The organism is Nitrincola iocasae, from assembly GCF_008727795.1.
GTDB classification, from domain to species: domain Bacteria; phylum Pseudomonadota; class Gammaproteobacteria; order Pseudomonadales; family Balneatricaceae; genus Nitrincola; species Nitrincola iocasae.
The window spans coordinates 346,030-403,271 of record NZ_CP044222.1 but is presented as its reverse complement, the minus strand read 5'-3'; the positions used below and the strand labels follow the sequence as shown (position 1 = coordinate 403,271).

Sequence of the window (57,242 nt, the reverse complement as noted above, 5' to 3'; positions counted from 1 at the left end):
GCTGCATGCAATGAATACGCAGCATGCTTTCAAGTGGATAGGGACGGCGTCCATTGCCAGCTTTGGGATAGTGCGGCTCGATGACATCTAACAGCTGTGGCCAAGGCAATAAAGCATCCATCCGAGACAGGAAAATCTCTTTACGAGTCTGGCGGCGTTTACTGGAAAATTCACTATCGGCAAAGGTGAGTTGATGGCTCATGGAATGAATGTCTTTGTTGATGGCTATTGGCTCAGATTATCTCACATCAGGGACTTGATCGCAGGTTCCCTATCATGTGCTAACTGTAGTTTACAAATCAAAATATGTAAACCAAAGTTTACACTGACTGGTCATTCAGACCTGAAACCCGATTTCTACACCCAACTCGAAGCCCGTCGCTTTGATTATCCGTCCTGCTGGCGTGCATCAATACTCTGAGCGAGTGGACTTACACCGGCGCTGAACCTGAAACTAACTGGGACTGAAAGGTAACCCGCTGTTTGAATAGGACAGAGGCCGGTTAACCGTAAGCGCCAATCCAACCACCGCCTATTCGAACTGAAGCCAACTCGATAACCTCACAGCTTTCAACGCTAGGAGGTTTCCATGAGAAAGTACCGTACCAAAGCCGAATGGCTGTCATTGATCAACGAGTTTGAGCAAAGCAACCAGAGCCAGGCTGAGTTCTGCTCAGTGCGCGGATTAAATCCTAAATACTTTAGCCTGCGCCGGATCAAGCTGAAAGCCATCTCGCCGAAGGATCCCTTTGTGGAAGTGAGGCCTACCCCTGCGGATACGACCAGCGTCGTCATCCAGTATGGTACGGTTAAAGTGCATCTCCCAACGACCAGTACGCAGGTCATTGCGCAACTGGTGAAGGCGCTGGCCGCATGATCCGATGGCAGGAAGACATCAAAGTCTATCTGCACTGTGAGCCAGTGGACTTCCGCAAAGCCATCAACGGCCTCAGTGTTATTGTTCAGGATACGATGTTGCTGTCACCTTTTGACAAGGCGCTGTTCGTCTTCTGCAACAAGAAACGCACCCAGCTCAAGGTGCTGTACTGGGATGAGACCGGCTTCGCCCTCTGGCAAAAACGCCTGGAGCGCGACAAGTTCAAGTGGCCAAGGCAGTGGGCCACTGATCCGGTGACGATCAATCATGAGCAGTGGCAATGGCTGTTGCGCGGCTTTGATATTACGCAATTAAAACCGCACAAAACACTCTTTTATCAAGACGTTGCCTGATCCTTTTTGGAGAGTTTTTTGGTAAAATAGTGGCATGAAAAACGCCGCCACTTTACAAGAAGAAAACGCCCAACTCAAAGCGCAGCTTGAAGAGAAAAACGCGCTGTTGCAGTCGCGTGAGCGGCGTATCCAAACCTTGGAAGAACTGATTAAACAGTTCAACCGCAAGCAGTTTGCCCCCAGCAGTGAAAAGCTCACCCAGGATCAACTTGATCTTGGGTTGTTCAATGAAGCGGAATCCTTAGACGATGCGGAGGGCGAGCTAGACGCCGCTCCTGATACTGCAAACACTTTAGAAGTACCCGCTCATACACGCCGCAAGAAGCCCCGAGTGAGTCTCCCAGCACACTTGCCGCGTGAAGACGTGCTGTACGAGCTACCGGAATCAGAACGGGTCTGTCCGCACGATGGCACCCAGCTCAAAGTCATCGGTACAGAAGATCACGAACAGCTGGAAATCATCCCGGCACAAGCCAAGGTCATCGTTCACCGCCGCCAGAAATATATCTGTCCCTGCTGTGAGCAACACCATGCCATTGCCTGCAAGCCTAAACAGCCCATCGAAAAAAGCATCGCAGGCCCTGGGTTACTCGCCTATGTGGCCACACAAAAATATTGTGATGCATTACCGCTGTACCGCCAGTCAGAAATCTTCAAACGAGTTGGACTGGAACTGAATCGTACCAACCTGGCCAACTGGATGGTGCGTTGCGGTCAGTTGGTGCAGCCGTTGATTAACCTGCTGCATGAGCAGCTGCTGGCACAACCAATCATCCACCTGGATGAAACAACCCTTCAGGTACTGAACGAGCCGGATAAAGCCGCGCAAAGCACCAGCTACATGTGGGTAATGGGCAGCTTCGCCAAACAGCCCGCCGTGCTATTCCATTATGAGGACTCTCGTCGTCAGGAGGTGCCGCTGGCCCTACTGGATGAAACCGTGAATGCCATCATGGTAGACGGTTATGAGGGGTATGGAAAAGCCTGTACCGACTACCAGATTGCCCGCTTAGGCTGTTGGGCCCATGCCCGACGCAAGCTGATGGATGCCAAAGCGCTACAGAAAAAGGGGAAAACCGGCAAAGCCGATCAAGGGCTAGCCTTTATCCAGAAGCTATACGCATTAGAAAAAGCCATGAAAGATCAGCCACCGGATGAACGCTACCGGCGACGACAAGACGATGCCAAACCCGTGATTGATAAATTACACGCTTGGCTTGAAAAAAGTCTGCCACAGGTGCCACCGCAAACGGCGATTGGCAAGGCACTGTATTATCTTCACTCTCAGTGGGATCGGTTAATCCGGTACCTGGATGATGGTGCCTATCCGATTGACAACAACCGTGCGGAAAATGCCATCCGTCCCTTCACCGTGGGTCGCAAGAACTGGCTATTTGCCAACAGCCAGGCGGGCGCCAAAGCCAGTGCTAACCTGTACAGTCTGATCGAGTCCGCCAAGGCCAATGGCCTGAACCCGTATGAGTATTTAAAAGTCGTCTTCAGAGAGCTACCCAACGCGCAGAGTGTGGATGCTATCGAGAAGCTGCTGCCTTGGAGCGCTAGCTTAAATCCTGAGTTGATGTAACTGGGTGGTTGGATTGGCGCTTACTTCACGGCTGGAGGTAATGCCCTTTGAGTAAGCAAATAAAATAATCTTGAGCAGTATAGCCGGATCATAGGCTGGGCGGCCTTCAGCATCATTTTTATAGGGCTGATGAAAAGCACATAGATCGAGTTTTTCAGAGATCAGGTAGTGTAGCGCAAATTCAAAAGTACCCGGTTGGATCTGTTCCAGGTAGTTGATGACCACCATCGACATCTGGTTGTAGTCGTAATGTTTGAATCGAGCCATCCCAGAGCCTCCGTCTCCTGAAAATCTCATCAGACCATAGATGAAGAGGTTTTTCTACAGCCTGAACGCCACGCTCTGCGGCAAATGTGGAGCGAAGCGGAAAATTTGTCCGACAGCAGCGTTTGGTTATACGTAACCTTCGAATCTTCGCGATGCCCAAATCCACCCATTAGCGGACACTTAGAATATGTGCATATATATACATAAGAAGTTCAGTTGGCGTTGAAACGAACTACTCAAAATTGATAATATCCTCTAACTCATCTCTGAGCTTTTTGTAATCCCCATTCCCGAGCAACTTATCTTTTTTATTTAAGGTAATAACTTTCGCTTTTTCCTTGTAGCTTTCAATTACGGGGTCATTCAACGCACAAAGAAAAATCTGTTGCTCATGAGGGAGTCCGCTGAGTATTAAATCAATTATACACTTATAACTAAAGTCATTTTGCTCATGCTGTCTGGGAGTATCAATTATGAATGGCGCAAGAGCTTCTGAACCAAAGGTTTTTATCATATCTATCGTCGAAGCGTGATAAGCTAATATTGCCCGAGTACTTTCTGCCGCACCTCCATCTTTTAATATTTTTCTATGATCCTCGGGAGACTTGACTCCGTTTAAGTTAACGCCAGAAGCTGACAATTTTTGGATATTCGATTCTAAACGAGCCAGGAAGTGTTCATTCCTTTCTTCCTTATCTTTTTTTGTCAGAAGTTTACCTTGTTCTTTCTTTAATTCTTTTTGTTTATCATTAGCTTTTTTTGACGCCAACTGTTTTTGTTCTTTGGTATGGGTTACATTCTTTTGAACTGCGCTCGAAGCGAGGCTGTCAACAATGTCTACTAGCTCTAGTCTTTTTCCTTCTGAGTCTTCAATAGTATACTTGCGATTAATGTCCTGAATATCTTCTCGCACACGATCCAGCTTGAAATTTAAACGAGAGATATTTTTGTCCAGAGACTTCAATTGCTTTCTCAATCCGTTTTCTTGCATTTTTAATTGTTGTTTGTCGGCAAGAATCTCAGCCTTACTTATAATTGTATTGTCGTGATACGTACCACATAAAGGGCACTCTAACTCGTCGCCCTCAATATTTTCAACACTAAACTTATAATCTTCTTCTAATTCTTGGCTTGCCTCAGTTACAAGATCTAGCTGAGCGTCTAAATGGTATTTATCTGACGTTAATCTGGACAGTTCATTTAATATGTTCTCCTGCTCAATAGATAGCTCCCGCAGTGTCTCTCTAACTTCTTTAGTAATCTTTTCTAGTTCTTGATTATCAATTGTGAATTGTGTTCTAGGTACATATTCATCAACAACTTCCAGCGCCGTGTTTATACGTTTTATTTCATTTTGAGCTACAGATTCTTTCTTTTTGTACTCGTATATTTCTTCTTCGATTCCAAAGTACTCTGGTAGCAAGTATCCAGTATGGAACCTTATTACCTTTCTCTTCCAGTCTGCAAACTGACCTAGTTTATCGAAACCATTCCATACTTCGCTCCAACCTTTTTTCTGGTCAACATAAAAAGGTAAGAAATAGTAAGCGGGTGGCGGCGTTTCGAGAACCGGCTCTTGATTTTTAGGTGGACGATTTGGTAGCAACACACTGAAACCAACTAAATCGGCAAAAACAGATGCATACTGTCCAGTGATTTTTGAAAATCGTTGAAATGGCTCACCATTAACACTTAATTTCATGATGTTTTGGTAACGATAAATTACACACTGGTCCTCTCCAATATCGCATTCAACGTATACCTTACAATCTAAAGCCTTCCAAGACTTAGATAAATCATGTGGCTCACATCCTATTGCCCATAACATGGCTTTTACTAGAGATGTTTTGCCTACGCTATGATCCAGGCCTCCCGTTATCAGATTGTATTTCTTTTGAAATACGAACTGACTCGCGGATTTTTGGGTATCTGACAGAATCACTACGCGTTTGAATATAAAGTTTTTCATGCTTTCCTTTTCTCAAATTTCTTATCAGCAACCTATAGTTTTCTTTATTCATAACTCTCCTATCACGATTTCACATATTATCGCCGCAATGAAATCATCATAGCTCCCCATGCCTGTCTTTAGCTTATCAGCCAAGGAACTCTCGATCTTTTCTAAGAGCTCTTTTGTATCAAAATGCCGGAATTGGGAATACAGGCTTCTCACCTCACTTCCAAACCTCAGCGATAAACTATTGCTGTTTGACACTTTTCTCGTGTAATAACCACTTATTGCACGTAGCAGTTTACGTCGTTTTGAAAAATTCAGATCTAGATCTGATATCAGATCATTGGCTAAGTTTTCCACCTCGTTTAGCCCCTTAATACTGCTATGCGCTTCAAATGTTTTCTGAACAGTTTGAGATGTTAAGGATTTCTCCTTCAATAAGGAATCCCATTTACTGTAATCATATTTAACCTTCCCTTTCCTGTGTAATTCATCTATCAAAACGCGATAGATATTAACCGCATCACATTGGCTATTTGGATAAAGATCAGATATCAGATCAACTATTCCAGCTATCACACTTTCCCTGTGGGAATCTGGTAAGAGCCTAGGCACTATAAAGCGAATATTGACAGGGCATTCCTCAAGCCCTAACTCTTCTAGAATGCGGGCTTTAAAGGTTGCTAAACTTCGAAGCTTGATTTCTGACACAGTTATTTCATCAAGCTCAAGTCCATTTTTCACCATCGACTTGCTAAATCCGCTTGTCGCGACCAAGCTAGCTGAAGAAATAACATCGCTGAATGATTTACCTTGATATGATTCAATCAACTTACCTAATATAGAATTTTTACTACCGGTCTTTATTTTCGTTAAGCTATTAACAGTATGCTGTGAGCTACCGCTATTTTCTTTTACTTGATAAAACTCAAACTCAGCGGTTTCTTTTTCCAATGAATTCGCAAAAATAACGTCTTCATGCAATTCAACAAATATGGCGTACTCTTTCTTTTTCCTATGCTCATCCAATAATTTTTTAAACGCCCAATGATATTGATAGTCGTATTTACCAAATGTTTCCGCACCCTTTTTTTCTCTTTGCGGATCTGCTAAAGGATTGTCCATATTTAACGCTCTTTTGGCATATTATCAATGTCTGCTTTGGGCCGAATCAGGTTTATTACGACCACCGTATAACGAGCCTGTCGGATTAGACATTTTGACATCAATATCCCCAGCATCGACAGCCCCTTCATCGTTCTGTTAATTGTGATCTGCTCAAATCAGTAAATCGTTTTACTCATTCAAACAGTCGATATTCATTATCTAAGGCAGCCATAGCCACCATGCAGAGACTTTTGGCTCCGTTAATGCCTTTGTTGCCCCTGTGTCGCAATCTTCTCAAGGTTATGCACCATACAGTACATCAACCACTGCGCGTTCACCTTGGATTTACCCCTTAGAGTAAATCGATTCAAGCCTTTATTGCTTTCCAGGTTGCCAAACACCGGCTCTACTGTACCCAAGCGTTGGCTGTAGATATGGCGACCCATTGGACTGTCGATCTTCTGCTTCATCTTCTCGATAAAACTGGACAGGGGTCTGCGCTCACTCAGTGCAAAGCTCACTTGCCGTCCATCTTGTTGATTGGGTCTACGCAGGCACTGATGTTTTAGAGAACAGTCTCGGCAGTGTTGGCGGTAGCCCTGGAAGCTGATGGTTTCTTGTTCACCTATCAGTCCCTTGAAGCGCTTCCACATAGGCTGGCCTGCTGGGCAGCGGCAGGTTTCAGTCAGCGGATCATAATCAAAGTCAGCGGGTGTGAAGCGTTGTGCTACCTGGCCACCGCGTTCTTTACGTCGCTGTGCCTTGGCTGTGCTGAAGGTTATGGACTCAGCAAAGCGTGGATCGCGTTTACGGAACTGGTTATCGGCAATGTAACCATCAATACCCAAGCGATAGATCAGCTTCATATTGGCATCGCTGTGGAATCCACTGTCAGCCGTAATCTTGGCTTCACGCAGAATCGAGGAGTCCGGTTGTATCTGCCGGAACTGGCGATGAATCCCCATCAACATAGGTTCCAGGGTGTGCTGCTCCTGACCCGCACCATAAGCGTGGGCATGGACGATAATTTGGTGTTTGTTATCAACAGCAGCGACACCGTTGTAGCCCTGTATCACGCCCCGTGAAGTCTTCATTTTTGCACTATCGGGATCAGTGATATTTCCTTTTACAGGCGTGCCACGCTGACCGAGCCGTTCAGGCGCGGTCGCCAAGTGCTTTTTTATCTTGGCAGAGACCTTTTCAAGTTTCTCAATATGAGCCTGCTCTCGGGCGAGAATTTCAGGAGGTTGATCCTGACGGTCATCGTGCTGATGCGCGGTCATCATGCGTGAAACCGCACGGTCTATCTTGGCTTGTTTACGGTTTAATTCAGCGCGTGTACCACTCCACTCTTTGGCGGCATTGGAGGGTAGCTTGCAGCCATCAATGGCAAACATTTCCCGGCCAATCAGGTTGAGTCCATCACACACCATCAGCACATGCGTAAACAGTGGCACAATCACTTCATCCATACGGGAGATAAAGTCTGCAATCGTGCTGTGATGAGGTTGGCTATCAGCCGACAGCGCCATGAAAATCACATTCTCTCGACATGCCTGAGCGATCTTGCGGCTACTGGTGAGACCTCGGGAGTAAGAGAATAACACCACCTTCAGCAGAATCGCTGGATCGTATGCCGGAGCACCATTGACGTCATTGCGATAGCGGGATTCAAACACGCTGAGATCGAGATCATTATCCACGACGTGGTTCAGCGTATACTCAAAGGTGCCAGGTTGGATCTGATCCGCAAAACGTAGCGGAATCATTTTGGTCTGGTTGTAATCGTAGTGCTTGTACCGCGCCATCCCTTGCCACCTCTGGTCTCAAAGTCGATTCAGTGATTTTAGCGGAACACTGTGCCACCCGCCAAGGGCTGGGGGACTTATCCGACAGTCTCAACGCCTAATTTAGGGGCCGGAGCTGCGTAGCAGCGGAGGTCCCAGCCCGTTTACGGGCGACTACAATTAATTGTTAGACAAGTCATAATATATTTTTTATATAACGTATTATTGGCCGCAATATAACTCGGACAGATGCACGTAAAATATTACTACGCCCAACTAATGATGCAATTGGTGGACTGACGGCATAATAAGTGAAAATTAAAAACCTACCTAATAAATATTTGCGGAGTATATCATCTCTCCATAATCTAAGGATTTTTACTTCATCTGCTAGAGGAGTTCCGAAAGCGGCGGTGGCAATGACACATTGGGAAGATTTAATTGCGTTCAGATTATTTTGAATATCTATATCTCTTGGGCTTAACTCTGCCGCTCGCTCCAACAGGGGAAGTGCTGCCTCTTTATTTCCTTTTCCTTCCCAAAGTAATAATGCCTTTAGATTGAGATATACAGCGTTTTCTGGGACTATCTCTATTGATCGGTTAATATATTGAAGCGCTAAATCAACATTTGCTGGATTTGCTCCAGATAACGCCGAGTTCGAACCATAAACCTGCTTGTTCGCCTGTACCTCGTGAAGGATAAAAAGAGCTTTCATATGATATTGCTCTGCTTCCCCTACACTTTCAATCTCAGACTCTTCCATATTTTCCTCCCTTACTATGGGTAACTCGGCTGTCTAACAGTCCGTTAATGAGGTCTTCGACCTCATAATATTTATTAGCGGGTATACCTTAAATTTATACAGCAAAATTCAACAAAATACATATCTTATTGATTTATAAAACTAAACCACACCAACAAAAAATACCACGCTAAGAATAAGGTATTCGACTCGACTTCTCCAGCGCAAATAAGGTACATTAATTCCACACATTTCTCATGGATGAGGATTTTTTATGGATAAATCGCCCTTTCTCAAATCTGTTAGCGATTTTATGCACACCCTACGCTACAGACGCCGCACTGTTGATACCTATCTGTATTGGATCAAGATCTTTATCTTGTTCAATGGTAAGAAGCACCCTTCACTTCTCAATGATGAAGATATCAAACGCTTTCTTACGTTCCTTGCGACGGAACGACAAGTCGCACCAAGCACTCAAGCATTGGCGTTGAATGCTATCGTTTTTTTTAAAAACCAAGTTCTTAAAGCAATCCGTTGGTGATCTAAGCGGGTTCAACAAGTCACATAAACAAAGCAAACTACCCGTGGTGCTAACCTTGGTTGAAGTGGCAGATTTGCTCAGTCAGCTTAAGGACACTCATTATTTGATGGCGGCCATTTTATATGGTTCGGGTTTGCGGCGAATTGAGCTTGTGCGTCTTCGTGTCCAGGATATCGATTTTGACTATCAGCAGATTCGTGTCATCAACGGCAAAGGTGGTAAGCACCGTTTGGTAACACTGGCTAATGAGCTTGTTGCACCTTTAAAAATTCAAATCCAACAAATAGAGGTCACACTCAAAAAAGACTTAGCCAGTAAGCTCTATGCAGGGGTATGGATGCCAGATGCACTTGCGCGCAAATATCCGAATGCTCAATTTGATCTAGGCTGGCATTATCTTTTCCCTGCTTCCCGGCTGACCACAGACCCGTCAGGCCAAAAGCTTCGTCGCCATCACTTTGATGAAAGTAATTTGAACAAGTTGATTAAAATGGCGGCAAGAAATGCAGGTATTCGTAAACCGGTTTCCTGTCATACGTTACGTCATTCTTTCGCGACCCACTTACTGCAATCGGGCGTTGATATCCGCACGGTACAGCAGCAACTTGGTCATGCAGATGTCAAAACAACCGAAATTTATACACACGTACTCAAGCAAGGTGCTCAGGGTGTCAGAAGCCCATTATCCACCCTAACACGAGGAACCGCTTGAAAACCCCACCCTTCAAGCACGCTACCGCCCGGACCGTGCTCCATCACAGCGTGAGACTACTTAAATTGTGGTTACTCGATTAAAACAACAAAGGCCTGCATGAGCAAGCCTTTGATAGAGGAACGTTAGTCGCAGATTGACGTTTAGTGGAAGGTGAATTCGCCCGCTTCGACATCTACGCTGATTTCGCTACCGGGCAGGTAGTCACCCGCCAGGAGTTTTTGTGCCAGCGGGTTTTCGATCCACTGCTGGATGGCGCGTTTCAATGGGCGTGCGCCGTAGACGGGTTCGAAGCCGACATCCACCAGTTTTTCCAGGGCGGTGGGTGTCAGGGTCAGGCGCAGGTCGCGTTCGGCCAGGCGTTTGCGCAGGCGTTCCAGCTGGATATTGGCGATACCGGCCACCTGGTCTTTGCGCAGGCTGTGGAATACCACCAGTTCGTCGATACGGTTGATCACTTCGGGTCTGAAGTGCATACCAACGACTTCCATTACCGCTTTTTTCATCAGGCTGTAGTCATCATCGCCACTGTAACCCTGTATCAGGTCAGATCCCAGATTAGAGGTCATCACCACGATGGTGTTACGGAAGTCGACGGTGCGACCCTGGCCATCGGTCAGGCGGCCATCTTCCAGTACCTGCAACAGGATGTTGAAGACATCCGGGTGGGCTTTTTCCACTTCGTCCAGCAGCAGTACGGAGTAGGGTTTACGCCGCACGGCTTCGGTGAGGTAGCCACCCTCTTCATAGCCGACATAGCCCGGAGGGGCACCGATCAGTCGGGCGACGGAGTGTTTCTCCATGAACTCGGACATATCGATGCGCACCATGGCTTCTTCTGTGTCGAACAGGAAGTGTGCCAGGGCTTTGCAGAGCTCGGTTTTACCCACACCGGTTGGGCCGAGGAACAGGAAGCTGCCGCTGGGTCGGGCGGGGTCAGCCAGACCGGCACGCGAACGGCGTACGGCGTTAGCGACTGCCACGACGGCTTCGCTCTGTCCGACTACGCGCTGGTGCAGGGCGTCTTCCATGCGCAGCAGTTTGTCGCGCTCGCCTTCGAGCATTTTGTTAACCGGAATACCGGTCCAGCGCGATACAACTTCGGCCACCTCCTCTTCGGTGACTTTATTGCGCAGCAGTTTGGTTTCCTGCACATCCTGTTCGGCTGTATCGGCAGCCTGAAGCTGTTTTTCCAGCTCAGGGATGCGGCCATACTGTAGCTCGGCCATTTTCGTCAGGTCACCGGCCCGGCGCGCCTGTTCCATTTCCACACGGGCCTGATCGAGTTTTTCTTTAACGTTTTGTGAGCCTTGCAGACTGGCTTTTTCGGCCTTCCAGATTTCATCCAGATCGGAGTATTCTTTTTCCAGTTTACTGATGGTTTGCTGCAGTTCACTCAGGCGCTTTTGCGAGGCGTCATCTTTCTCTTTTTTCAGCGCTTCACGCTCCATTTTCAGCTGGATCAGTCGACGCTCCAGACGGTCCATGGATTCGGGTTTGGAATCCATTTCCATACGGATGCGTGAGGCGGCTTCGTCGATCAGGTCGATGGCTTTATCCGGTAGCTGACGGTCGGTAATATAGCGCTGACTCAGCTTGGCGGCAGCGACGATGGCGGAATCGGTGATATCGACACTATGGTGAATCTCATAGCGCTCTTTTAGGCCACGCAGAATGGCGATGGTATCTTCTTCGCTGGGTTCATCGACGATGACTTTCTGGAAACGCCGCTCCAGCGCGGCATCTTTTTCCACATACTGGCGGTACTCATCCAGCGTGGTAGCACCGACACAGTGGAGTTCGCCGCGTGCCAGCGCAGGCTTGAGCATATTCCCGGCATCCATGGAGCCTTCGCCTTTACCGGCGCCGACCATGGTGTGCAGTTCATCAATAAACAGAATGATCTGGCCTTCCTGTTTCGACAGTTCATTCAGCACCGCTTTCAGGCGTTCTTCAAATTCACCCCGGAACTTGGCTCCGGCGATCAACGAGCCCATATCCAGCGACAAGACACGTTTGTGTTTGAGCCCTTCCGGCACCTCGCCATTGATAATGCGCTGCGCCAGTCCTTCGACAATGGCGGTTTTACCCACACCGGGTTCGCCGATCAATACCGGGTTGTTTTTGGTACGGCGCTGCAGTACCTGGATAGTACGGCGGATCTCTTCATCACGGCCGATGACCGGATCAAGTTTGCCGTTTTCAGCACGTTCGGTGAGATCGACGCAGTATTTATCCAGCGCCTGACGTGATTCTTCCACATTGGGATCAGTTACCGCGGCACCGCCACGTATGTTATTGATCACTTCGGTGAGTTTTTCACGGGTAACACCCACTTCTTTAAGCACTCGCCCGGCATCGGTTTTGTCGTCGACCATCGACAGCAGCATCAGTTCGCTGGCAACGTACTGGTCACCGCGCTTCTGCGCCAGTTTATCGGTCAGGTTGAACAGCCGCGCCATATTCTGCGACAGTCGAATTTCACCATCCGGGTCTTTGACCTGGGGTAAGCGATCCAGGGCTTCACCGATTTTGCGGCTCAGCAGTGGCATTTGCGCACCGGCTTGCCCCAGCAAAGGGCGCACGGAGCCATCGCGCTGTTCGATGAATGCCGCGAGCAGGTGAATCGGTTCTATAAAGTTATGGTCTTTACCAACCGCCAGTGACTGGGCTTTAGCCAGGGCGTCATTTAATTTCGAGGTGAATTTATCAGGACTCATGCCCTTCTCCTTAATTCTGCGTGGATGCGGCGGTTGATCAGGACAACCGCGGCATCTGTTACTGTTGCTGAATTAATGGGGCTGCGCTTTGCTCAATTCAAGTGGTTATATTTTAATCAGCTAATTTATTCGCCATCGATCCAGATTAAACTGGCCATACGCCCGGTTTGATTATCTCGACGATAGGAATAGAAGTACTCACTATCGGTAAAGGTGCAGAAATCACCGCCGTAGACTTCAGTAACCCCCGCGGCGGCGAGTCGAATACGCGCCAGCCGGTAGATATCCGCCAGCCATTTGCCCGGATTGGTGGGTGCCTGGATGAAAGCCGCTGACGCGAGCGGATTGTCTTCGCAGAAGGCCAGAAACACATCATCCCCGACTTCAAATGCCAGAGGGCCAATAGCCGGACCCAGCCAGACCATCACATCAGCCGGGTTGGCAAATACCGCCAGGGTATTTTCCAGCACGCCGTTAGCCAGTCCACGCCAACCGGCATGGGCAGCGGCTACACGTGTACCGGCACGGTCAGTAAACAGCACCGGCAGACAGTCAGCGGTCATTACCGCACAGGCCATGCCGGGTTCATCACTCCAGCAAGCATCGGCGGCCAGAGGGCAGTCATCATCACTGGCTTTAACCACAGCCGTGCCATGCACCTGTTCCAACCACTGTACCGGCTTTTTCAGGCCCATCGCCTGTTGCAGTATCTGACGATTCTGTTCAACCAGTAACGGATCATCACCCACGTGGTAGGCAAAATTCAACCCGTCGTAGGGCGGCTGACTGACACCATCCATACGGGTGGTGGTCAGGGCATGAATAGTTGGTTTTACCGGCCAGCTGGCTCTGATCAGTTTCATAGTTTACAGCTCGTAGTCGCAGTTATCGGCATCCTCTTTGAGCACCCGACGCAGGGCTTCAAAATCGGTGGGCAGATCGATTTCCCAACTCATCTGTTGACCGGTTTGCGGATGCCAGAGTTCCAGCTTTTTAGCATGCAACGCCTGACGACGGAAGTGCTTCAGCAACTCTCTCATCTCTTCACTGGCGCCTTTGGTCAAGCGGACACGGCCACTGTAAAGCGGATCGCCGACCAGCGGATAGTTGATATGTGACATGTGCACGCGGATCTGATGGGTACGACCGGTTTCCAGTTTCAGACGGATATGGGTGTGCGAACGGAATTTTTCCAGCACCCGGTAGTGAGTGATCGCTTCCTTGCCAACCCCTACTACGGCCATCTTTAAGCGATTTTTGGAGTGACGCGCCATCGGCTCATCGACGCAACCACCGCCGGTCATCACCCCATGCACGATGGCTTCGTATTCACGCCCCATGCTGCGATCTTGCAACTGCGCCACCAGCTCGGTTTGCGCCTGGATGGTTTTTGCTACCACCATCAGGCCGGTGGTGTCACGATCCAGTCGGTGCACGATACCGGCACGCGGCACATGCCCAATAGCGGGGCAATGATGCAGCAGCGCATTCAGCAGGGTGCCATCGGCATGGCCAGCCGCCGGGTGTACCACCAGGCCTGAGGGCTTGTTCAGAATCAGGATATCGTCATCTTCATAGACGATGTCCAGGGGGATATCCTGAGCGGCATGCCGGTCGATCGAAGCGATTTCAACCGACACGGTAATTTTTTCACCGCCATTCAGTTTGTCGCGAGGACGGCGGGCTTCGCCATTGACTTGAAGAGCTCCCTCTTTTATCCAGCTTTGCAGCCGTGAGCGGGAGTATTCAGGAAATAACTGCGACACCGCCTGATCCAACCGTAAACCGTACATTTCGGCCGGTACGTCGGCATTTAAATCAACCTGTTCTGACATCGAATTCTAATCTTTACTCTAGGATGTTTTAGCTTGGCATCCGGTTGTGTTTTAATAGGCCGGAATGAATGTACTTCCAGTATAACCGAAACCGATCTGAAACGCCGGATTCGGTCAACATCTCAGGATAAAGCGATATGCAATTTGTCAAAGTGATTGGCGCTCTGACCCTTTTGATCATGATTTCCGGCTGCTCGTGGTTTGGTGGCGAAAAAACAATTCCCGATATTCCCGAGCAGGTGCTCTATGATGATGCCATGAGCGCTCTGGATGCTGGCAATTGGGCTTTGGCGATTGAGAAGCTGCAGTTGCTTGAAGCGCGCTACCCCTTTGGCCGTTTTTCTGAACAGTCGCAACTGGAACTGATCTATGCTTACTATCGCAATAGTGAGCCCGCCGCCTCACGTGCCGCGGCAGATCGCTTTATTCGCTTGCACCCCAACCATGACCATATCGATTATGCTTACTACCTGAAAGGCCTGACGTCATTTGAAGAGGACCGTAACTTCCTGGCGCGTTTCCTGCCACTGGATGAAACCCAGCGTGATCCGGGTGCGGCGCTGGATTCGTTTGAAAGCTTTTCCACACTGCTGAACCGCTACCCTAACAGTGAGTTCGCGCCAGATGCCCAGCGTCGTATGCAGTATCTGAAAAACCGCCTGGCTACCTATGAAATTCATGTAGCCAGCTATTACATGAAGCGTGAAGCCTGGGTAGCCGCGGCTAACCGTGGTCGTTATGTAGTGGAAAACCTGCAGGAAACACCAGCCGTACCCGATGCATTGTCGATTATGGCCGAGTCTTACACCAAGTTGGGCATGAACGATCTGGCTGAAAAAGCACTGGATGTACTGCGTCTGAACTACCCGGATTACGTGATTCGTCCTTTCTCACCGCAGCGCTTCGATCTGCTCTATACTGCCAGCTTTGGTCTGTTGGGTGAAATTGAACCGGCTACACCGGCACGCCCGGTTAATCCGGATCGGCTACGTGAAGCAGAAGAGCAAGGCCAACGTGCCGACAGCAGCGGCAAACGCTCACTGCTAAACCGCATCACCTTCGGCACCTTTGGAAGTGATGGTAGCGACGAACAGGAAAGCGAGCAAAGTCAGTAATACTCAGCCAGTACATCGTTTGTCTTTTGGACCACCTTCGGGTGGTCCAATGCGTTAAGGCCGACAGGGAACTTTCTGAACATCGCAACATCTGTTATGTTATAACAAATTTTACAGCGGTTTATTTCAGGAGCACAGCATGCACAAAATCGCCCTCCCTCTGATGCTAGTAGCCAGCAGCCTCAGCTTCGCCGACACCCATGATCATGATCATGAACATGAACATGAACAGGCTCAACTGGGCTCTCATGTCCATGGCATGGCGCAATTAGATGTTGTCCAGGAAGGCTCTATGCTCCTGGCCAGCCTTAAAGCCCCTGCTGCCGACCTGGTAGGTTTTGAGCATGTGGCACATGAAGAAGAGCAGATCAATCAGGTGTACGACCTGGTCGGGCGAATGAACCTGCCGGATACTTTCTGGTACCTGCCCGAAGCCGCTGGCTGTGAAGCTGAAGAGATACATGTTGAACACCATCTGCTGGAAGATGAACAAGATCACGACCATGACCACGACCATAACGATGAGCACGATCACGACGCTGCTCACAGCGATGTGATTGTAGATTATTACTATCACTGTGAGCAGCCGGAACAACTGGAACAAATCCGTGTCAATCTGTTCAGTACCTATCCATCCCTGCTGGAACTACAGGTGCAGTTGATCACCCCGGCAGGCCAACAGGGCATGACCCTGAATGCAGGACAGAATATTCTCAGACTAAAAGAATGACGCACACAACCGCTATCAAACTAAACCAACTGAGCTTCGGCTGGAAACCCCACCAGCCGGTCCTGCAGATCGACACTTTAACCATCCCCCGGGGTGAGCAGGTGTTTCTGCGTGGGGCATCGGGTAGCGGTAAAAGCACCCTGCTAAACCTGTTAGGTGGGTTAATGAAACCCCAGCAGGGTGAGATCGAATTGCTCGGTCAATCGCTCAATACACTGTCACAACGCCAGCGCGATCGCTTTCGTGCCGATCATATCGGCGTGTTGTTTCAGCAATTTAACCTGCTGCCCTATCTCAGTCTGATCGATAATGTCGTACTGCCGTGCCGCTTTTCAGCCCAGCGCAAGCGCAAAGCCGGTGATCCGGTTGCCGCTGCTCGGGGGTTGCTGGAAGCACTGGGACTCGGCGCCTTTATTGATCGCCCGGTACCGACCGCTGAGCTGTCGATAGGTCAGCAACAGCGTGTCGCCGCCGCCAGAGCACTGATCGGCCAACCAGAGGTGTTGCTTGCCGATGAACCCACCTCAGCACTGGACAGTGACACCCGTGACCAGTTTTTAGATCTGCTGTCGACGCAAAGCCGCCTGAATAACACCACGTTGGTGTTTGTCAGCCATGATCTGAGCCTGAGCCAACACTTTGACCGGGTTATCAATTTGGCCGACATCAACCGCTGCAAAGGAACTCACTAATGTTGGCTCTGGCACTGCGCAGTCTTTGGAATCGTCGTGGCACAGCGGCACTGACACTGCTCACCCTGGCGATCAGCGTGCTGCTGCTCACCGGGGTAGAGAAGCTGCGTCAGGATGCTCGCCAGGGGTTTTTTAATACCGTCGCCGGCACCGACCTGATCGTGGGCGCACGCAGCGGTTCGCTGCCACTGCTGCTCTACTCGGTATTCAATATCGGCCAGCCTACCAATAACGTGCGCTGGAGCAGCTATGAGCAGATAGCCGCGCAGGATCAGGTGGCCTGGAGCATTCCCATCACCCTGGGCGACTCACACCGCGGTTTTCGGGTAGTGGGCACAACTGAAGACTATTTCCGCCACTATCGCTTTGGTAAACAGCAGCCCTTGAGTTTTAGTCAAGGCGACGCCTTTGATGATCTGTTTGATGTGGTTGTTGGGGCCGAGGTGGCAGGAGCATTGGAATACAGCCTGGGTGACAAGCTGACGATTGCGCATGGCCTCGGACAAGGCAGCTTTGCCAAGCATGACGATATGCCATTTACTGTATCCGGCATTTTGCAGCCGACCGGCACACCCGTTGACCGCAATGTGCTAATCAAACTCGAGGCGTGGGAAGCGATTCACCTTGGCTGGCGGGCCGGCACCCGTATCCCTGGCCTGAGTGCCAGTCAGGATGACGCCCGTGAAATGGATCTGACCCCGAAACAGATCACCGCTTTTCTGTTGGGTCTGGAGTCACCTATCAGCACCTTTCATCTGCAGCGCTCAATCAATACCTTTCGTGCCGAACCTCTGCAGGCCATATTGCCGGGGGTAGCCATACAGGAACTGTGGCAAGTCATGGCGGTTGCCGAGCGCACCCTGCTGATCATCTCCGGTTTTGTGGTGTTCGCAGGATTTACCGGCATGCTCGGCATTCTGTTGACCAGTCTTAACGAGCGTCGGCGTGAGCTGGCGGTACTGCGTGCCGTAGGGGCAGGTCCGTTACGCATTGTTGCGCTGTTGTTGTTTGAGGCGATGCTGCTGACCTTCCTGGGGATTCTGCTGGGGCTGTTGCTGCTGACCCTGCTGACCTTCGGTATTCAGGATTGGCTGGCACTGCAATACGGTATTTTTCTCAACCCTGGCTGGCCGGACAAGAGCCAGTGGTTACTGCTCGGTGCCGTGCAACTAGCAGGCCTGCTGACCGGCCTGATACCCGCCTGGCGCGCCTACCGCTATACTTTGGCGGATGGTCTGACACCAAGGCTTTGATTCCCTGACTCTGACACCCTGACAGGATACTTATGCTAAAACTGATTTTCACTTTGCTGCTGGCACTATTGATGGCGCTGCCGCTGCAGGCCGAAGAAACCGAAGAGCCCAGAGTGTTCACCTGGGATGAGCTGATGCCGGAAGACTACACCCTGACCCTCAGCGACCTGATCGGTGATTCGGATTTCGATCCCTACAACTTCGACATCATTGATGATTACAGCCCGGAAGCGGAACGGATGATGGATAATATGCTGCAGGTTCTGGCCTCAGCACCGGTTCGCGGCGAACTGGATGGCTTGATGATCAGCATTCCCGGTTTTGTGGTGCCCCTGGAAGCTGAACAAACCAAAGTATTCCGCTTTTTCCTGGTCCCCTACTTTGGCGCCTGTATCCATGTGCCGCCACCGCCATCAAACCAGATTATCGATGTGCATTTTGAACCCGGCACAGAAGTGGAAAACCTCTGGGATGCGGTATGGATAACCGGGCGTCTAACCACGGTGACCTATAGCCATGAGATGGGCACAGCCGGTTACCGACTGGAAGCCTTTCAGATCACCCCCTACGACTGGGACGAAGCCGAAGAGGGTGAGTGGTAAGTCAGTTTTAAAGAGTAAAGGATTACTCGCCTGGCCGCCAGCCAGAGGTGATCGGATAGCGCCGGTCACGACCAAAACCACGTTGGGTAATGCGCGGCCCGATGGGTGCCTGGCGCCGTTTGTATTCGTTCACATCCACCAGTCGAACCACCCGCTGCACCACCGCCTCATCAAAGCCTTCGGCAATAATGGCATGGGCACTGAAATCGCGCTCAACATAGAGCTCCAGTATCCGGTCCAGATCATCATAATCCGGCAGTGAATCCTGATCCTGCTGCCCTGGTGCCAGCTCAGCTGACGGCGGTCTATCAATCACCCGCTGAGGGATCGCCGGTGACAGGCTGTTACGATAGTTTGCCAGACGATACACCAGGGTTTTCGGTACATCTTTCAACACATCGAAACCGCCAGCCATATCGCCATACAGCGTCGAATAACCCACCGCCACTTCACTCTTGTTGCCAGTGGTCAGTACCAGGGCACCGGTTTTGTTCGAAATCGCCATCAGCAACACCCCTCGGCAACGTGCTTGCAGGTTCTCTTCCGTGGTATCCGGCTTCAGTCCGGCAAAAGCGGGGGCCAGTTGCTGCATAAAACTGTCATACAGGGGTTCAATGGAGATGGCGCTATAACGCATCCCCAGCATTTTGGCCTGGCCTTCGGCATCTTCCACACTCATGGAGGCGGTGTAACGAAACGGCATCATCACCACTTCAACACGTTCCGGCCCCAAGGCATCCACGGCTATAGCCGCGGTAACCGCCGAGTCGATACCCCCGGATAACCCCAGCACCACCTTGGGAAAGTGATTCTTTTCAACATAGTCGCGCACACCCGTAACCAGCGCCTGATACACAGACGCTTCGTAATCAGGGAAAGGCTGCGAAGCTTGCAGCGGGCTAATCTTGCCAGTACTGACCTGATAGTCGACACAATCCAGTGACTCGCTGAAATGGGCGGCACTGAACACCAGCTCACCCTCGGCACTCACCACCAGCGAGCCACCATCAAACACAAGCTCATCCTGGGCGCCAAACTGATTCACATAGATAATCGGTGCCCCGCACTCCTGCGCCCGCTGCGCCAACACCTGAAGACGCAATCCGGTTTTACCGGCATGAAACGGTGAGGCATTCAGGTTCAGAATCAGCTCAGCACCCTGGGCTTTTAACTGCTCCACCGGCGTGCTGTGCCAGATATCTTCACAGATAGTCAGACCAATACGGCAACCTTTCAAGCTGAAGGTACCCGATTGATGACCCGCGACAAAATAACGCTGCTCATCAAACACCTGAAAATTCGGCAGACACTGCTTGGCGTATTCGAAGATCAACTCACCCTGATGAATCACACCCGCCATATTGTAGAGCCGACCCTCGTTATAACGCGGGTAACCCACCACCAGCGTGATCCCCTGCAACTCCTGACATAGCCGCTGCAACGCCTTCTCGATCCGCGGCTCCAGACTCGGGCGCAGCAACAGATCTTCCGGCGGATAGCCAGTAATCGCCAACTCAGAACACAGCAGCACATCCGCCTGATGCTGATCACGCGCCGTCACCGCCGCCGCCAGTATCTTGTCGGTATTACCGGGAATATCTCCCACCAGGAAGTTCAACTGGGCCATAGCGACCCGTAAGGTATCGGTCATTGCGTGAGTAAACTCGTCTGCTCTGTCTGAAGAAAAGGGCCAACTGTTACAGCAGTACCCCCGAAGCGTCTATTTTGCAATGTTTGTGGGATAAGAGCCAGTTCTAGCCTGACTTATCAGCCGGATGCTAGTGTGACCGGTTATTCTAGGAGGATTTCGATGTTTTCTTCATACTTTTTATCGACTGCCAGCTCTATAAAGCGGCGGATTGTATCAGCACCCGAATCATCTAATGGAAGGTACTGTAATGTCATTTGCAATACGTATTCAACGACACTCACTCCTCCTATATCAGTAATCATGGGATCAGCTCCTGCCTCAATCAAGAGCTCAATACCAGCGACATCATGAACAGTCAGCGCATCAAACAATGGAGTAAATCCTCCAATATTCTGGGCATTCACATCAGCACCGGCTTGAATCAACAGTGACAATATTTCATTACAACCGCTTATCTCCACGGGAGCTGTATAATTTCCCAACAATGTGCGAGTACTCGGAGGGAGCTCCTCTATTGACGCACCCGCCTCCAATAAAAGCCTGACATGTTCAGGGTGACACTCGACTTCCAAACCATAAGGGTAATCAGTGATTGCATAATAAATAGGCGTTCTAGGGTAACGCATAGGGAAAAAAGCGTTTACATCAGCACCCGCTTCGATCAAGGCATTTAACTGGTTGAGACTACCATATCTAACCGCTTCAAAAATTAGCGGGTATTCCAATGAATCCTGTCGGTATGGATCTATAAGAGTGTATGTAGCCTCAGCTAATGGTAAGCCTTTTGCGTTATGCTGATCAATTATCGCTTGTATTTCATCTCGCTTGATCTGTTTATATTCTTTAAAGCTGGGGTATTGAGTTTCAGCGGCCACCATCGCACTAAACAGAGCACCTAATATAGCCACTTTTATAGCCACTTTAAAACCAACAAAGCCTTCCATAGCAACATTTTCGCCCATTAGCTTATCCTTTTTTATCACACGTAACACCACGCTCTAAGGAAATTCAAGAGAGCTGGCGCCCCACATGCCAACCCCAAAACCTGATCTAACAATATAATTTTTGAAATATGATAGATCCATTTTTTAGCTGCATAGCCGACATCACTCTCCAGGAAACGGACGGAGTATCATTGCATCACTTCTTGATGTACGTTACTAACAGAAGACAAAATCCTGATAATCTCGCTTCTATCTTCTTTGTCGTTATCTTTGTGTAATTTTTCAGCTAACTCCAACGCCGTCATTTCATACCCTTCGCTCCGTATATTAGCATCGGCACCTTGCTTGATTAGAAAATTAACTCGTTCAACATCGTTATAGAAAACTGAGGAATGTAGTGGGGTTACATCCTTGTTACTGAAATGATTAACCCCATTAACATCCAACCCTCTAGAAATAAATATTTCCGCTATTTTATATTTATCTGGACTTTCCAGATTTAAGATATAATCAAGACCAGCACCCTCGCCCAAGTCATTAATATCACTTGCATTAATACGGAAATTTAGCATATAGTAGTTACAAAGGCCACTAGGTATTCGAGTACCGCTTTCATTTGAACTACATAAAATCAAGTGTTGAATACTCATTTGTGAAATAGCATAAAATATGATCGAAGATATTCCCAAAAAAACTACCGAAGCACCAGCAAGTAACATTTTATTTTTCATTGCTCACCCCCACCGTCTCACAATACCTTGCAACTATCTCATCTATAACAAAATCATATTGATCAAGAATATGATTCCATACTCCGCTTTCAGCGTCTGGCATACATCAACGGTGGGAAATAAACTGGTGGCTGAGCTGCGTAGCTCTTCAGGACAAAGACTGGTTGTCATGGCATCTCTCCTTGATATAAACCGATATGTATTATCTAACTACAATGCTATAACTTCCTTTAGCAACGATAACCCTATATTTCGAATGCCATGAAGTCAACCTTATCTAGAACCCTGTCCAGCAGACCGATTCTGTCGGATCAACTGGATGTGAAAGCAGATTTTGCCGCCGTGATAGCATTCATGCATTCACTCCTTTCATTCCCTCTGAGGTGTAGCGTTCACCTACTACCGGCAAACGGGCAGTAGCCATTTCTAGCTGTTGTTGTTCCTCGATGCTAAGCGTGATCTGCGCCGCAGCGGCATTATCCTCAATATAGCGCAGTTGCTTTGTACCAGGGATAGGCACGATATCGGGCCCTTTTGACAAGAGCCAAGCGAGCGAAAGTTGCGCCGGACTGCAGCCCTTCTGCTTGGCTATTACAGCAATCTCATCAGCGACCTGGCGGTTTATATCAATCGCTCCTTCAGCAAAGCGTGGCAGGTTGGTACGAAAGTCGCCTTCTCCAAACTCTGTAGCATGCTGAAAGCGTCCAGTCAGAAACCCTCGGCCCAGGGGAGAGTAAGGTACGAAACCGACGCCTAACTCACGGCAGGTGGGTAGCACTTCTCGCTCCACTTCACGTGTCCAGAGTGAGTATTCGGTCTGTACTGCTGTGATTGGATGAACGGCATGCGCCCGGCGCAGCGTTTCGGCACTGACTTCGCAGAGTCCGATACGAGCGATTTTTCCGGCCTGAACCAACCGAGCAAGCCCATCGATCGTCTCTTCGATCGGCTGCTCACGATTGATGCGATGAACGTAATAGAGATCAATTTGTTCCACGCCGAGTCGACGCAGTGAACCTTCGCAGGCTTTTCGCGCATAGTCAGCACTATTTTCCAGACTGCGACTATATTCACCTGGGTTACGCACAATACCGAATTTGGTCGCAATATGAACTGGCTGCTTATTATGGGCCAGAAAGCGACCAATCAGTTGTTCGTTGTGATGTGGTCCATACATATCAGCCGTATCGAAAAAATTTATTCCAAGCTCGACGGCACGCGCAAGCACTCGCAGTGATTCGCTGTCATCCCGAGGACCATAGAACTCACTCATACCCATACAACCCAATCCAATAGCAGAAATAGACAGATTGGCACCAAGCGTTCGCATTTTCATGGTAGATCTCCTTGAGTCTTAAAGTTACATCAGGGCACAAGGACCAGACTGCCTGTTGTGCGGCCAAGTTCGAGCTCCATATGTGCTTTTGCAGCATCCGCCAGCCTGTATTCTCCGCCGACATCAGCAACGATACCAACGCCGAAAACTTTGATAACTTCTTCAGCGGCCTGTGTGTAACGCTCCCGATCGGCTGAATAGGCCATGACACTCGGTTTAGCTAATGAGGCAGTACCCAGCTCTTCGATTCTGATCGGAGAGACCGGTCCCGACACCCAACCAATACTGGCAACGGCACCAAAGGGACGGACAGACCCGAGCGATTTTCTTAGCATATCCCCACCGATACCATCAATCGCGAAGTCGACACCGCTTGCGTTCGTTAGATCGGATACTTCTCGGATTACATCGGCATCTCGGCCAACAATGACGTGATCTGCACCCTTGGCTATAGCATAAGCCGCCTTTTCTTTGGTGCTGGCAGTTCCAATCACAGTGGCTCCCATATGCTTGGCCCAACGCGTTAGCATTACACCAAGACCACCCGCCGCGGCATGAACCAGCAGGACTGACCCAGAGCTCACCGGATAACTGACCGTTAGCAGCATATGGGCGGTTAACCCACGCAGCATTGATGTCGCAGCGGTTTCAAAAGGAATGTCGTCAGGCAGTCGAATCGCCCGCCAGGCTGGCAAAATCCGAGTCGATGCATAAGCACCCGGAACTCCAGCATAGGCCACTCTATCACTAACCTGAATGCCCTCGACGTCAGCACCAACGGCTTCAACGACCCCAGCCCCCTCAACACCCGGAATATGGGGCTCTGTCAACGGATAGAGCCCGGCTCGATGGTATATATCAATGAAATTGATGCCAATGGCATGCTGGCGAATGCGGATTTCTCCCGGTCCAGGTTCTTGCGGGAAGGACTCCATTACCTCGAGTACTTCCGGCCCTCCGGGTGCCTTTATGCGAATTTGAATATCACCCTCTAACCGGTTTGATGATTGATGTTGCCGGGATGTTCGGTTGTTCATCATAGTTCTCCTTGAATCTTGAAGTCACATCGTGGCACTATTTGAAAATGAAAAAAATGAACGATTTAGATAAAGAGTTTTCCGAATTTGAAAAACAGATGCCACGAGGCTGGGTCTGGGATGATACGCGTGCATTTCTGGCCGTCAGTCGGCATGGCACGCTGAGTGGTGCAGCATCAGAACTTAATCTGGGGATTGCAACGCTTTCGCGGCGCATCGAGCGTCTCGAGAAAGCGCTGAAGTTACCGCTCTTTGTACGCCAGCAATCAGGCTATCAACTAACAGAGGATGGAGCTGCCCTGGTCGAAAAGGCCGAAGTTTTGGAAGCGGCTGCGCTGGCTTTCTCTTTCAACGCCGCTGCCCAGGCGCAGATGACAGGTAAGGTGCGTCTGGCGACAGCTGAGGGTCTGGCGACAGGACTCATCCTTCCAGCACTTCCAGAGTTCTACAAAAAGTACCCTGATCTCACTATTGAACTCGTGACTGACATTGCAACCGTCAATTTGCATCGCCGTGATGCGGATCTTGCTTTACGAATGGTCAAACCGGAGCGTGGCAATGTCACATTACGCCGCCTCGGTATCTTAGGGTATGGACTTTACTGCAGCCCAGACTACGCAACCCAGCGTGCAATCAACCCGATTCCGGGATGCTATGAAAACGATGACTTCATTACTTGGAGCGACATGCAAGCACACCTCCCTGCCGCACAATGGGTTGAGCGAATACTGCAGGGACGTGAGCCAGTACTGACCACCACCTCGATCTCAACTCAGGTTGTGGCAGCTAAAGCAGGGATAGGGCTTGCAGTGCTACCGCATTTTATCGCTCTAGATGCTGGACTGACCTGTATCGACTCGAATATAGACGTCAGCCAGCCAATTTACCTGGTCATCCAATCTGATCTGGCACAATCACGCCGTACGCGAGCCGTGGCCAATTTCCTTGTCGATCTAGTGAGCCGCAACAGCACTCGTTTACATGGTTAAAACATTACATGATCAACCAATCCAGATATCTCCCTCAATCCAGCTCCTCTCGCACCCGCCCTGCCATAGATATCACCAGCCGATGCTCCGATTCCGACTGCCCTGCCTTAATACGAAACGTGCCATTGGAAAATCCGGTGACACTGCCATCCGGTTGATACGTCAGGCTATCGCCGCGATTCCAATGCACGCTGACGGGCGTAGCAAAACGATCCACCCGCAACCGTTTGTCACTATCCGCTACCATGCGATTGCGTTCGGTATCGATAAACATCAACGCCGCGTGCCACTGGGTTGTGCCGCTTAAGGAATCGCTGACACATTGTTCGCCATCCTCTGTGCGACACAACGTAATCCAGGCTTGTCGGCTGACCGCTTCGATTCGGGCTAATGCCAGGTGTGTTTTCAAGCGCTCGGCGGTACTCTCCTGACGTGTTGTTTCCAGCAGAGCGGAGAAAGAGGGTACGGCTACCGTGGTTAACACGACCACTAGCACCATGGCGACAAGGAGTTCCAGCAAGCTCAACCCAAGCTGATGCGCTTGCGGATATTGGCTTAGACTTTTCACAGCAACTCAGTCCAGTTATGCAAATAAACCCGGCCATCTTCCTCTGAGCGATAAAACTCCACCCGCAACAAACTGTTGCTTAAATCATCCAGATCACTCTTCACCGCTCCCCGTACGGTCACAGTGACATAATCACCGTCCCAATCCAGTTGATCGGCCAGAATCTCGTAGTAGCTATGTGCAGCAATTTCGCCATTAATAAGACTATCCCAATCCTCACTCTCCCAGTGATCCGGATCGGCGCATAGCCAGGTATAGAACGCCATCACCCCAGCATCGGCGGCTTCATCGGCCTGAACCTTGAGATGCAGGTTGTGGCTCATACGCTGCTGCAATTGCGAGTTAACCGCGGCGCTGAAGGTCAGCATGGCGATGACCGACAGGAAAATCAGTGTCACTAACAAGCTGTTACCCTGCATGGATTTCAGTTGTAATTGCATGGGATACCTCCTTGTACCCTGTTCAGTTGCGCCTCAGTGCAGCGCTGTATTCCACCGGAGCTCGATCAGCATTAATACCCGAGAAGGCCAGTCGAAAGCGCAGGCTGCGTACCGGAATGCAGCAGTGAGGTTGAGGTAGGTGCTCATCCGCCAGGATGCGTCCATCATCATTGAGATCGGCACCATAGGTAAAGGTCAGCTCGGCCACACCAGCAATTAAGGCCTGTCCGTTACAACGCAGCTGGTCATCATTAACCCGAAACTGATCTATGAACTCGGTACCCGCTGTTTGCTCCTGACCCAGACAATTGCGACTGCCGTCCTGCGCCAGGTATGTCAGATTGGCCTGCTGTTCATCACTGTCCAGATTAACCTGCTGCGCCTGGCGTATAGCACGGCGTAGCTGCAACACACTGTAGCGCTCGATCTCCTGAGCCGAGTTCAGCTGCTGTTGAGAACGCCAGCTTTCCTTGCCAGCGACTAGCAGCGTTGAAGCGGCGAGCAACAATATCGTGCTGATTACCAATGCCACCAGCAGCTCCGTCAAGCTGAAACCTTGTTGTGCGCGCATCTTAACAATCCGCTGTTGCGGGCCGGTGGGTTTGCCAGAAACTGGCCGGAAAAGCCGGGTCACCAGATTCAGCGCTGAATAACTCCGCATAGTCTGTCAGCAGATAATCCTGACGGGCAGCACTACTTAAGGCAGCCAGATAACAGCGTTGCTGCCAAAGCTGTTCTATAGCTTCGGTACGGATCAGTGTTTGCTGGGTCAGGGTTTGACTCTGGTAGGCCGTTTGCAGATTGCGCAGTTGCAGTTGGGTCAATGCCAGACTGCCGCTACTGAGCAATAGCAGTGTAATCATGACTTCAGGAAGGCCTACACCCAGTTGGTGACGGCAAGATAGGATAAATGATCGCATGGCTTTTTCGTCCCTGAAAAAGTTAGACTTAATGAAGCTATCCTTAGCTTCGGTGAAGTTTTAGACTAGTACGTCCCGCTATCGGCGTCAAGTCCGAAGTCGCAGCGGTAGCCGGACTTACGACTGGTTATTTGCGCTGACAGCATCTGCCAGATCAATAATCTTTACTTCGAATAACACAGTTTTTCCCGCTAACGGATGATTGAAATCCACGGTGACACGCTCATCGCTAAATTCAGTCACAACACCCGGAATTTCGCCACCTGGCTCTTTAAACGAGACTACCAATCCAGGTTCCAGATCCATATCGGTAAACTGACTGCGCGGCATGACCTGAATATTGCTGGGATTGTGCATACCGAAACCACGTTCAGGGGCAATGGTCAGATCCAGATGATCGCCCACTTTCAAGCCAATCAGTGCCTGCTCGAAACCTTCAGGAATATTGCCATCACCAAAGACAAACTGTACCGGCGCCGCATCAAAGTTGGAATCTATCACCGTACCATTTTCGAGTTTAAGGGCGAAGTGCAGGGTTACTGCAGAGCCTTCACCCAGGATTTTTTCACTCATATCACGTCCTCGGATTATCGGGTCGGCTTATCAGCACGACCTGAGATAAACAGCATGTCGATAATCAATATGGCGGCTCCGACAGTAATGGCGCTGTCAGCCAGATTGAATGCCGGATAATACCAGCCACCATAATGCAATGAAATAAAATCAACTACATATCCATGCAGGATACGGTCATAGAGGTTACCTAGAGCACCTCCCAAAATCAGTGCCAATGCCAGGCGCATCCACCACTGCTGCGGGGGTGTACGCATCAGCCAGACTACCAGCAGGATACAGACCAGCAGGGAAATGCCAACAAAGAACCAGCGCTGCCAGCCACCGGCTCCCGCCAAAAAGCTGAAGGCCGCGCCGGGGTTGTGCAGCAGGGTGAGATCAAAAAACGGCAGCAGAGGGACTGGGCTGGCATACACCAGCATCTCTGTTGCCAGCCACTTGCTACCCAGGTCCAATACTACTACCAGCAGGGTAAGCCCCAGCCAGCGCCAGGCACTGGACGGGGTATGTGTCTGACTGTCAGGCATAGTAGCGTTGTTCACCACTACCGCTGACGTTGTCTACACAACGACCGCAAATTTCTTCATGTTCCGCATGTTCGCCAACATCAGCGCGGTGATGCCAGCAACGTGCACACTTGGGATGCTCCGAAGCGGCGACGGTGACTTTCAGACCGTCCACAGAGGTTTCTCTTGCCTCAGCACCTTCAGCCAGTGGCTTCAGCGTGACCGCGGAGGTGATCAGGACAAAGCGTAGCTCATCACCCAGACGCTCCAGATCGGTTTGAATGCTATCACTGACATAGAGTATCGCTTCGGCTGCCAGAGAAGCCTTGACCAGTTTTTCGCCACGGGCATCTTCCAGACACTTGTTCACCGCATCTTTGATCGACATGATACGGCGCCAGTAGGCATCGCCCAGTTCATCATCTGCCGACAGGGTAAACAAGCCTTCATACCAGTTGCTCAGCAACACACTGTCACGACGGCTGCCTGGCAGCACTTCGTAGATCTCTTCAGCGGTGAAGGTCAGAATCGGTGCGATCCAGCGGGTCAACGCTTCGGCAATATGGTACAGCGCGCTCTGGCAGGAGCGTCGTGCCAGGCTATCTGCCTGGGTGGTGTACTGGCGATCTTTGATGATATCCAGATAGAAACCACCCAGTTCCTGCACACAGAAATTATGCACAGCCTGATAGACATCCAGGAAGCGGTAGTCATCATAGGCAGCAATGATTTTCTGCTGCAGACGCCAGGCAGCATCCACGGCCCAGCGATCCAGTGCCAGCATCTGGTCCGGTTCAACCAGGTCTTTGGCCGGATCAAAACCCGTCAGGTTTGCCAACAAAAAGCGTGAGGTGTTGCGGATACGTCGATAGGCATCGGCAGTACGCTGCAGTATCTGTTTGGATACCGCCATCTCACCTGAATAGTCAGTGGCTGACACCCACAGGCGCAGAATATCGGCGCCCATGCTGTCGGTCACCTCTTGTGGCGCAATGACATTGCCCAGGGACTTGGACATTTTATAGCCCTTCTCATCCACCACAAAGCCGTGCGTCAGTACCTGTTTGTAAGGGGCCACACCGTTGATAGCGATAGAAGTTTTCAGCGATGACTGGAACCAGCCACGGTGCTGATCGGAACCTTCCAGATACATATCGGCCGGGAACTGCAGCTCTTCACGGGTGCGCAACACTGAATTATGTGTGGTGCCTGAATCAAACCAGACATCCAGAGTGTCGGTGACTTTATCGTAATCAGCTGCTTCTTCGCCCAACAATTCGGCGGCATCCAGCTCAAACCAGGCATCGATACCGTCTTTTTCGATACGCAGCGCTACGGCTTCAATCAGCTCCTGAGTACGCGGATGCAGCTCGCCGGTCTGCTTATGAGTGAACAGCGTAATCGGCACCCCCCAGGTACGCTGACGCGATATACACCAGTCCGGGCTCTGCTCAAACATGGCTTCGATACGTGCCTGACCCCAACCAGGGAACCACTGCACCCCTTTGATCGCTTCAAGCGCATCGGCACGCAGGTTTTTATCATCCATAGAGATAAACCACTGCGGCGTGGCGCGGTAAATCAGCGGAGTTTTGGTGCGCCAGCAGTGCGGATAGCTATGCTGGAATTTTTTCATGTGTACCAGTTTGTGTTCACGTTCCAGGGCATCACAGACAGGCTCATCGGCCTTGTAAACATGCACGCCAGCAAATTCGCCAGCCGCATCACTGTAAGTACCGTTGGCCTGCACCAGATTCAGCGTGTCCAGACCATATTCCTGGCCCACGATAAAGTCTTCCATACCATGATCCGGCGCGGTGTGCACCGCACCCGTACCCGCTTCAGTAGTCACGTGATCACCGAGGATCACCGGTACCTGGCGGTCAAACACCGGATGCTGCAACAACTGACCTTCCAGCGCTTTACCACTACACTCTGCCAGTACCTGGTACTGCTGAATACCCCAGCGTGCCATGATAGTGTCAACCATCTCAGCCGCAACGATCAGGCGCTCTTTACCGTGATTGATCGCGGTTTCAACCAGGGCGTAATTCAACTCGGCATGCAGCGATACCGCCTGATTGGCCGGGATGGTCCAAGGGGTGGTGGTCCAGATCACAATGGACACAGGACCTTCGCCCGCCGTGGTATTGAACAGAGCCAGCACGGCGCTTTCATCCGCTACGGTCATGCGCACATCGATGGCGATAGAGGTTTTTTCCTGATACTCGACTTCAGCTTCCGCCAAAGCCGACTGACCGACCACGCTCCAGTAGACTGGCTTGTAGCCCTTCACCAGATGACCGTTTTCAATGATCTTGCCCAGTGAACGCACGATATTGGCTTCAGTTTCGGCATTCATGGTCAGGTAAGGCTTATCCCAGTCACCAATCACGCCCAGGCGGATAAAATCGTCTTTTTGCCCCTTGATCTGCTTGGTCGCGTAATCACGGCACTGCTGACGAAATTCGCGGAAGGGCACCTTGTCACCGGCACGACCGATGGTGGTTTCCACCTTGTGCTCAATCGGCAAACCATGACAGTCCCAGCCAGGGATATAGGGTGCATCAAAACCACTCAGGGTTTTCGCTTTGACAATCATGTCCTTGATCACTTTGTTAACCGCATGACCAATATGAATACTGCCGTTGGCGTAAGGAGGGCCATCATGCAAAATAAATTTGCGACGACCCTGCCCTTCTTCACGCAGACGTGCGTAAAGATCGATCTCAGCCCAGCGCGCCAGACGAGCTGGTTCACGCTGTGGCAGATTACCGCGCATCGGAAACTCGGTTTCCGGCAGATTCAGAGTGTGTTTGTAATCGGTCATATCAGTTAACTTCCGCAAGTGAATTCTGCCCGGTGCTGTCAGCAAACCAGAGACGGGCCGTTTCAATATCTGAAAAAATCTGTGTTTTTAACGCATCAAGTCCATCAAAGCGCTTTTCGGGACGTAAAAAATGCAGAAACTCGACCTGCATCAACTGCCCGTAGAGATCCTGATCCCAATCGAACAGGTGTACTTCCAAAACCGGCAAGCGGCCATTAATCGTCGGTCTGACACCGACATTACAGATAGCCTCGAGGTCATGCCCGCAAAAGCGGGCCCGTACCGTGTAGACACCCTGTAACGGGCACCGGAAGCGGTGCATACGCACATTGGCGGTAGGCACGCCCAACTGACGACCGAGTTTATTGCCATGCTGCACCCGCCCGGTCACACGGTAGGGGCGTCCCAGCAGTTGTTCGGCCAGTTCAAAGTCACCGCGCATCAGTGTTTCTCTGACCAGCGTACTGCTCACTCGCTGTTCGTTAATCAGGTAGGTATGCGTATTCTCTACCGAAAAATCATGCGCGGCTCCGGTGGCTTCCAGCATGGCATAATCACCAGTGCGGTCACAACCGAAGCGAAAATCATCACCGACAACAAAGTGCCGCACATGCAGGCCATTGAGCAGTAATTCATCGACAAACGCCTGCGCCGACATACTGCGCAAACGGGCGTTGAATGTCAGACACAGTACCCGGTCAATACCCTGATCCCGCAACAGCCGCACCTTTTCATCAAAGCGCGTCAGCCGTGGCGGTGCATCACTGCCAGCAAAGAACTCCCGCGGCTGAGGTTCAAAGATAATTACGACACTCGGCAGGCCCATTTCAGCCGCTTTCTGCTTGACCTGTTGCAGCACTTTCTGGTGACCCAGGTGTACGCCATCGAAATTACCAATGGTGGCCACACAGCCTCGGTGTTTGTCGCGCAGATTATGTAAGCCTCGGATCAGTTCCATGCCATTATCTTGGGTCAGAATCTAAACCGCGCATTATAGTCGAAAAAGCACACTATTATCAGCCCTGTTAAGGCTTTTGTCAGGCCCGCAGATGACGTAAGCGCAACCCGGCAAGCCACTGGGCCGCCAGATAGATCAAACCACCGCCAATTACCAGCAGCGCCAGCCATTCAACCCGCTGCCATAAACCAGCACTTAACCAGGCTTCAGTGTCAGCACTGAGGCTCAGCAGGTAAGTCAGCAGAAGCGCATTGGCGAACAGCGTACGCAGCCATACACGCCCCCACCCCGGCTGCCAGCGCAACACACCAACCTTGAGCAAACCTAATAACAACATCCCCGCATTCAAAAAGGCCGACAGCGAGGTCGCCAGTGCCAGACCCACATGATCAAGCGGCCAGACCAGAATCAGGTTGAACAACATATTCGCCGCCATCGCCCAGATAGCGATTTTCACCGGGGTTTTCATATCCTGGCGGGAGAAGTAACCAGTCGCCAGCACCTTGATCAACATGAAGGCCAGCAAGCCCAGCGCATAAGCCTTTAGACTCATACCCGCCATCATTACATCCCTGTCCTGCATCTCACCATAGTGAAACAGGGTGGCAATCAGGGGCTCAGCCAGCACTACCAACGCCAGCGCAGCAGGCAAGCCAATCAGCAGGATCATCCGCAACGCCCAATCCAGCGTAGCGGAAAACACCTTGTCACTTTTATCAGCATGATTACGTGACAGCGCGGGCAGAATCACCGTGGCGATCGCAATACCAAATACCCCCAGGGGCAATTCCACCAACCGGTCGGAGTAATACAGCCAGGACACACTGCCATTTTGCAGAAAGGAGGCCAGCACGGTATCGAGCAACAGGTTGATCTGTGCCACTGACACACCGAACAGGGCCGGCACCATCAACGTCATGATCCGCCGTACCCCTTCATCACGCCAACCCATCGTCGGCCGTGGCAACAGACGCAAACGAGCCAGAAAGGGTAACTGGAACAGCAACTGCATCACCCCTGCCAGGAACACGCCCCAGGCCAAGCCCATGATCGGCGGGTCCATCATCGGACTGATCCACAGCGCGGCGCCAATAAGACACAGATTCAGCAGCACCGGGGTAAAGGCGGGAATAGCAAAGCGTTCGTAGCTATTAAGAATCGCACCACAAAAAGCAGTCAGAGAGATCAGCAGCAGATAGGGAAAGGTAATGCGCAACATCTCCGATGCCAGCGTAAAGCGCTCTCCCCCGGCAAGATAGAACCCCGGCGCAAAGATCGCAGCCAGCACCGGTGCCGCCATCATCGCCACCAGTGTCAGCAACAGCAGCGTCATCCCCAGAGTGCCAGCCACCCGATTGACCAACATCTGCACCGCTTGCAGGTCACGCTGAGTACGGTATTCCGACAGTACCGGCACAAATGCCTGAGAAAACGCCCCTTCGGCAAACAAACGACGCAGAAAATTGGGAATCTTGAAGGCCACAAAAAACGCATCTGCATGCCCACCAGCACCAAAAATCGACGCGATAGTGACATCACGAACCAACCCCAAAACCCGTGAAAGCAGGGTCATAATACCAACCGTACCACTGGATCTCAGCAACCCGGCTTTTTTAGTCTCTGCCTGTTCCAATTCTGCTTTACTCCACCCGTTCTGTGTTATCCTTTACCGCGATCGGCAAGACGCGCAAATAATAACTTTCTTTTTGCGCCACTCATAGCATAGAATCGCGAGAAGAATGATATAAACAGTTGACTTTTTGTTCACTAACATGAATAATTTCGCGTCTGTTTTTCGGCACTACTACCGCCGTATTTTGATCAACCTAAGTTTAAAGGAGCCAGACTGTGGCTAATTCCGCAGGATCCCGTAAACGTGCTCGCCAGGCGGAGAAGCGTCGTCAGCAAAACGCTAGCCTGCGCTCCACAGCGCGCACTTACCTGAAAAAAATCTTCGCCGCTATTGAAACCGGCGACAAAGCCGCTGCTGAAGCTGCATTCAAAACTGCTCAACCAGTTCTGGACAGCTCCGTCAATAAAGGCATCTTCCACAAGAACAAGATTGCTCGTTACAAGAGCCGCTTGTCTACGAAGATCAAAGCACTGGCTTAAGACTCCAAGGTCTTATATGCGCCGCTCTTGCGCATCCATGCGCCCGCGGCATACCGTACATCTTGTACATAAAAAAAAACCGGCTCATCGCCGGTTTTTTTGTGTCAGGCCAGCACCATATTATCGCGATGCACCAACTCTTCCTCGCCCATAAAGCCAAGAATCGACTCTATCGCCCGAGTTGGATGACCCAGTATGCGAGACGCATCATCAGCGCCGTAGTTTGCCAAACCACGAGCTATCACACGTCCAACTTCATCAATAATCATCACCATCTCACCGCGTGAGAAGTCACCGGTAACTCTGAGCACTCCGGCTGGCAACAAACTACGCCCACTTGCGGTCAAGGCCTTCACCGCACCCGCATCCACCATCAAGGTGCCACGCGCTTGCAGATGCCCGGCAATCCATTGTTTGCGGGCAGCCATCGGCTCACGCTCAGGTGTCAACAGGGTACCCAGCGCCTCACCCTCAAACAGACGCCTGAGGACGTTATCTTCGCGACCACTGGCGATCACCGTAACCGCACCGGAACGTGCCGCCAAGCGCGCTGCACGCACCTTGGTGATCATGCCACCACGACCCAGCGCACCACCATCACCCGCTACTGCCAACACGCGCTCATCTTCAGCCCGTGCCTCACCAATTAACTCAGCCGTTGGATCCTGACGTGGATCGGCACTGAACAGACCCGATTGATCCGTCAGCAGGATCAACGCATCCGCCTCAACAGCATTGGCAACCAGGGCACCCAGAGTATCATTGTCACCGAAACGGATTTCGCTGGTGACCACGGTATCGTTTTCATTGACGACCGCCACCACGCCCAGCTCAATCAAGGTACGCAGAGTGGAACGCGCATTCAGATAACGCTTGCGGTTAGACAGGTCATCATGCGTCAACAGCACCTGGGCCGTATGCACGCCATGCTTCCAGAAGCAGGCTTCCCAGGTCTGTACCAGACCCATCTGGCCGACAGCGGCAGCGGCCTGCAGACGAAACACTTCATTCGGTCGGGTTTTCCAACCCAGACGACTCAAACCCTCAGCCACCGCGCCGGATGACACCAGAATGACTTCGATACCCTGCTCACGCAACGACACCAACTGTTCGACCCAGCGGGCAATTGCCTGTTGATCCAAACCCTGACCATCATTGGTTAACAGTGAGCTGCCAATTTTAACAACCCAACGCCCTCGACGAACCAAGCGCTCACGACCCGTCATGCTTTTCTCTCTCCGTCAGCGAACATACTCGACTTCGACATCGTAATCGTCGTCATCAAAATCATCATCCCAGTCATCATCTTCACGCTTGGCACGCAGCTCTTCACGCAATCTGGCCAGATTTTCACGCGCTTCAAGATCGATGATTCGACGAGTTTCCTGCTCCTGCTCCAGCAACTCCGGATTTTCAGATATTGCCTCTTTACGTGCGTCCAGGAAGTTTTGCAGATCATGCGTCAGCGGCTTCAGGCCAGTTTTATTCAAGGCCGAGATACGATACAGCGGACCCTGCCACTCCAATGCATCCACCACGGCCTGACAGGCGGCGTCCTGCTCATCTTCAGGCAGCAAGTCCAGCTTATTCAATACCAGCCAGCGTGGTTGCTGCGCCAGAGTTTGACTAAAGCGTTTCAGCTCTTTAGTTGCAGTGATCGCTGCTTCTGCTGGCGTGGTTTCATCCCAGGGTGCCATATCGACGATATGCAACAGCACGCGGTTACGCGCCAGGTGTTTCAGGAAGCGAATCCCCAAACCCGCACCTTCTGCTGCTCCTTCGATAATGCCGGGGATATCAGCGACCACAAAACTACGCAACGCATCGGTCCTGACCACACCCAGGTTCGGAATCAGCGTGGTAAACGGATAATCTGCCACTTTCGGCGTGGCCGCAGAGACACCACGGATAAAGGTGGATTTACCTGCATTCGGCAAGCCCAGCAAACCGACATCGGCCAGTACCTTCAGCTCCAGACGCAAGTTACGCAACTCACCGGGTGAGCCTTTGGTTGTCTGGCGCGGCGAGCGATTTACACTGCTCTTGTAACGGGTATTACCCAGGCCGTGAAAACCACCCTGGGCAATCTTTTCCCGCTGACCTATTTGTGTCAGATCAGCCAATACCTCATCGGTATCCACATCAACGATGGTGGTACCCACCGGCACCTTCAAGGTCAGATCCTCACCCTTGCCCCCAGTGCAATTAGAGCCTCGACCCTGTTCGCCACTGGGCGCTTTGTACTGACGGGTAAAGCGGTAATCGATCAGGGTATTCAGACTCTCATCAGCCTCGACCCAGACAGAACCACCGTCACCGCCATCACCGCCGTCAGGACCACCTTTCGGGATGAATTTTTCCCGCCGAAAGCTCATGCAGCCGTTTCCGCCTTTACCCGCTTCTACGGTAATGGTTGCTTCATCGACAAATTTCATCTTTTCTCTCCCGAAAGGTAGTACCTTTCTATGTTAATCCATAAAAAAAGCCCCGCTAGGCGGAGCTTTTTTTAGGCTTAGCTGCAGGTTTCTCAGGCAGGTACGACGGTTACGTACTTACGCTTCTGAGCACCTTTCACAACAAACTTAACAACTCCGTCTGCTGTCGCAAACAGTGTATGGTCTTTACCCAGACCGACGTTGGTACCAGCATGGAACTTAGTGCCGCGCTGACGAACCAGTATATTGCCAGCAATCACTGCCTGACCACCGAAACGCTTTACACCCAGACGTTTGGATTGCGAATCGCGGCCGTTGCGAGTTGAACCGCCTGCTTTCTTATGAGCCATTGTATCTCTCCTATGCGTTTTTCGGCAGCGTAATTAAGCGCTGATGCCGGTAATCTTAACTTCAGTGAACCACTGACGGTGGCCCTGACGTTTCATGTGGTGCTTACGACGACGGAACTTGATGATAGTCACTTTATCACCACGACCGTGACTAACAACCTCAGCAGAGACCTTAGCACCTTCAACCACCGGCGCACCGACAGTTACGTTATCGCCATTGCTAACCAGCAATACGCGATCGAATTCAACTTTAGCACCTTGCTCAGCTACCAGCTTTTCCAGCTTCAGCGTCTGACCTTCTTGCACACGGTACTGTTTACCGCCACTCACAATCACTGCAAACATAATTCTCTCCAGGTTACGCTTGTCCGGCTACTGAAACGAAACCTGCTTCTAAGGGCTGCTTCTTCAAGCGATAAAACCCTATAACAGGGAGCGATGATTTGGACAAGCTCAGGGCGCGCAATTATACAGATACACCCACTACAGATCAAGCAATAAACAGTTTAGTTTATATCTGCTCAAGGCTAAAACGACACGAGCCAATTACGCAGAGGCCAACGCCTTGACTTGCGCATGACGAAAACACCCTTGCTCATGATCATTCACCATCCCCACAGCCTGCATAAACGCATAACAAATTGTCGGGCCGACAAAACCAAAGCCCCGTTTTTTAAGATCTTTACTCATACGCACCGACGCATCCGTCTGCACCGGCACCATCTTAAGGTTTTCCCAGCAATTCTGTACTGGCCGATAATCAACAAACCCCCAGAGATAACGGTCCAGTGAGCCGAATTCTTGCTGAATCTGCAAAACGCCTCGGGCATTTTTAATCGCCGCGGCGATTTTAAGACGATTGCGTACGATGCCAGCATTACTCAGTAAACGCTGCACATCCGCATCCATATAAGCGGCGACCTTCACAGGATCAAACTGATCAAAGGCTTGACGGTAGTTTTCTCGTTTTTTCAGAATTGTGATCCAACTGAGCCCCGCTTGCGCACCTTCCAGTATCAACATTTCGAACAGATGGCGATCATCATGCGCAGGCACACCCCATTCCTGATCGTGATACTCAATATAGAGCGGATCATCACTACACCAGCCACAACGTTTTTTCATATCCCAGATCCTTATATTTATACAAACCGTAGCAAACTGCATGACCCTAGAATATACCCCACTTTCTTGACATCGGGCACCGCACTCCCTAGCATTCAGCCATCATTAATTTCCAGCCATCGAATACATGCAGCCACATCAGCTAAATCCACTTATCGAACCTCAGTTCGACGCCGTGACAGATTTCATTCTTAACAACCTGGGTTCTAACGTACCGCTGGTTGAGAAGATGGGCCATTACATTGTCGAAAGTGGCGGTAAACGCATACGCCCACTCTTAGCACTGCTAAGTGCAAATGCGTGTGGTTATCAGGGTGAGCTACATATCCGATTGGCTGCTGTGATTGAATTTATTCATACCGCCACATTACTGCATGATGACGTAGTCGATAATTCCGAACTGCGCCGCGGCAATGCCACAGCCAACGCCAAATGGGGCAATGCACCCAGCGTACTGGTCGGCGACTTCCTCTATTCACGCTCTTTTCAGATTATGGTGGAAATTGGCCGCATGGAAATCATGCAGGTTATCTCCAACGCCACCACAGTAATCGCCGAAGGTGAGGTACTACAGCTCCTCAATCAGCGCAATCCGGATACCACCGAAGACAGCTATATGCAGGTGATTCTGGGCAAAACCGCCATGCTGTTTGAAGCCGCTACTGAATGCGGCGCCATCCTGGCTGATGCCTCATCCGCTGATCGTGAAGCCATGCGTCTATATGGTCGTCATATTGGCATTGCTTTCCAGATTACCGATGACGTGATGGATTACCTGTCTACCGCTGAAGAGATGGGCAAAAACGTTGGCGATGATCTGGCTGAAGGCAAAGCCACTCTGCCGCTGATTCGAGCCATGCAGTGCGGCACTGAGGCGGAGCGCACCCTCATCCGTAATGCCATACGCCAAGGCGGCCTGGAAGATCTGCAGCCAGTACTGGATATTGTCAGAAATACCGGGGCCATCGACTATGCGCAAGCCACTGCACAGCAGGAAGCTGACAAGGCTATCAACGCCATCAACGAGTTAGCAGACTCCTCATTCAAAACAACGTTGACTGAACTGGCAGGCCTGGCCGTTGCGCGTAAAAAATAACGCCACGCAAATAGCTGTGCAAATAATCAGCAACAGGTCGTGCCTCTGCTACACTCTAACGGTATAATCCCAAGATTAAATTAAATCTCATTGTTTTTGGACAGATATTAATTCATGACTAAGCCCTCATCTTTTGAACGCGAAGACCTTCTGAAATGCGGTTACGGCGAAATGTTCGGACCCGGCAACGCCAGACTGCCAGTCGGCAATATGCTGATGATGGACCGAATCACCACCATTTCCGCAGACGGCGGCGAACACGGCAAGGGCGAAATCATTGCTGAGCTGGATATCCATCCCGATTTATGGTTTTTCGATTGCCATTTTCCGACCGATCCGGTGATGCCAGGCTGCCTGGGCCTGGATGCCATGTGGCAGCTGGTAGGTTTCTTTCTTGGCTGGAAAGGCAACAAGGGGCGTGGCAGAGCGCTCGGTGCAGGTGAAGTGAAATTTTTCGGTCAGGTGCTACCCACTGCCAGCAAGGTTACCTACCATATCCAGCTAAAACGTGTAATTGAGCGCAAGTTGGTAATGGGTATTGCTGATGCCAGCATGTCGGTGGATGGGCGTGAAATTTACTCAGCCAAAGATCTGCGGGTGGGCTTGTTCACCTCTACTGACAACTTCTGAACCAGATCATTGTCGAACCAATTATAACAAACACGTAACGTTACGTTAAAAGCAGAGAGAGTCAGCACATGCGACGCGTTGTGATTACCGGAATGGGTATCGTTTCCTGTCTTGGGAATGATAAAGAAACAGTTCTTGATTCATTGAAACAAGGACGCTCTGGCATTTGCTTCCAGCCGGAATACAAAGAAATGGGGTTCCGTAGCCAGGTAGCCGGCCAAGTGAACATTGACCTTGAAAGCCTGATTGACCGCAAGCTGCGTCGTTTTATGGGTAATGCATCTGCTTATGCTTACCTGTCAATGAAGCAAGCCATTGAAGACTCAGGCCTGACCGAAGACCAGGTTTCCAATGTGCGCACTGGACTGATAGCAGGTTCTGGCGGCGCATCATCAGCTGATATTGTCGAAAGTGCGGACATACTGCGAGATAAGGGCGTGCGCCGTGTCGGCCCTTACCGCGTAACTCGTACCATGGGTTCTACGGTATCCGCCTGCCTGGCAACACCGTTTAAAATTAAAGGGGTTAACTACTCCATCACCTCCGCCTGCGCCACCAGTGCACATTGCATCGGTAATGCGATGGAGCTGATCCAACTGGGTAAGCAGGATGTGATTTTTGCTGGCGGTGGCGAAGAACTCCACTGGTCACTGAGCGTCATGTTTGATGCCATGGGCGCCCTGTCCAGCAAGTACAACGACACCCCAGAAAAAGCCTCACGCGCGTATGATGCCAACCGCGATGGATTTGTTATCGCCGGCGGTGGTGGCATGCTGGTCATGGAAGAACTGGAACACGCCAAAGCCCGCGGCGCAAAAATTTACGCTGAAATCGTCGGCTACGGTGCGACATCCGATGGCTACGATATGGTTGCGCCTTCTGGTGAAGGTGCGGTGCGCTGCATGCAGCAAGCCCTGTCAACCGTTGATGGCCCAGTGGATTACATCAACTCTCATGGCACCTCAACCCTGGCAGGCGACATTCAGGAACTGAAGGCCATGCAGACCTTCTTCGCTGACAAGATGCCACCGGTCAGCTCTACCAAGTCACTGACCGGTCACTCACTGGGCGCCACAGGTGTTCAGGAAGCCATCTACTGTTTGTTGATGCAGCAAAATAACTTTATCTGTGCATCTGCCAACATTGATGAGCTGGATCCGGAAGCGAAAGGCCTGCCGATCGTGACCGAGCGCAAGGATGATGTCGACCTGCAACGCGTCATGTCCAACAGCTTTGGCTTCGGTGGTACCAACGCAACGCTGGTACTGCAGAAGTACAACGACTAATCCCCATCAACCTATGCTGCTCAATGCGGACGTAGGTGAAAGCTTCGGCATCTGGCCCCTGGGTCGGGATGCCGAAGTTATCCCCTGGCTGGATCAGGCCAACATCGCTTGCGGCTTTCACGCCTCAGACCCGCTCACCATGCAAAAAACTGTTATTCTGGCGCTAGAGCATCAGGTCAGTATCGGTGCACACCCAGCTTACCCTGATCTGATTGGTTTTGGTCGTCGCAGCCTCAAGGTCAGCAAGGATGAGCTTCGCGCATTAATTCACTATCAAGTTGGCGCCTTGCAAGCCATCACCCGGGCCGAAGGGGGTCAGGTGGATTATGTCAAACCCCATGGCGCACTCTATAACGACATGATGTCAGATCCTGTCCTGCTGCAGGGTGTTATGCAAGCAATTGCAGCACTCAATCAAACCGACAAAACACCTTTGAGTCTGATGCTGTTAAGCCGAGCGGATAATACCGCGGCGCAAGCCCTCGCCGAGCAGTGTCAACTCCCGCTTATTTTCGAAGCCTTTGCTGATCGCGCCTATACCCATGAGGGCTTATTAATGCCGCGCAGTGAACCCGGTGCAGTACACCAGGACCGCGAGCTGATATTGGCACAGGCGATTAGTCTGGCAAAGCAACAGTGCGTCACAACCCCATCTGGCCCCTTAACGCTCAAAGCCGACAGTCTCTGCGTACATGGTGACAATGAACAATCTATCGCCACCGTAACAGCCATCCACCAGGCACTGAGGCAGCGCTAAGATGCGCTGGTCTGCTGAAACCGCAGGCGTTAATGCGCTATTGCTGCGTTTTGCTGAGGTGATGAGCCCTGAACTCAGCGCCAGCATCCACCAGATCAGTCTACGGCTACAAAACTCGCTAGGTGATCGGATATTGAATCTGACACCGGCCTACACCACACTGTTGATCGAGTACGACCTGTTGCAGGACACCCAGGCCTCGTTACTGACTCGTATTACGCCTTTACTGAATAACCGCCCCCCTGACACACCGCTGGCAGACGCTGAACCAATCAACATACCGGTCTATTACGATCCACACACCACCGGTCCGGATCTGGTCGCGCTGGCCGAGCAGAAACACTGCACAGTCGAGGATATTATTCGGCGCCACTGTCAGCAGGAGTACCGGGTCTATGCGCTGGGTTTCGCTCCCGGGTTTGCCTATATGGGAGAAACCCATCCTGACCTCCAAGTCACGCGCCTGGAAACACCCAGAGCGCGGGTCCCGGCTGGCAGCGTGGCGATTGCCGACAACCAGACAGCTATCTATCCGATCGACTCACCCGGAGGCTGGCGGCTTTTGGGTCGCACGCCGATGAAACTCTTCAATGTGCAGGCTGACCCACCTGCCCTGCTGCAACCCGGCCAGCGCGTACGCTTTCATCCTGTGGATAAAGAAACATTTATTCAGCTAGGCGGCAATCTGGATGATCTGCTCAATGGGGAGCTATCCTGTGACTGATCAATCTCACTACCTGGACATTACCGCCACCGGTGTACTCAGCCTGATTGAAGATGCCGGACGCCAGCGTTGTGCACATCTGGGCTTGACCGTAGGGGGTGTTATGGATCGGCATGCCTGGGCCTGGGGCAATCGTTTGGTAGGCAATCGTTGGGGCGCTGCTGCCGTGGAAATCACTATCGGCGGTCTGAAGGGCCGCTTTATGCAGGCGACACAAATAGCACTGACCGGAGCAGATCTAAAAGCCCGCTTGAATGGCCAAGCAATCGCCCCTTGGCAAACCCAAGCTGTTGAAGCGGGTGACGTGCTGGAGACGGGTTATGCCACCAGCGGTATGCGCGCTTACTTATGCATTCGTGGAGGCTGGAAAACCCCCAAAGGGCTGGGAGAAAGCCGCTCTTGTGTGCTGCGGGAGCAACTCGGAGGGTTGGACGGACTAGGATCAGCCCTGAAAAGCGGCGATCATTTAGCCTATCAGCCGACCCAGGCAGAACATCGCTGTGCACTGACGAGCCTGCCCAGCCAGTTTATTCCTGACTACAGCTCACCCGCACAACTGGACTTTTATCCTAACCCACACAGCCAAGTGAGCGAAGACATCACCGAGGCTCTGCTGACCAGCAACTGGACCCTGTCCAGCAACTCTAACCGTATGGCGGCACTACTGGAAGGCCCTAAACTGGAAACGACGGCACGCGCCCTGATATCAGAAGGTGTCGCTGCAGGCACAGTACAACTGCCACCCTCAGGCCAACCCATTATTCTGTTGAATGAACGCCAAAGCATTGGCGGCTACCCGAAACCCGGATTTGTCACCTTGCGCAGCCTGGATCATTTGGCACAAGTTCGACCGGGGCAGACTGTACAGTTACGTTCTATCAACCTTGAGCAAGCACAACAGCAGGAAGCTGCTTTTCTACGTTTCTTCCGCTAGACCTGTCAAGCGGCCCCGATCGCTTTCATCTGCGCCATCATCCACGCCATCACTTCCTGCTGCACCTCATCAACGCTGCGACCCTGAGTTTCAATCGGCTCACCGATAACCAGTTGTACCGTACCTGGGTGTTTAACGAAGGATTTTCCCGGCCAGCAGATGCCGGCATTATGCACCACGGGAACAACAGGTACGCCCTGGCTCACCGCTAACATAGTGCCACCCTTGTTAAACCGCCCCTCTTTGCCAACTGCGACACGCGTACCTTGCGGAAAAATAACTACCGGAATTCCCTCAGACAGCCGCTCCTTACCCTGCCGGAGCAGTTGTTTGAGCGCTTCACGGCGCTGTGAGCGATCCAGTGCAATCGGTTTCAACAATGCCAGCGCCCAGCCAAAAAAGGGAATTTTCAACAACTCGCGCTTGAGTACTACCGACTGGGGTCGGAAGACCAACTGAAAATACAAGGTTTCCCACTCACTCTGGTGATTTGACAAGGCTACATAGGGGCGGTCTTTAGGCAGGTTTTCCAGACCTGTCACCTGAGTTTTAACACCACAGGTTACCCTCAGCCACCAGATGTAAAAGTAGTTAATCCCTGTCAGGAAAGAAAAACGCGCCCGAAACGGCAGCAGCGGACCGATCAACAAACAGGGTATAGCGTAGAGGATGGTTAAGGGATAAAAGCCTGCTGCAAATAAAAAAGCACGTAATTTAAGCACTTTTTACCCCCTTGGCCGCTTGTTCAACTCGTTCACGATTGAATACCGGATTAGCATACATATTTTTCAAATAGGGCTGAGCCAGCTCGTCCACCTGCACCAGACGCTCCTGCAGTAGTTGCCTAGCGACATCTGACTCGGTTCGCCCTGCCGCAGCCAGGTGAGTCGGATGCAGATAGTAGCCACTAAGTATCTGCCGATCAATTTCGGCCGCCAGCGCCTCCGGGGTGTCAAAGTTACCCTTTATCGGCTCGCCAAAGTCGACATGCACATGCCCCTTGGCACCGGTAATGCCTTTGACAATACTATCGATATCTTCAAACTCTGATTTTTGATACTTGCCCTCGGTCGCCACCGCTGCCAGCTCTTTGGCTTTTAAGGCATCACAAGGATCAAACTCATAAGAGATAGAAACAGGAACGATATTAAGACGCTCAACCATTTCAGCAAAGCTTCGCTGCTTGCGATGTGACATATAGAACATTTTCAGCAGAGTTGGGTCCGTGCGATCATTGCCATCTTTGGAGCGCCCTTCTCGTTGCGCGATCCAGACAGAGTGACCGGTAGTGATGCTGTGATCTATATAGCCTGACAGCAGTGTCATCGCCGCCATCATTTCGCGGGGTGCCTTGATCGAGCGCCTGACGATAAAACTTTTGTTCAGACGCATCAAATCCGAAATATAGGGTTTGCGTAGCAGATTATCGCCGATGGCAATACGCACTGTATTCAAACCATACTGATACAGCGCCCAATTGACGAAAGCCGGGTCCATGGCAATATCACGATGATTGGATACAAACAGATAGGACTCTTGCGGGTCGAGACGATCAATACCGCTGCAGCTAAGCTTGCTGGTCGAACGATTAATCATCTTGGTCATATAGTTGGCGATAAACTTCTGAAAGCTGGTAATATTTTCTATATCACCCACCTTGGCCGCCAAACCAATGCGGACCACAGGTCTTAACAAACGCCGCATAAAACGTGGCAACCGGGGAAACTGGTAGTGAGTAATCACATCGACCAACTCGTTATCCCGAATCATGCGGTTCAGGACTTCTGCGACCTCATTATCTCGATAGGGGCGAATCGACTGAAACGGATCAGCGTTCTGATTCTGTTCGCTCATGGATAATACCAACAACCTGACTGTGGAAAACGCGCATTCTAGCCTGTTTGTGCTCAAATTACAGTGACGCAAGGATGATTTGCGTCACCTTTGCCATAGCAAAATTTACTTCGCACCAAGAGTTCTATATAATTTTCGCCCTTCCAATAACCCATGTTTATCGGGATGCCGCTTTGTTTTTGATCATGAGTCCGCCCTAGCGCTCACCCAGCACGGATGACCTTACGTACCCTGTGCTGTCACAATGTCATGCTAGGCTGATAGCAATTCAGCCAGCCCACTCTATATCCCGGCCGGGCACAGCATTTGCATTGATCTGATCAACCCACTCTTATAATGATGACGCTGATTCCTCCTGGATTTCAGCCACTATGCTAACTGACTAAACGGAATGTTCTATGCTTCTTTCTTCGACGCGCCAAGACTGGTTTGGCAATATTCGCGGTGACCTGCTTGCAGGTATAGTTGTTGCGCTTGCTCTAATCCCTGAAGCCATTGCCTTCTCTATTATTGCCGGTGTTGACCCGCGCGTGGGCCTGTATGCTTCCTTCTGTATTGCCGTAATCATCGCTATCGTCGGGGGCCGCCCAGGTATGATCTCGGCCGCGACCGGTGCCATGGCCTTGCTGATGGTGACACTGGTTCGTGATCATGGTCTGGAATATCTGCTGGCCGCTACCCTGCTGACCGGTGTATTACAAATTATTGCCGGTTACATAAAGCTCGGCAGCCTGATGCGCTTTGTATCCCGCTCTGTGGTCACTGGTTTCGTTAACGCCCTGGCCATCCTGATCTTTATGGCGCAATTACCTGAATTAACCAACGTTAGCTGGCATGTCTATGCCATGACCGCCGTGGGCCTGGCCATTATTTATCTATTTCCTTACATCAACAAAACCATTCCATCGCCACTGGTCTGTATTCTGGTGTTAACCGGGCTGTATTTACTGCTGGATCTGGATATCCGCACGGTCAGCGACATGGGTAAGCTACCTGATACCTTGCCTATCTTCCTCTGGCCCGACGTGCCCCTGAATCTGGAAACCCTGTGGATCATTCTACCCTATTCTGCAGCTCTGGCTGTTGTGGGTCTGCTGGAATCACTGATGACCGCAACCATTGTTGATGATCTGACCGATACTAAAAGCGACAAAAACCGTGAGTGCAAGGGCCAGGGCATCGCCAATATTGGTGCTGGCCTGATCGGCGGCATGGCCGGTTGTGCGATGATTGGCCAATCTATTATCAACATTAAATCAGGCGGTCGCGGACGGCTATCAACAATGACCGCCGGTGTTTTCCTGCTGTTTATGGTGGTATTCCTGAGTGACTGGATCGGCCAGATTCCCATGGCCGCACTGGTAGCGGTTATGATCATGGTCTCTATCGGTACCTTTAGCTGGACATCGATCAAAGATCTGAAAAAACACCCTATGTCGACCAATGTTGTCATGGTTGCCACCGTCGTTGTCGTCGTTGCTACACATAACCTGGCCTACGGCGTGTTTGTCGGGGTACTGATTGCCGCGATCAACTTTGCCAACAAAGTAGGCAAGTTTATGTATGTTGGATCAGAACTTAAAGAGCAAACCACTCGCGTTTACACCGTGGTGGGACAGGTGTTTTTCAGTTCATCTGACCAGTTCACCGAATCCTTTAACTTCAAAGAGGATCTTGATAATGTGGTGATCGATCTCAGTCGCGCACATTTTTGGGACATTACCGGCGTTGCCGCACTGGATAAGGTCGTGATTAAGTTTCGTCGCGAAGGCGTTGAAGTGGAAATCATTGGCATGAATGAAGCCAGTGCCACCATCGTTGACCGTTTTGGCGTGCATGATAAGCCCGATGCTGTCGATAAGCTGATGAGCCACTAATAAGGAAGAAATAATGAGCAAAGTAATCGCGTGTATCGACACCTTCAACCATACCGCCGAAACCGTTTGCGATTATGCCGCCTGGTCCAGCCTGCAGATGCAGGCGCCTCTGGTGATTCTGCATATCCTTGAAAAAGCAGAAAAGCCTGCCAAGGCTAATCTCAGCGGCAACATCGGCCTGGGTACGCGGGAGCATCTGCTGGATGAGCTTTCGCAACTGGATGAACAGCGTTCAAAAATCATCAAGGAGCAAGGGCGACTGATGCTGCAGGACGCCAAACAGCGCGTTGCTGATACAGGCATAGACACAGCCGAAACCCTGCAACTGCATGGCGATCTGATTGAAAGCCTGTCTGAACAGGAAGATGACATCCGCCTGCTGGTCATGGGACGTGAAGGCAGCCACGAAAACAGTGCATCGCATATCGGTACCCATCTGGAAAGCGTTATCCGGACAATGCACCGCCCGATGCTGATCACCATGGGTGACTTCAAGGTACCGGAACGCTTCCTGATCGCCTATGATGGCAGCGCCACCACCAACAAAGTCGTCAACATGGTCGCCAGCAGCCCCTTGTTCAAAGGCATTCCCTGTACGCTGCTCACCATAGGTGCGGACACCAACACCCTGCGTGAAGAACTCAAAGCGGCTGCCAGCAAACTGGAAAAAGCCGGTTTTGAGGTAACGCAGGAAATTCGTGCCGGTGATGTCGACAAGGTGATCAATGCTACCGTCACAGAATTGAATATTGACCTGCTGGTAATGGGCGCTTACGGCCACTCCCGCATACGTCAGTTTCTGGTTGGCAGCACCACCACCAAACTGCTGCAGAACAGCCAGATCCCTGTACTCTTGTTGCGCTGAGACCAACCACAGGTTATTGATACTGGGCTGAAGTACGCTAGCGATTGCGCTGATCTCTGAGCATGCTACAGTTCAAGGGTTAGCCACAAGGAAAGCGAGCCGATGCCCAGAAATCTACGCCTGTTCTTTGCTCTTATTAGTGATTCCATCCGTGTATTGATTCCCTTCATACTGCTGGGTGCGGTATTTTTCTATATCGCCTGGCAATTTGTTGAACCTGCACCGCCAAGCCGCTTCACCCTGGCAACGGGTGGCAGTGGCGGCGCTTACGAGCAAACCGGGCAACGCTATGCCAAATCCTTTGCTGACAGTGGATTTGAGCTGGAACTGATCAACACCGCCGGTTCCGTGGATAACTGGCAGCGCCTGCTCAATGGTGAAGTGGATGCGGCGCTGGTGCAGAGTGGCACACTGCCTGAAGGCGACGCGCTGCCACTGGAAGCCGTTGTCAGCGTAGCTCTGGAACCCTTGTTTGTGTTTTACCGACCGGAAGCGGTCAATCTGTCAGATACACAAGAACTCGCACGCCTGGACCAACTCAGCGGTCTTAAAGTGGCCATAGGTGGTGAAGGTAGCGGTACACGCAAACTGGTCACCGCCTTGCTGGAAGAAGCCGGATTACTGGATATAGCACTCGACAATGATCTGCTGCTGGAACAAGGCGGCCAACAAGCGATGGTGCTGCTACAAGCGGGCGAGATCGATGCGGCCGCCTTTGTTATGGCACCGGATGCACCGTTAATGACGGAATTACTGTCTGATCCCTCCCTGCAAGTCATGAACTTTTCCCGCGCTCAGGCGCTGGCCCGTCGCCTGCCTTACCTTACCGGCGTAACTCTGTACCAGGGTGTTGTTGATCTGAATGCCAACCTGCCTGCAACTGATATCCAACTCATCGCGCCAGCGACTTATATCGCCATCCGAAATGATGTGCATCGCTCCATGGTACAACTGCTGATTGAAGCCGCAAAACAGGACCAGGGACGCATCAACCTGATCACCGACAACAATCAGTTCCCGTCACTAGAGCAAACCGATATCACCATTTCAACCGATGCCCAATACTACCTCGAACGTGGTCCCAACATACTCCACCGTCACCTGCCCTTCTGGCTCGCCTCACTAGTCGACCGACTGGCTATTTTAATCATTCCGCTACTCGCCATTATGATTCCACTGATGCGCGTGGCACCCCCGGCTTTCCGCTGGCGTATCCGCCGCCGCATCTACCGCTGGTATAAGAAGCTGCGCATTATCGATGATGATCTGGCCAAACCGGATGTACCCCTGACCCTGTTACAAAGCGACCTGGAGCTGGTACGAAGCTTTGAAAATGACGTCGCCGATACCGTAGTACCCCTCTCCTACATGGAAGAGTTCTACAACCTGCGCTTGCATGTCGCCTATATTCGTAGCCGCCTGGAAGAGCGTATAGCGGCGTTATCCTAACCAGACAATCTTGAATGCGCATTAAAATGCGCATAAACTGAGAATTATAATAGCTCTCGGGAGGCAATGATGGCTGAACTCTACAATACAAACGCGCCCAAAAAAGCAGCAAACCTATCAGTTAACAGTGATCTGCTAAGCAAAACCCGCGCTATGAACATTAACCTCTCAGCCACGCTAGAACGTGCCTTGAGAGAAGAACTTGCCAAATGCGCGGCAAGCCAATGGGTTGAAGAAAACCGCTCTGCGATCCAAAAATACAACGAATTCGTTGAACAACATGGTTGCTTCGGTGATGAATTTCGGGAGTTTTAATGGCTCAGTTCGATGTTTACCCTAATCCAAGTAAAACCAGCAAAGCCCACTACCCCTATTTGGTGGACGTTCAAAGCTCTCTACTGACCAATCTGACAACCCGTATCGTTGTGCCACTTGGCAAACGTTCTGTCTTTGGCAGCAATACGATGCGAGGACTGACACCAGAAATAACCTTCGACGATCAGGAACTCCTGCTGCTTGTCCCGCAAGTAGCCTCTGTGTCACAAAAACACCTGAAGAATCCAATAGGCACTCTCGCGCATTTCAGAGAGCAGGTTATTGAAGCCATCGATCTTGCGATCACCGGTATTTGAGGAATGTAGAAGGACTTCATTACGACACTGTGGATGATATGCGATGCCTCAAAGTTAAGTTCTCAGCAGAGCTTATCGACGCTGTTTCTATTAATGCTATCCATGTACCCAATGATTACACAACCTCCCGTATTTTTAGAGCTAAGGTTAAAAAATCAGGAGAGGCAGGACTTCAATATCGCTCAGTCAGACATGCAGGGGCGACTTGCTGGGCACTAATGTCGCCTTCGCCTGTCGAGTCTGCCGTTCAAACACAGCACTTTGAGTTCGTCTTTGATGGAGAGAGTATTTCAAAGGTTCGTGAACTCAAACTATGATTCCAACTCTGGCACACAAGCGCTACGAAATGTCGTGCTCTTTAAAACGGTACCATCCCCGCAGGTGCGGAGAACACTGAGTTGATCCGGTCATGATTGCTTCCTATACTAATTGTGCTGTAGGCCTAGTACTCCGAGGTACGACCTAAGATCCTGCGCATGGGTGGAACGGCGGGGCGATCCACCCTCATTCAACGTCTTCACGCCTGTACAGCAATACACCTTCCCGGCGCTGCTCCATGCATGCCTCACGATTTGGCAATGCTACACCTTTGCGGTTCATCCCCGCAGGTGCGGGGAACACATTTTCGGACAGCAGCGCTGGTTCCAGGTTCGCGGTTCATCCCCGCAGGTGCGGGGAACACTTGGATGGAAGGCCCAGCAGCTACGTTTCAATCGGTTCATCCCCGCAGGTGCGGGGAACACCGCGCCAGTGATCTGGCACGCTCCTCAAGCATCGGTTCATCCCCGCAGGTGCGGGGAACACGGTTTGAGCCATATCGAAGGCATTGGCGACAACGGTTCATCCCCGCAGGTGCGGGGAACATTACATCAACGCAACTGAAGAAGAGGCTCAGTGCGGTTCATCCCCGCAGGTGCGGGGAACACACGTACTACCACCAGCACCACCCACGATTTCACGGTTCATCCCCGCAGGTGCGGGGAACACACGCCGAACTGACTCTCAGCCGCCATCAGTGCCGGTTCATCCCCGCAGGTGCGGGGAACACCTCTAAAAAACGCCGTAGTTTTGGAGTCTCTGCGGTTCATCCCCGCAGGTGCGGGGAACACTGAAGGCGTTGCTACTGATTGCGTCTATATCCCGGTTCATCCCCGCAGGTGCGGGGAACACCTGAGCGTGATGATGCATACACCCATGGGGAGCGGTTCATCCCCGCAGGTGCGGGGAACACATCGGTTTCAGCCATGTAGTAATTGGGGGTTGCGGTTCATCCCCGCAGGTGCGGGGAACACGTATCAAGAGATCAAATGAGCGTTCAGGCCAACGGTTCATCCCCGCAGGTGCGGGGAACACGAACGCTTCGGGAATATTCTTCCAGCCCTATCCGGTTCATCCCCGCAGGTGCGGGGAACACTCAATTATGATCCGGCCTTCCTCACCCCAGAACGGTTCATCCCCGCAGGTGCGGGGAACACACTCATTAGTCCTACTGACCCATCAGCACCAGCGGTTCATCCCCGCAGGTGCGGGGAACACGGATGTTTAAGCCAGACCATTTCATTAATCATCGGTTCATCCCCGCAGGTGCGGGGAACACTAAATCAAAATACCTGGCGCGCAAAAAGGTGGCGGTTCATCCCCGCAGGTGCGGGGAACACATTGCCTTGGCATGATCTTCCATTGTGATAAGCGGTTCATCCCCGCAGGTGCGGGGAACACTTTGTAGTCTTTAGCCGAAATGGCGATCCTGCCGGTTCATCCCCGCAGGTGCGGGGAACACTGTATCAAAACCCTCTAATCTTCGCTGCTGATCGGTTCATCCCCGCAGGTGCGGGGAACACACAAACCTGGTCAAGCTGGTGAAGGATATGCCCGGTTCATCCCCGCAGGTGCGGGGAACACGACTTTGAGCGTGACTGGGTAGAGTCGCTGGACGGTTCATCCCCGCAGGTGCGGGGAACACTAGTTTTATAAGAGCGCATGTTGCGCTATGGGCGGTTCATCCCCGCAGGTGCGGGGAACACGGTTTAATAACATTGGTTATGATTACCCGGTGCGGTTCATCCCCGCAGGTGCGGGGAACACTGCTTGCTGATAAAGATTTTGACCTGTTTTCACGGTTCATCCCCGCAGGTGCGGGGAACACCCGCGCTTTACGTCGTCTATGTTTAACGATGACGGTTCATCCCCGCAGGTGCGGGGAACACTCGGTAACGTTAGTAACAGATTATTGCAACCACGGTTCATCCCCGCAGGTGCGGGGAACACACGAATGGCGTCGCGTGCAGGCATGCCGATTGCGGTTCATCCCCGCAGGTGCGGGGAACACTCAACGAATATATCACGGACATTCGATTTTAACGGTTCATCCCCGCAGGTGCGGGGAACACGCGAAGAGTTTGACGAGGCATTTTGTCTGCGCCGGTTCATCCCCGCAGGTGCGGGGAACACTGAAGGGCGACTGTCGCTTAATAATGTTTGCACGGTTCATCCCCGCAGGTGCGGGGAACACGGCATCTTTCAGGTTGGCACCCTGGCCGAAACCGGTTCATCCCCGCAGGTGCGGGGAACACTGAAGGGCGACTGTCGCTTAATAATGTTTGCACGGTTCATCCCCGCAGGTGCGGGGAACACGATTGTGACAATTATTTTTTTCTAGATGACATCGGTTCATCCCCGCAGGTGCGGGGAACACTTCAAATAATTGCCAGAATGGTTCAGCGTCATCGGTTCATCCCCGCAGGTGCGGGGAACACGCGCAAACGCAAATCAAGTTGGTCAAAATCATCGGTTCATCCCCGCAGGTGCGGGGAACACTCCCTACCCTCTTTTAGAAACTCCTGAATCATCGGTTCATCCCCGCAGGTGCGGGGAACACGTGATCAGACAGTTTGGCGATATGATAAAAAGCGGTTCATCCCCGCAGGTGCGGGGAACACATTCGCTACACAGGGCCACGTGGAGTGACTAACGGTTCATCCCCGCAGGTGCGGGGAACACCTGAGCGCCTAGGCATTCGCGCCAATTTAAAACGGTTCATCCCCGCAGGTGCGGGGAACACGTTCAGACGGCTGGTCCAACGTGGTGGCCAACCGGTTCATCCCCGCAGGTGCGGGGAACACAGAACACGTTCGGACAGAAAATCAATCACATGCGGTTCATCCCCGCAGGTGCGGGGAACACATCAATGGCGGCGGTAGTATACGTGGCATTAACGGTTCATCCCCGCAGGTGCGGGGAACACCAAACCCAAACGGATTTTCGCCGCGAGCGAAACGGTTCATCCCCGCAGGTGCGGGGAACACCCCCAATGAACGTCTGGCATTGCTGCGACGTGCGGTTCATCCCCGCAGGTGCGGGGAACACATCAACGGCATTAAAACGTGCGACCGTTCCGGCGGTTCATCCCCGCAGGTGCGGGGAACACATGAGCTGGGCATGGGTCGCGTTGGCTGCATGCGGTTCATCCCCGCAGGTGCGGGGAACACTGACTAGAGTGTTTATAGGTTCGCTGATGATGCGGTTCATCCCCGCAGGTGCGGGGAACACATGGGATTGCATTAAAATTTGTCCGGTTTGACCGGTTCATCCCCGCAGGTGCGGGGAACACTTTTTTCGTACAGAAGCAGCGCAAGGAAGAGGCGGTTCATCCCCGCAGGTGCGGGGAACACTACAGTTAAGGGATTAAGCCGCGTCGAAGAGGCGGTTCATCCCCGCAGGTGCGGGGAACACTGCAGTCACTGTGAATACAAACGCGGCCAAGGCGGTTCATCCCCGCAGGTGCGGGGAACACGAATACGCCAGCGACGCTCCGGATCTGGAAGCCGGTTCATCCCCGCAGGTGCGGGGAACACCCACCGCGACACTATGGACGCCTGCCTGAACGAGGTTCATCCCCGCAGGTGCGGGGAACACCACCCCCACCGCCACCACCGAGAACAGGGTCACGGTTCATCCCCGCAGGTGCGGGGAACACAAATGAATGGTCGCAAGCTGGGCCGTGCCAACCGGTTCATCCCCGCAGGTGCGGGGAACACTAGACTGGCTCTCCTGCGGCGTCAATGCCGCACGGTTCATCCCCGCAGGTGCGGGGAACACTTTCGCACCGACAAGATTTGCGCCCAGCGGGGCGGTTCATCCCCGCAGGTGCGGGGAACACACATGCCGCCGCCTGTATGCATGTATTTTATACGGTTCATCCCCGCAGGTGCGGGGAACACACCCGTAACAGTGTATCCACTACTAGACAAGCCGGTTCATCCCCGCAGGTGCGGGGAACACTGCAGCATAGCCAATAGTTTCCGCTTTTCAGTCGGTTCATCCCCGCAGGTGCGGGGAACACTTTAATATCGTCCGATAGCACAATATAGCCAGCGGTTCATCCCCGCAGGTGCGGGGAACACCTCACAATAAAACTTTGTTGCTGGTTGAAAGTCGGTTCATCCCCGCAGGTGCGGGGAACACTTTTCCTGTAATGTCGTTGCATTGGTAAGAAACGGTTCATCCCCGCAGGTGCGGGGAACACATGTATATATCGCGTATAGCGGTACGCTCAGCCGGTTCATCCCCGCAGGTGCGGGGAACACACAAGTTTTAATGTATCTAAATCATCTGTTATCGGTTCATCCCCGCAGGTGCGGGGAACACGAAATTAACCTTGCTGATATTCAGGAGGATTTTGGTTCATCCCCGCAGGTGCGGGGAACACAGGCTTGTCTGCTTCCGCCGCAGGCTTGTCTGCGGTTCATCCCCGCAGGTGCGGGGAACACTAACACCTGATTCAATTTATCAGTATCGATTGCGGTTCATCCCCGCAGGTGCGGGGAACACTAATAATCCCTTGCTGTTTTTTATGTTTTAATCGGTTCATCCCCGCAGGTGCGGGGAACACACCAGCAAGCGAGGAAAGTTTTTTATAATTTTCGGTTCATCCCCGCAGGTGCGGGGAACACACACTAGCAATCTAAGCTAAGTCTTTGAAAATCGGTTCATCCCCGCAGGTGCGGGGAACACATCTGTTCAATTCTATTTAATAATTTCATTTTCGGTTCATCCCCGCAGGTGCGGGGAACACATCCTGGACGGCTACATCAGCACCCGTCCGCCCGGTTCATCCCCGCAGGTGCGGGGAACACGTTCATCTCGTCATCCATCATAGCCTGAATTACGGTTCATCCCCGCAGGTGCGGGGAACACGTAATGAAGAACGAGAACTGTGTTTATCAGGTCGGTTCATCCCCGCAGGTGCGGGGAACACCGAAGTAATGAAACACTACGTCATGACATTCCCGGTTCATCCCCGCAGGTGCGGGGAACACGACAGGGTCAACGTATGCAGCCGTGCGCAGGCCGGTTCATCCCCGCAGGTGCGGGGAACACTCCAAATGGAGATAATTGATTCTAAAACAATTTTTGCTGCTTTAGAAATCTACCATATTTTTGCCTATTTTTATTGATTGTTAAAGAGCAGGTCAACCTTCTTATTTAGGTGGTAAAAAAGAGACTAGTCGTAAGCCGTCGTAGTCCACTGGTATTCGCCGGTTTTCACCATATGTCTGAAAATCAAAACCTGATTCTGTGTTGGTTGCCCAGATCATTACCGCGTTTCCATCTTCTGCTAACTCGGTAACCTGAAACCAGATCATCTCACGAATTTTCCTGGATACATCACCTACATATACGCCAGCTCTGACTTCCAGTAACCATACAGCCAAACGACCCCGAAGCCTTGGAGGTACGCTTTCTGTCACAACGGTGAGCATGGCCATTATTTACTCCTATGACCGGTGTCGCCTAATGACTCAGGCTCAGGAATAGCTGGTGGTTGGGCATCCTCCGGTGGCTTAGGAGGAACAATTTCACCAGCAGCCAGTACATCTTCAATCAAGGGGATCAATCGTCCTAAAACCTTATCTCCGCGAAACACGTCTCGGCAGGCGATGCGTACTTCCCGATCAGGTTGTTTCGGTTTACCCTTTGCTATTTCAAAGGCTTTGGGCACAACTGTGTCAAACTTAATGATGTCGGCGATATCATAAACAAAAGATAAGGGTTTGCCGGTATGAATAAAGCCAATGGCCGGAGCATAGCCTGCTGCCAGAATGGCGGCTTCTGTAACCCCGTACAGGCATGAAGTTGCAGCACTGATGCATTGATTAACCACATCTCCTTTATTCCAATCTTTGGGATCATAACGGCGGCCATTCCAGGTTACTCCATATTGCTTAGCCAGTAAGCTGTATGTTGCTCTGACCCTAGCCCCCTCAATACCACGTAATTGATCTACCGAGCGTTTGGCGGGTGCTGGCTCTCCAAAACGAAGCTCAAACATTTTACGAACAACTTTTAAGCGTAAGTCTTCGTCCAAGGCAAGTTTGGCTTGGTAAAGTAATCTATCGCTGCGTGCTCCTCCTGGCTGCCCTGCGGCGTAGAGTCGCACACCCGCTTCCCCTACCCAGACCAGCAGCGTACCGACCTGGGCTGCCAGCTTGACGGCCGCGTGAGAAACCCGAGTTCCCGGTTCCAGCATAATACAAGTAACCGAGCCAACCGGAATATGCTTGCGCTCACCCTTGACCTCATCCACCACAACAAAGGCCCCATCACGCACATCGATACGGCCATAGTAAACAAACACCATGGAAACCCGATCTTTAATGGGAATTGGCTTCAGGGGTATAAAGGTCATTCCAAGGCTCCATTCTCGGCATTGCCGCCAGATAGCGTTTGTAATGCCATCTCATTTCTGGTCAAAA

At 51.5% G+C, this 57,242-nt stretch carries 56 protein-coding genes, 1 pseudogene and 1 CRISPR repeat array (2 of these 58 only partly in view); of the genes and pseudogenes, 24 read left to right on the top strand and 33 right to left on the bottom strand.

Annotated elements, in window-relative coordinates:
- Positions 1 to 202, bottom strand: partial view of an IS5 family transposase gene (locus F5I99_RS01990; protein ID WP_151053406.1) — the start only. It extends 779 nt beyond the left edge of the window; only the first 202 of its 981 coding nucleotides appear in the window; its start codon is at positions 200 to 202; its stop codon lies beyond the left edge, outside the window.
- Between the two features lie 387 nt (positions 203 to 589).
- Here F5I99_RS01990 and tnpA point away from each other — a divergent pair, with 387 nt between their 5' ends.
- The 3 genes from tnpA to tnpC are packed head-to-tail and all read left to right on the top strand — an operon-like array spanning position 590 to position 2,815.
- Positions 590 to 877: an IS66 family insertion sequence element accessory protein TnpA gene (tnpA, locus tag F5I99_RS01985; RefSeq protein WP_151053405.1), complete on the top strand. Its 288-nt coding sequence runs from the start codon at positions 590 to 592 to the stop codon at positions 875 to 877.
- Positions 874 to 1,230 (top strand): IS66 family insertion sequence element accessory protein TnpB, encoded by a 357-nt coding sequence (tnpB, locus tag F5I99_RS01980; protein WP_151053404.1) that lies wholly within the window; start codon positions 874 to 876, stop codon positions 1,228 to 1,230. Before tnpA ends, tnpB begins: the two co-directional genes overlap by 4 nt.
- A 34-nt stretch (positions 1,231 to 1,264) precedes the next feature.
- On the top strand, positions 1,265 to 2,815 hold the full coding sequence (gene tnpC, locus F5I99_RS01975) for an IS66 family transposase (protein WP_151053403.1): 1,551 nt from the start codon (positions 1,265 to 1,267) through the stop codon (positions 2,813 to 2,815).
- Between the two features lie 21 nt (positions 2,816 to 2,836).
- On the opposite strand, the pseudogene F5I99_RS01970 reads toward tnpC, so the two are convergent.
- The 5 genes and pseudogenes from F5I99_RS01970 to F5I99_RS01950 form a co-directional block, all read right to left on the bottom strand.
- Positions 2,837 to 3,082: pseudogene (locus F5I99_RS01970) on the bottom strand (transposase); the annotation flags it as partial.
- A gap of 232 nt (positions 3,083 to 3,314) precedes the next feature.
- Positions 3,315 to 5,051, bottom strand: a complete 1,737-nt coding sequence (locus F5I99_RS01965; protein WP_151053402.1) for a coiled-coil domain-containing protein — start codon at positions 5,049 to 5,051, stop codon at positions 3,315 to 3,317.
- A gap of 48 nt (positions 5,052 to 5,099) precedes the next feature.
- Entirely contained in the window at positions 5,100 to 6,161 is a 1,062-nt protein-coding gene (locus tag F5I99_RS01960) for a DUF4297 domain-containing protein (protein ID WP_151053401.1), read from the bottom strand.
- A gap of 242 nt (positions 6,162 to 6,403) precedes the next feature.
- On the bottom strand, positions 6,404 to 7,951 hold the full coding sequence (locus F5I99_RS01955) for an IS1182 family transposase (protein WP_151053400.1): 1,548 nt from the start codon (positions 7,949 to 7,951) through the stop codon (positions 6,404 to 6,406).
- A 175-nt stretch (positions 7,952 to 8,126) separates the two neighbouring features.
- Positions 8,127 to 8,696 (bottom strand): CFI-box-CTERM domain-containing protein, encoded by a 570-nt coding sequence (locus F5I99_RS01950; protein WP_151053399.1) that lies wholly within the window; start codon positions 8,694 to 8,696, stop codon positions 8,127 to 8,129.
- Positions 8,697 to 8,949: 253 nt separating this feature from the next.
- Here F5I99_RS01950 and F5I99_RS01945 point away from each other — a divergent pair, with 253 nt between their 5' ends.
- Together F5I99_RS01945 and F5I99_RS01940 are read left to right on the top strand one after the other, a co-directional pair.
- Positions 8,950 to 9,219: a site-specific integrase gene (locus F5I99_RS01945; RefSeq protein WP_151053398.1), complete on the top strand. Its 270-nt coding sequence runs from the start codon at positions 8,950 to 8,952 to the stop codon at positions 9,217 to 9,219.
- Entirely contained in the window at positions 9,170 to 9,931 is a 762-nt protein-coding gene (locus tag F5I99_RS01940; RefSeq protein ID WP_151053397.1) for an integron integrase, read from the top strand. The genes F5I99_RS01945 and F5I99_RS01940 overlap by 50 nt, the downstream gene beginning before the upstream one ends.
- 143 nt (positions 9,932 to 10,074) lie before the next feature.
- On the opposite strand, the gene clpB is transcribed toward F5I99_RS01940, so the two are convergent.
- The 3 genes from clpB to rluD all read right to left on the bottom strand — a co-directional run bounded on the left by clpB (position 10,075) and on the right by rluD (position 14,486).
- Positions 10,075 to 12,651, bottom strand: a complete 2,577-nt coding sequence (clpB, locus tag F5I99_RS01935; protein WP_151053396.1) for an ATP-dependent chaperone ClpB — start codon at positions 12,649 to 12,651, stop codon at positions 10,075 to 10,077.
- 125 nt (positions 12,652 to 12,776) lie between these two features.
- Positions 12,777 to 13,514, bottom strand: a complete 738-nt coding sequence (pgeF, locus tag F5I99_RS01930; RefSeq protein WP_151053395.1) for a peptidoglycan editing factor PgeF — start codon at positions 13,512 to 13,514, stop codon at positions 12,777 to 12,779.
- A gap of 3 nt (positions 13,515 to 13,517) precedes the next feature.
- Complete coding sequence (gene rluD, locus F5I99_RS01925) at positions 13,518 to 14,486, bottom strand: 23S rRNA pseudouridine(1911/1915/1917) synthase RluD (protein ID WP_151053394.1); 969 nt, start codon at positions 14,484 to 14,486, stop codon at positions 13,518 to 13,520.
- Positions 14,487 to 14,623: 137 nt separating this feature from the next.
- On the opposite strand from rluD, the gene F5I99_RS01920 reads away from it, so the two are divergent.
- From F5I99_RS01920 to F5I99_RS01900, 5 genes are all read left to right on the top strand, one after another.
- Positions 14,624 to 15,601 carry an outer membrane protein assembly factor BamD gene (locus F5I99_RS01920; RefSeq protein ID WP_151053393.1) on the top strand — a complete coding sequence of 326 codons (978 nt, stop codon included), beginning with the start codon at positions 14,624 to 14,626 and terminating at the stop codon, positions 15,599 to 15,601.
- Positions 15,602 to 15,740: 139 nt separating this feature from the next.
- Positions 15,741 to 16,331, top strand: a complete 591-nt coding sequence (locus F5I99_RS01915; RefSeq protein WP_151053392.1) for a DUF2796 domain-containing protein — start codon at positions 15,741 to 15,743, stop codon at positions 16,329 to 16,331.
- A complete protein-coding gene (locus tag F5I99_RS01910; protein WP_151053391.1) occupies positions 16,328 to 17,023 on the top strand; it encodes an ABC transporter ATP-binding protein in 696 nt (231 codons plus the stop codon). Before F5I99_RS01915 ends, F5I99_RS01910 begins: the two co-directional genes overlap by 4 nt.
- On the top strand, positions 17,023 to 18,276 hold the full coding sequence (locus tag F5I99_RS01905; protein WP_151053390.1) for an ABC transporter permease: 1,254 nt from the start codon (positions 17,023 to 17,025) through the stop codon (positions 18,274 to 18,276). Before F5I99_RS01910 ends, F5I99_RS01905 begins: the two co-directional genes overlap by 1 nt.
- 32 nt (positions 18,277 to 18,308) lie before the next feature.
- On the top strand, positions 18,309 to 18,878 hold the full coding sequence (locus F5I99_RS01900; protein ID WP_225307510.1) for a DUF3299 domain-containing protein: 570 nt from the start codon (positions 18,309 to 18,311) through the stop codon (positions 18,876 to 18,878).
- 22 nt (positions 18,879 to 18,900) lie between these two features.
- On the opposite strand, the gene F5I99_RS01895 is transcribed toward F5I99_RS01900, so the two are convergent.
- From F5I99_RS01895 to F5I99_RS01875, 5 genes are all read right to left on the bottom strand, one after another.
- Entirely contained in the window at positions 18,901 to 20,529 is a 1,629-nt protein-coding gene (locus F5I99_RS01895) for an NAD+ synthase (RefSeq protein WP_151053389.1), read from the bottom strand.
- A 140-nt stretch (positions 20,530 to 20,669) separates the two neighbouring features.
- The gene (locus tag F5I99_RS01890; protein ID WP_151053388.1) at positions 20,670 to 21,491 is read right to left on the bottom strand and encodes an ankyrin repeat domain-containing protein; all 822 of its coding nucleotides are present in this window, start codon (positions 21,489 to 21,491) and stop codon (positions 20,670 to 20,672) included.
- Positions 21,492 to 21,661: 170 nt separating this feature from the next.
- Positions 21,662 to 22,204: an ankyrin repeat domain-containing protein gene (locus F5I99_RS01885; protein ID WP_151053387.1), complete on the bottom strand. Its 543-nt coding sequence runs from the start codon at positions 22,202 to 22,204 to the stop codon at positions 21,662 to 21,664.
- A 352-nt stretch (positions 22,205 to 22,556) separates the two neighbouring features.
- Entirely contained in the window at positions 22,557 to 23,540 is a 984-nt protein-coding gene (locus F5I99_RS01880) for an aldo/keto reductase (RefSeq protein WP_151053386.1), read from the bottom strand.
- A gap of 29 nt (positions 23,541 to 23,569) precedes the next feature.
- Positions 23,570 to 24,580 (bottom strand): quinone oxidoreductase family protein, encoded by a 1,011-nt coding sequence (locus F5I99_RS01875; protein WP_225307509.1) that lies wholly within the window; start codon positions 24,578 to 24,580, stop codon positions 23,570 to 23,572.
- A 53-nt stretch (positions 24,581 to 24,633) separates the two neighbouring features.
- Here F5I99_RS01875 and F5I99_RS01870 point away from each other — a divergent pair, with 53 nt between their 5' ends.
- Positions 24,634 to 25,566, top strand: coding sequence for a LysR family transcriptional regulator (locus tag F5I99_RS01870; RefSeq protein ID WP_325063007.1), 933 nt, complete (start codon positions 24,634 to 24,636; stop codon positions 25,564 to 25,566).
- Between the two features lie 34 nt (positions 25,567 to 25,600).
- Here F5I99_RS01870 and F5I99_RS01865 read toward each other — a convergent pair whose 3' ends face one another.
- The 9 genes from F5I99_RS01865 to murJ form a co-directional block, all read right to left on the bottom strand.
- The gene (locus F5I99_RS01865; protein WP_151053384.1) at positions 25,601 to 26,134 is read right to left on the bottom strand and encodes a GspH/FimT family protein; all 534 of its coding nucleotides are present in this window, start codon (positions 26,132 to 26,134) and stop codon (positions 25,601 to 25,603) included.
- Positions 26,131 to 26,574: a pilus assembly PilX family protein gene (locus tag F5I99_RS01860; RefSeq protein ID WP_151053383.1), complete on the bottom strand. Its 444-nt coding sequence runs from the start codon at positions 26,572 to 26,574 to the stop codon at positions 26,131 to 26,133. The genes F5I99_RS01865 and F5I99_RS01860 overlap by 4 nt, the downstream gene beginning before the upstream one ends.
- 22 nt (positions 26,575 to 26,596) lie before the next feature.
- Positions 26,597 to 27,145: a PilW family protein gene (locus tag F5I99_RS01855; protein ID WP_191905926.1), complete on the bottom strand. Its 549-nt coding sequence runs from the start codon at positions 27,143 to 27,145 to the stop codon at positions 26,597 to 26,599.
- Between the two features lies 1 nt (position 27,146).
- Positions 27,147 to 27,494 carry a hypothetical protein gene (locus F5I99_RS01850; RefSeq protein WP_151053381.1) on the bottom strand — a complete coding sequence of 116 codons (348 nt, stop codon included), beginning with the start codon at positions 27,492 to 27,494 and terminating at the stop codon, positions 27,147 to 27,149.
- A gap of 117 nt (positions 27,495 to 27,611) precedes the next feature.
- Complete coding sequence (locus F5I99_RS01845) at positions 27,612 to 28,067, bottom strand: FKBP-type peptidyl-prolyl cis-trans isomerase (RefSeq protein ID WP_151053380.1); 456 nt, start codon at positions 28,065 to 28,067, stop codon at positions 27,612 to 27,614.
- A 14-nt stretch (positions 28,068 to 28,081) separates the two neighbouring features.
- On the bottom strand, positions 28,082 to 28,594 hold the full coding sequence (gene lspA, locus F5I99_RS01840; RefSeq protein WP_151053379.1) for a signal peptidase II: 513 nt from the start codon (positions 28,592 to 28,594) through the stop codon (positions 28,082 to 28,084).
- A complete protein-coding gene (ileS, locus tag F5I99_RS01835; RefSeq protein ID WP_151053378.1) occupies positions 28,587 to 31,403 on the bottom strand; it encodes an isoleucine--tRNA ligase in 2,817 nt (938 codons plus the stop codon). The genes lspA and ileS overlap by 8 nt, the downstream gene beginning before the upstream one ends.
- Position 31,404: 1 nt before the next feature.
- Positions 31,405 to 32,361, bottom strand: coding sequence for a bifunctional riboflavin kinase/FAD synthetase (gene ribF, locus F5I99_RS01830; RefSeq protein WP_151053377.1), 957 nt, complete (start codon positions 32,359 to 32,361; stop codon positions 31,405 to 31,407).
- 79 nt (positions 32,362 to 32,440) lie between these two features.
- Positions 32,441 to 33,994, bottom strand: a complete 1,554-nt coding sequence (murJ, locus tag F5I99_RS01825) for a murein biosynthesis integral membrane protein MurJ (RefSeq protein ID WP_225307508.1) — start codon at positions 33,992 to 33,994, stop codon at positions 32,441 to 32,443.
- A gap of 215 nt (positions 33,995 to 34,209) precedes the next feature.
- Between murJ and rpsT the strand changes: the two genes are divergently transcribed.
- On the top strand, positions 34,210 to 34,473 hold the full coding sequence (rpsT, locus tag F5I99_RS01820; RefSeq protein ID WP_151053376.1) for a 30S ribosomal protein S20: 264 nt from the start codon (positions 34,210 to 34,212) through the stop codon (positions 34,471 to 34,473).
- A 104-nt stretch (positions 34,474 to 34,577) separates the two neighbouring features.
- Here the strand turns inward: rpsT and proB are convergent, their stop codons facing one another.
- From proB to F5I99_RS01795, 5 genes are all read right to left on the bottom strand, one after another.
- Positions 34,578 to 35,699: a glutamate 5-kinase gene (proB, locus tag F5I99_RS01815; RefSeq protein WP_151053375.1), complete on the bottom strand. Its 1,122-nt coding sequence runs from the start codon at positions 35,697 to 35,699 to the stop codon at positions 34,578 to 34,580.
- 15 nt (positions 35,700 to 35,714) lie between these two features.
- A complete protein-coding gene (gene cgtA, locus F5I99_RS01810) occupies positions 35,715 to 36,908 on the bottom strand; it encodes an Obg family GTPase CgtA (RefSeq protein WP_151053374.1) in 1,194 nt (397 codons plus the stop codon).
- 92 nt (positions 36,909 to 37,000) lie between these two features.
- The gene (gene rpmA, locus F5I99_RS01805) at positions 37,001 to 37,258 is read right to left on the bottom strand and encodes a 50S ribosomal protein L27 (RefSeq protein WP_036523240.1); all 258 of its coding nucleotides are present in this window, start codon (positions 37,256 to 37,258) and stop codon (positions 37,001 to 37,003) included.
- Positions 37,259 to 37,291: 33 nt separating this feature from the next.
- Complete coding sequence (gene rplU, locus F5I99_RS01800; RefSeq protein WP_036523239.1) at positions 37,292 to 37,603, bottom strand: 50S ribosomal protein L21; 312 nt, start codon at positions 37,601 to 37,603, stop codon at positions 37,292 to 37,294.
- A gap of 201 nt (positions 37,604 to 37,804) precedes the next feature.
- The gene (locus F5I99_RS01795) at positions 37,805 to 38,383 is read right to left on the bottom strand and encodes a DNA-3-methyladenine glycosylase I (RefSeq protein WP_151053373.1); all 579 of its coding nucleotides are present in this window, start codon (positions 38,381 to 38,383) and stop codon (positions 37,805 to 37,807) included.
- A 127-nt stretch (positions 38,384 to 38,510) separates the two neighbouring features.
- On the opposite strand from F5I99_RS01795, the gene F5I99_RS01790 reads away from it, so the two are divergent.
- The 6 genes from F5I99_RS01790 to F5I99_RS01765 all read left to right on the top strand — a co-directional run bounded on the left by F5I99_RS01790 (position 38,511) and on the right by F5I99_RS01765 (position 43,810).
- Positions 38,511 to 39,479, top strand: coding sequence for a polyprenyl synthetase family protein (locus F5I99_RS01790; protein ID WP_151053372.1), 969 nt, complete (start codon positions 38,511 to 38,513; stop codon positions 39,477 to 39,479).
- A gap of 114 nt (positions 39,480 to 39,593) precedes the next feature.
- Positions 39,594 to 40,109 (top strand): 3-hydroxyacyl-[acyl-carrier-protein] dehydratase FabA, encoded by a 516-nt coding sequence (gene fabA, locus F5I99_RS01785; protein WP_151053371.1) that lies wholly within the window; start codon positions 39,594 to 39,596, stop codon positions 40,107 to 40,109.
- A 68-nt stretch (positions 40,110 to 40,177) separates the two neighbouring features.
- Positions 40,178 to 41,395, top strand: a complete 1,218-nt coding sequence (fabB, locus tag F5I99_RS01780) for a beta-ketoacyl-ACP synthase I (protein WP_151053370.1) — start codon at positions 40,178 to 40,180, stop codon at positions 41,393 to 41,395.
- Between the two features lie 13 nt (positions 41,396 to 41,408).
- Positions 41,409 to 42,152, top strand: a complete 744-nt coding sequence (locus F5I99_RS01775) for a 5-oxoprolinase subunit PxpA (protein WP_225307507.1) — start codon at positions 41,409 to 41,411, stop codon at positions 42,150 to 42,152.
- Between the two features lies 1 nt (position 42,153).
- Entirely contained in the window at positions 42,154 to 42,876 is a 723-nt protein-coding gene (locus tag F5I99_RS01770) for a 5-oxoprolinase subunit B family protein (RefSeq protein WP_151053369.1), read from the top strand.
- Positions 42,869 to 43,810, top strand: a complete 942-nt coding sequence (locus F5I99_RS01765) for a 5-oxoprolinase subunit C family protein (RefSeq protein ID WP_191905925.1) — start codon at positions 42,869 to 42,871, stop codon at positions 43,808 to 43,810. The genes F5I99_RS01770 and F5I99_RS01765 overlap by 8 nt, the downstream gene beginning before the upstream one ends.
- A gap of 5 nt (positions 43,811 to 43,815) precedes the next feature.
- Here the strand turns inward: F5I99_RS01765 and F5I99_RS01760 are convergent, their stop codons facing one another.
- Entirely contained in the window at positions 43,816 to 44,532 is a 717-nt protein-coding gene (locus tag F5I99_RS01760; protein WP_225307506.1) for a lysophospholipid acyltransferase family protein, read from the bottom strand.
- Positions 44,525 to 45,664, bottom strand: coding sequence for a 1-acyl-sn-glycerol-3-phosphate acyltransferase (locus F5I99_RS01755; protein WP_151053367.1), 1,140 nt, complete (start codon positions 45,662 to 45,664; stop codon positions 44,525 to 44,527). Before F5I99_RS01755 ends, F5I99_RS01760 begins: the two co-directional genes overlap by 8 nt.
- 398 nt (positions 45,665 to 46,062) lie before the next feature.
- Between F5I99_RS01755 and F5I99_RS01750 the strand changes: the two genes are divergently transcribed.
- The 6 genes from F5I99_RS01750 to F5I99_RS19935 all read left to right on the top strand — a co-directional run bounded on the left by F5I99_RS01750 (position 46,063) and on the right by F5I99_RS19935 (position 50,804).
- Positions 46,063 to 47,541 (top strand): SulP family inorganic anion transporter, encoded by a 1,479-nt coding sequence (locus F5I99_RS01750; protein ID WP_151053366.1) that lies wholly within the window; start codon positions 46,063 to 46,065, stop codon positions 47,539 to 47,541.
- A 13-nt stretch (positions 47,542 to 47,554) separates the two neighbouring features.
- Entirely contained in the window at positions 47,555 to 48,406 is an 852-nt protein-coding gene (locus F5I99_RS01745; protein ID WP_151053365.1) for a universal stress protein, read from the top strand.
- A 102-nt stretch (positions 48,407 to 48,508) separates the two neighbouring features.
- Positions 48,509 to 49,855: a TAXI family TRAP transporter solute-binding subunit gene (locus tag F5I99_RS01740; RefSeq protein WP_151053364.1), complete on the top strand. Its 1,347-nt coding sequence runs from the start codon at positions 48,509 to 48,511 to the stop codon at positions 49,853 to 49,855.
- Positions 49,856 to 49,924: 69 nt separating this feature from the next.
- Entirely contained in the window at positions 49,925 to 50,170 is a 246-nt protein-coding gene (locus F5I99_RS01735; protein WP_151053363.1) for a type II toxin-antitoxin system CcdA family antitoxin, read from the top strand.
- Complete coding sequence (locus tag F5I99_RS01730) at positions 50,170 to 50,487, top strand: CcdB family protein (protein ID WP_151053362.1); 318 nt, start codon at positions 50,170 to 50,172, stop codon at positions 50,485 to 50,487. The genes F5I99_RS01735 and F5I99_RS01730 overlap by 1 nt, the downstream gene beginning before the upstream one ends.
- Before the next feature lie 38 nt (positions 50,488 to 50,525).
- Positions 50,526 to 50,804 carry an RES family NAD+ phosphorylase gene (locus F5I99_RS19935; RefSeq protein WP_407670344.1) on the top strand — a complete coding sequence of 93 codons (279 nt, stop codon included), beginning with the start codon at positions 50,526 to 50,528 and terminating at the stop codon, positions 50,802 to 50,804.
- 275 nt (positions 50,805 to 51,079) lie between these two features.
- A CRISPR array of direct repeats spans positions 51,080 to 55,866; the repeat unit is 29 nt; unit sequence CGGTTCATCCCCGCAGGTGCGGGGAACAC.
- 101 nt (positions 55,867 to 55,967) lie between these two features.
- Here the strand turns inward: F5I99_RS19935 and cas2e are convergent.
- The 3 genes in view from cas2e to F5I99_RS01710 are tightly spaced (each overlapping or abutting the next) and all read right to left on the bottom strand, a layout consistent with a single transcriptional unit that may run on beyond the window.
- Positions 55,968 to 56,255, bottom strand: a complete 288-nt coding sequence (cas2e, locus tag F5I99_RS01720; protein ID WP_151053360.1) for a type I-E CRISPR-associated endoribonuclease Cas2e — start codon at positions 56,253 to 56,255, stop codon at positions 55,968 to 55,970.
- Positions 56,255 to 57,175, bottom strand: coding sequence for a type I-E CRISPR-associated endonuclease Cas1e (gene cas1e, locus F5I99_RS01715; RefSeq protein WP_151053359.1), 921 nt, complete (start codon positions 57,173 to 57,175; stop codon positions 56,255 to 56,257). The genes cas2e and cas1e overlap by 1 nt, the downstream gene beginning before the upstream one ends.
- Positions 57,172 to 57,242: the end of a KilA-N domain-containing protein gene (locus F5I99_RS01710; protein WP_151053358.1), read on the bottom strand. The gene runs 778 nt beyond the window's last position; only the last 71 of its 849 coding nucleotides appear in the window; the start codon falls outside the window, past its right edge; its stop codon occupies positions 57,172 to 57,174. The genes cas1e and F5I99_RS01710 overlap by 4 nt, the downstream gene beginning before the upstream one ends.

What these genes read in the sequence shown, in the direction of transcription:
- tnpA (WP_151053405.1), top strand. Translation starts at nt 590, where the DNA reads ATGAGAAAGTACCGTACCAAAGCCGAATGGCTGTCATTGATCAACGAG.
- tnpB (WP_151053404.1), top strand. Translation starts at nt 874, where the DNA reads ATGATCCGATGGCAGGAAGACATCAAAGTCTATCTGCACTGTGAGCCA.
- tnpC (WP_151053403.1), top strand. Translation starts at nt 1,265, where the DNA reads ATGAAAAACGCCGCCACTTTACAAGAAGAAAACGCCCAACTCAAAGCG.
- F5I99_RS01965 (WP_151053402.1), bottom strand. Translation starts at nt 5,051, where the DNA reads ATGAAAAACTTTATATTCAAACGCGTAGTGATTCTGTCAGATACCCAA.
- F5I99_RS01960 (WP_151053401.1), bottom strand. Translation starts at nt 6,161, where the DNA reads ATGGACAATCCTTTAGCAGATCCGCAAAGAGAAAAAAAGGGTGCGGAA.
- F5I99_RS01955 (WP_151053400.1), bottom strand. Translation starts at nt 7,951, where the DNA reads ATGGCGCGGTACAAGCACTACGATTACAACCAGACCAAAATGATTCCG.
- F5I99_RS01950 (WP_151053399.1), bottom strand. Translation starts at nt 8,696, where the DNA reads ATGGAAGAGTCTGAGATTGAAAGTGTAGGGGAAGCAGAGCAATATCAT.
- F5I99_RS01945 (WP_151053398.1), top strand. Translation starts at nt 8,950, where the DNA reads ATGGATAAATCGCCCTTTCTCAAATCTGTTAGCGATTTTATGCACACC.
- F5I99_RS01940 (WP_151053397.1), top strand. Translation starts at nt 9,170, where the DNA reads ATGCTATCGTTTTTTTTAAAAACCAAGTTCTTAAAGCAATCCGTTGGT.
- clpB (WP_151053396.1), bottom strand. Translation starts at nt 12,651, where the DNA reads ATGAGTCCTGATAAATTCACCTCGAAATTAAATGACGCCCTGGCTAAA.
- pgeF (WP_151053395.1), bottom strand. Translation starts at nt 13,514, where the DNA reads ATGAAACTGATCAGAGCCAGCTGGCCGGTAAAACCAACTATTCATGCC.
- rluD (WP_151053394.1), bottom strand. Translation starts at nt 14,486, where the DNA reads ATGTCAGAACAGGTTGATTTAAATGCCGACGTACCGGCCGAAATGTAC.
- F5I99_RS01920 (WP_151053393.1), top strand. Translation starts at nt 14,624, where the DNA reads ATGCAATTTGTCAAAGTGATTGGCGCTCTGACCCTTTTGATCATGATT.
- F5I99_RS01915 (WP_151053392.1), top strand. Translation starts at nt 15,741, where the DNA reads ATGCACAAAATCGCCCTCCCTCTGATGCTAGTAGCCAGCAGCCTCAGC.
- F5I99_RS01910 (WP_151053391.1), top strand. Translation starts at nt 16,328, where the DNA reads ATGACGCACACAACCGCTATCAAACTAAACCAACTGAGCTTCGGCTGG.
- F5I99_RS01905 (WP_151053390.1), top strand. Translation starts at nt 17,023, where the DNA reads ATGTTGGCTCTGGCACTGCGCAGTCTTTGGAATCGTCGTGGCACAGCG.
- F5I99_RS01900 (WP_225307510.1), top strand. Translation starts at nt 18,309, where the DNA reads ATGCTAAAACTGATTTTCACTTTGCTGCTGGCACTATTGATGGCGCTG.
- F5I99_RS01895 (WP_151053389.1), bottom strand. Translation starts at nt 20,529, where the DNA reads ATGACCGATACCTTACGGGTCGCTATGGCCCAGTTGAACTTCCTGGTG.
- F5I99_RS01890 (WP_151053388.1), bottom strand. Translation starts at nt 21,491, where the DNA reads ATGGGCGAAAATGTTGCTATGGAAGGCTTTGTTGGTTTTAAAGTGGCT.
- F5I99_RS01885 (WP_151053387.1), bottom strand. Translation starts at nt 22,204, where the DNA reads ATGAAAAATAAAATGTTACTTGCTGGTGCTTCGGTAGTTTTTTTGGGA.
- F5I99_RS01880 (WP_151053386.1), bottom strand. Translation starts at nt 23,540, where the DNA reads ATGAAAATGCGAACGCTTGGTGCCAATCTGTCTATTTCTGCTATTGGA.
- F5I99_RS01875 (WP_225307509.1), bottom strand. Translation starts at nt 24,580, where the DNA reads ATGATGAACAACCGAACATCCCGGCAACATCAATCATCAAACCGGTTA.
- F5I99_RS01870 (WP_325063007.1), top strand. Translation starts at nt 24,634, where the DNA reads ATGAACGATTTAGATAAAGAGTTTTCCGAATTTGAAAAACAGATGCCA.
- F5I99_RS01860 (WP_151053383.1), bottom strand. Translation starts at nt 26,574, where the DNA reads ATGCAATTACAACTGAAATCCATGCAGGGTAACAGCTTGTTAGTGACA.
- F5I99_RS01855 (WP_191905926.1), bottom strand. Translation starts at nt 27,145, where the DNA reads ATGCGCGCACAACAAGGTTTCAGCTTGACGGAGCTGCTGGTGGCATTG.
- F5I99_RS01850 (WP_151053381.1), bottom strand. Translation starts at nt 27,494, where the DNA reads ATGCGATCATTTATCCTATCTTGCCGTCACCAACTGGGTGTAGGCCTT.
- F5I99_RS01845 (WP_151053380.1), bottom strand. Translation starts at nt 28,067, where the DNA reads ATGAGTGAAAAAATCCTGGGTGAAGGCTCTGCAGTAACCCTGCACTTC.
- lspA (WP_151053379.1), bottom strand. Translation starts at nt 28,594, where the DNA reads ATGCCTGACAGTCAGACACATACCCCGTCCAGTGCCTGGCGCTGGCTG.
- ileS (WP_151053378.1), bottom strand. Translation starts at nt 31,403, where the DNA reads ATGACCGATTACAAACACACTCTGAATCTGCCGGAAACCGAGTTTCCG.
- ribF (WP_151053377.1), bottom strand. Translation starts at nt 32,361, where the DNA reads ATGGAACTGATCCGAGGCTTACATAATCTGCGCGACAAACACCGAGGC.
- proB (WP_151053375.1), bottom strand. Translation starts at nt 35,699, where the DNA reads ATGACGGGTCGTGAGCGCTTGGTTCGTCGAGGGCGTTGGGTTGTTAAA.
- cgtA (WP_151053374.1), bottom strand. Translation starts at nt 36,908, where the DNA reads ATGAAATTTGTCGATGAAGCAACCATTACCGTAGAAGCGGGTAAAGGC.
- rpmA (WP_036523240.1), bottom strand. Translation starts at nt 37,258, where the DNA reads ATGGCTCATAAGAAAGCAGGCGGTTCAACTCGCAACGGCCGCGATTCG.
- rplU (WP_036523239.1), bottom strand. Translation starts at nt 37,603, where the DNA reads ATGTTTGCAGTGATTGTGAGTGGCGGTAAACAGTACCGTGTGCAAGAA.
- F5I99_RS01795 (WP_151053373.1), bottom strand. Translation starts at nt 38,383, where the DNA reads ATGAAAAAACGTTGTGGCTGGTGTAGTGATGATCCGCTCTATATTGAG.
- F5I99_RS01790 (WP_151053372.1), top strand. Translation starts at nt 38,511, where the DNA reads ATGCAGCCACATCAGCTAAATCCACTTATCGAACCTCAGTTCGACGCC.
- fabA (WP_151053371.1), top strand. Translation starts at nt 39,594, where the DNA reads ATGACTAAGCCCTCATCTTTTGAACGCGAAGACCTTCTGAAATGCGGT.
- fabB (WP_151053370.1), top strand. Translation starts at nt 40,178, where the DNA reads ATGCGACGCGTTGTGATTACCGGAATGGGTATCGTTTCCTGTCTTGGG.
- F5I99_RS01775 (WP_225307507.1), top strand. Translation starts at nt 41,409, where the DNA reads ATGCTGCTCAATGCGGACGTAGGTGAAAGCTTCGGCATCTGGCCCCTG.
- F5I99_RS01770 (WP_151053369.1), top strand. Translation starts at nt 42,154, where the DNA reads ATGCGCTGGTCTGCTGAAACCGCAGGCGTTAATGCGCTATTGCTGCGT.
- F5I99_RS01755 (WP_151053367.1), bottom strand. Translation starts at nt 45,664, where the DNA reads ATGAGCGAACAGAATCAGAACGCTGATCCGTTTCAGTCGATTCGCCCC.
- F5I99_RS01750 (WP_151053366.1), top strand. Translation starts at nt 46,063, where the DNA reads ATGCTTCTTTCTTCGACGCGCCAAGACTGGTTTGGCAATATTCGCGGT.
- F5I99_RS01745 (WP_151053365.1), top strand. Translation starts at nt 47,555, where the DNA reads ATGAGCAAAGTAATCGCGTGTATCGACACCTTCAACCATACCGCCGAA.
- F5I99_RS01740 (WP_151053364.1), top strand. Translation starts at nt 48,509, where the DNA reads ATGCCCAGAAATCTACGCCTGTTCTTTGCTCTTATTAGTGATTCCATC.
- F5I99_RS01735 (WP_151053363.1), top strand. Translation starts at nt 49,925, where the DNA reads ATGGCTGAACTCTACAATACAAACGCGCCCAAAAAAGCAGCAAACCTA.
- F5I99_RS01730 (WP_151053362.1), top strand. Translation starts at nt 50,170, where the DNA reads ATGGCTCAGTTCGATGTTTACCCTAATCCAAGTAAAACCAGCAAAGCC.
- F5I99_RS19935 (WP_407670344.1), top strand. Translation starts at nt 50,526, where the DNA reads ATGCGATGCCTCAAAGTTAAGTTCTCAGCAGAGCTTATCGACGCTGTT.
- cas2e (WP_151053360.1), bottom strand. Translation starts at nt 56,255, where the DNA reads ATGGCCATGCTCACCGTTGTGACAGAAAGCGTACCTCCAAGGCTTCGG.
- cas1e (WP_151053359.1), bottom strand. Translation starts at nt 57,175, where the DNA reads ATGACCTTTATACCCCTGAAGCCAATTCCCATTAAAGATCGGGTTTCC.